Genomic DNA, 54,012 nt, shown 5'->3' with positions numbered 1-54,012 from the left:
CCAGGCCTGGGAGCGGTACTGCTCGGGGAAGCAGCGCTCGATCAGCTCCAGCATGATCGACACCGTCACGGACGCGCCAGGAGAGGCGCCGAGCAAGGCGGCCAGCGAGCCATCCCTGGCCGAGACCAGCTCGGTGCCGAACTGCAGCACACCGCCTTTCTTCGGATCCTTCTTGATGATCTGCACCCGCTGCCCGGCCACTTCCAGGCGCCAGTCCTCGGCCCTGGCTTCTGGATAGAAGCGCCGCAGGGACTCCAGGCGCTGTTCCATGGACTGCATCACTTCGCTCACCAGGTACTTGGTCAGGTCCATGTTGTCACGCGCCACGGCCAGCATGGGGCCGATATTGCCCATGCGTACCGACAATGGCAGGTCCATCAGCGAGCCGTGCTTGAGGAACTTGGTGGTGAAACCGGCATAGGGCCCGAACAACAGCGACTTCTTGCCATCCACGACCCGGGTGTCCAAGTGCGGTACCGACATGGGAGGCGAGCCTACCGCCGCCTGGCTGTAGACCTTGGCCTGGTGCCGGTTGACGATTTCGGGGTTATCGCAGCGAAGCCACTGTCCGCTGACGGGGAAGCCACCGAAGCCTTTGCTTTCCTCGATTCCCGACATCTGCAGCAACGGCAGCGCGGCGCCACCGGCGCCAAGGAAAACGAAGCGGGCATCGAGCTGGCGGGTGTTGCCGCTGTGCACGTCCTTGACGTCCAAGGTCCAGCCGCCGTTGCGACGGCGCAGGCCGACGACCTTCTTGGAATACTTGACCTGAGCGTCGCTGGTGCTTGCCAGATGGGCCAGCAGCAGGTTGGTCAAGGCACCGAAGTTGACGTCAGTACCCTTGGCCACACGGGTTGCCGCCAGTCGCTCGGTCGTGGGACGGCCGTCCATCATCAGCGGCATCCATTCCACCAGCCTGGCGTGGTCCTCGGTGTACTCCATCTCGGCGAACGCGTGGTGGGGCTTGAGGCTCTCGTAGCGCTTCTTGAGGTAGGCAATGCCGCTTTCGGCCACGTAGCTCAGGTGCGGAACCGGGTTGATGAACGCCTTGGGCGAAGGAATCGCACCCTTGCCGGTGAGGTAAGCCCAGAACTGCTTGGAAACTTCGAACTGGGTATTGATCTGCACCGCTTTCTTGATATCGATGGAGCCGTCCGCGGCCTGCGGCGTGTAGTTCAGTTCGCAGAGGCCTGCATGCCCGGTACCGGCGTTGTTCCAGGGGTTGGAACTTTCCGCCGCGCCGGAATCCATTGCTTCGACCACTTCCAGCCGCAGCGTGGGGTCGAGCTCCTTGAGCAGCACCGCGAGGGTGGCGCTCATGATACCGGCCCCGACCAGGACCACGTCGACTGCTTCGTTCTGCGCCATTAACGCATCTCCAAAATCTTCTGCATCAAATAGACAGCCAAGGATCCCGGTTGCTCCGCAGGCCCGCATCGACGCGGGGAGGCAGGGAGCCGCCAAAGGCCATGGCCGATTCTTCTGCGCTCACGCTGCCCTGCGCCTCAGACCCCGGCGATGCGCCCATGTACGCACGGGCGAAGGCCGGGGGCAATAGACCAATGGTCCAAGGCGAGGGCGGCGGGAGTGGATCACCGGGAAGTCATACCCCGGCGTGATGACTGAAACGGGAACGTTAAGGCTTTGCTTGCTGACGCAATGTTGTTCATTTTTTGCTCGCCACACTCTCGTGAAGTTGTGAAAACCGTGTGTTTTCCACGCTCTTTTGGAGTCTTGAACCTCAAAGGGAGCACGGCCGCGAGGGCCAGGCTCCGAGGTCGTGTGGCGGATGCAGGCACACCGCGCCACCGACCCGTGGAAGCCTCTCTGTCGATGGCGCTGGAAAGCGACGGTGAGTGTCGGCAAGGCAGCGGGGCCCGATCAGGAGACATCCTTGTAATCGGGGCCAGATTATAGCGATCTACTGGGGAAAATAGCTGCTGGAACCGGTAAAAGTTCACCACTGTCTGAACAACAATCATCGAGCATCGGCCCGCGCCCTGCTTTTATCTGGGGCGCCGGCCTTTTGATGAGCAGTGACTGGCGTTTCGTTATACTGGCGCCTCGTGCCTATTTCTGGAGATCCCGCGCATGTTGCCACGTCTGTTGTTCGGTTTGATCGCTGCCTCCGCCCTGGCCCTGGCGGGCTGCGCCAACAGCCCTCAGCAACTCAACCCGCAGCCGCGAATCAGCGAGCAACTCGCGCCCGTGGGTCACGGCCAACCGGTAGTGGTTCGGGTGGTCGATGGCCGGCCTTCGCCGACCCTGGGCACTCGTGGCGGGCTGTATCCGGATACCAGTGCGGTCTCGGTCAATGGCGCCGATCTGCTGCCCAAGTTGCAGGCCCAGGCCGAAGCCGCCGTGCGCCTGCTGGGCTTCACGCCAAATGCCAGCGCCTATAACGCACCGCAGCTGACCATCACCCTGGCCGACCTGAAGTACCAATCGCCCAAGGACAAGATGTACGTGACCGAAGCCACCATTGGCGCCACCTTCCGTGCGGACGTGCAGAACGCCAGCGGTCGTTACAGCGGGCGCTATTCGGCGTCGCTGGATCAACGCTTCGGCATGGCCCCGAACCAGGAAACCAACAACAAGCTGGTAGGCGATGTTCTGAGCGACGCGCTGACTCGCCTGTTCAAGGACCCGACCATCGGCCAGAAACTGTCGCAGTAAATTGGAGAGGGAACGGGCAGCGGGCAGCAGAGATGGAGGCCTTCTCGATCTTCAATGCCTGTTCCTTGTGGGAGCTAACGGCAGCTAGGGACTGGCAGTGAGCTGAACATCCGCCGGCTCCGCTGGCGCTCCTGGTCATGCCGCCTCGATGCGCCAGTCCAGCAGACTGATCCCGGTGTCGGCGTCCACTTCTGGCCAGTGCCGATGCGCCCGGCCCCCCAGGGCGCAATAGACCAGCCAGCCGGAATCCTGCACATTGACCGCCAGGCCATCGATCAGCGCTTCCTGCTCCTCGCTGGGGGTGATGAGGTAGAGGCGATCCTGATTGTGGGCGTGCAGCATGTCGGGGCTCCGTCGAACTGTGGTTCCAATGTGGTCGCACAGCCTGACGGGCTTCGATGACCGTTGTATGACGACAGGTCGTCAGCTGTCCAACGGTAGGCCGGCCTTGACCCGGTACTGGTTGCGCACGGGGCAGGCATACTGGGCGACCAACCAGGGTCGATGTTCCTCGGGGCAGGTTTGCAGCCGACGCTCCCACTCCGCCTGGGCCTTTTCCAGCTCATCCCGCCCGAACAGGCGGTCCGCGGTCGGCACTGCCAGCGTCGGATCCGCGCCCTCCCACTGGGTATAGGCCAGGTAATGAACCGGGAACAAGCGGTACCCGCCCAGCACGCAGCGGTCGATTTCCGCTGCCAGCAACCGCGCATCCTCGAATGCGGTGGTAATGGGAGCGGAAAAATTGATATGCACCCGCCCCTTGTAGCCGGTGATGCCCTGGGCGATGCTGATGTCGTCTTCCCCGGGCGCCTTCACGTAGCCGCCGGTAGTGGAGCGAATGTAAAGCTCCCGGGCCTTGGCCAGGTCGCAGGGGTCGTATTCGTAGCTGATGGACACCGGTGTCAGGTTCAGGGAACGGATCACCTCGGCGAAGGGCTCGTCCTTGCGGCTCATGTGGAACATCTTGAGGATGGCCGAATCGGTACGGTCATCGCCGTCCTTCGCCCGCCCCTCGGCCTGGGCGATCCATACCGACTGGCAATCGGTGCGCAGGGAATGGTTGATGTAGGCCGACAGCAGTTGATAGGACGCCAGTTTCTCCCGCCGTCCCGTGAGCGAGCGGTGCACGATGAAACTCTTGTTCAGGCGCATGAGGTCGCTGACGAAGGGCTTTTGCAGCAAGTTGTCGCCGATGGCGATACGCGGGGTCGGCAGGCCGGCGTGGTACACGGCATAGTTGACGAACGCCGGGTCCATCACGATATCGCGGTGGTTGGCCAGCAACAGGTAGGCACTGCCGCGCTGCAGCTGCTCCACGCCGGTATAGGTCACCCCATCGGTGGCGCGCTCGATGGTATGGTCCACATAGAGTTCGACCTTGTCCTGCAAGGCTGCCACGCTTTCGATGCCGGCGAACTCACGGCGCAGCTTGCGCGCGATCATCGGCCGCAGCGCCCAGCCCAGGGTATTGGCGAAGCGGGGAAAGCGAAAGCGGGTGAGGATGTCCAGGAAGGCCGGATCGCCCAGCAGGCGGCTCAGGACAGCTTTGACCTCGGAATCGTCGTAGGGCCGGATGGCATCGAATTCGCCCATATGTTCTCTTGTAGGAAACGGCTAGGGTTATAAACAAGCTCACCATTATACGCATAACTTGCAGGGGTAGCCCGATGCTGGAAACCGAGCGGTACCAATGCCCATGCTGTGGAGAAATCGTGGAAGCGGTGCTGGACCTTTCCGCTGACGAGCAAACTTACATCGAAGACTGCCCGGTATGCTGCCGCCCTCTGGAGTTTCACCTGGTCACCGATGGCGAACGCTGGTCGCTGAGCGTGCGCGGCGAGAACGAATGATGCGCCGTGTCTATGAGCCCGAGACCTTGCTGGAAGCCGAGATGCTGCTCAGCATGCTGGGCAATGAAGGCATCCAGGCCCACCTGAGCGGCCGCCATCTAGTGGGCGGGGTAGGGGAGTTACCCGCGCTTGGCTTGCTGGGGCTACTGGTGGCCGACGAGCAGGCCGAGCGCGCGCGGTCGCTGATCGGTGCGTACAATGCCGCGCTGGTGCTGCCTGCCGACGAGCCGGACAGCTACCCAGGTACCCTGTTGTGCTGAGCTGGAGTGCGTTTGCATGTGCGGTCGTTTTGCGTTGTTCCGATGGGCTCCGGCCTTCGCTGGCCTGCCAGGTTTCCCGGCAGGGCACCAGGCCCATTGGAATATTTCCCCAGGCCAGCAGGTGCTTATCCTGCGGGCCGAGGCGGATGCGCACGCGCTGGCCCCGGCGCGCTGGGGGCTTACGCCGCCCTGGTTGACCGATATGTCACGGACCCCCGCTCATGCCCGGGCCGAAACCCTGGCCGAGCAGCCGATGTTCCGCGAAGCCTTTCGCGCCCGGCGCTGCCTGGTGCCGGCCAATGGTTTCTACGAATGGCGAGGCACGGTGCGCAAGCGGCCTTACTGGCTCACTCCGGCCCAAGGCTCGTTTCTCTATTTTGCCGCCGTCTGGGAGGCCTTTCCTGTGCAGGAGCAGGTGTGGTTAAGCATGGCCATCGTCACCCAGGCCGCGGCCAGCCAGCGCCGCCCCATCATTCTGGACGAGGCGGCCCAAGCCGCTTGGCTGGACCCTGCGATGCCCTTGCCCCGGCTGCATTCGGTGCTGGCCCAGCCGCCAGCGCCGCTGTTGGAGCGGCCGCTGGCCAACCTGGTCAACGATCCCAAGCTCAATGCCCCGGAGTGCCTGACGCCGGCAGTGTGAAGATCGCGCATTGTGTCCAGCCTGTTACCTTGCTGCTAGCATGGCGCTCTGTAGCCACAGGGAGCCTTCCATGCGCAAACCGTTCATCCTTTCCGTCCTGGCCAGCAGCCTGCTGCTCGTGGCCTGCCAGGCGGTCAACACCACCAGCGGCGACGCCGTAGGCGTGGAGCGCAAGCAATACATGTTCAGCATGCTCTCCACCGAGCAGGTGAACCAGATGTACGCTCAGTCCTATCAGCAAACCCTGTCCGAGGCTTCGGGCAAGGGTGTGCTGGACAAGGGCAGCAGTGAAGCCAAGCGGGTACAGGCGGTGGCTGACCGCCTGATTGCCCAGGCCCCGAAACTGAGACCGGACGCGGCTCAGTGGAACTGGGAAGTGAATGTGATCAAGAGCGATGAGCTCAACGCCAACTGCGGGCCTGGCGGGAAAATCATCGTGTACACCGGCCTGATCGACACCCTCAAGCTCAGCGATGACGAACTGGCCGCGGTGATGGGTCATGAAATCGCCCACGCCTTGCGCGAGCATGGTCGGGAGGCCATGTCCAAGGCCTATGGCATCGAAATGGCCCGCACGGGCGCGGGGGCGTTGCTGGGTTTGAGCCAGGACAGCCTGGCCCTGGCCGATACGGTGGTGCAATACAGCCTGACCCTGCCCAACAGCCGCGCCAACGAAAACGAAGCGGACCTCCTAGGCCTGGAACTGGCAGCCCGGGCAGGCTATGACCCCAATGCGGCCATCAGCCTGTGGAAAAAAATGACCGCGGCCGAGTCGGGCAACGCACCGCCGGAATTCACCAGTACCCACCCCTCCAGCGCCAATCGCATCGCCGCGCTGGAAGCGGCCATTCCCAAGGTTCAGCCCCTGTACCAAGCGGCCCGCAAAAGTTAAGCCCAGCCGCTGACCTTCATTGCTTCATAGACGGCGAACGCGGCCAGTACGAAGAAGGACAGGGCCGCCAGCCGGCGGATGAGGGTCAGCGGCAGTTTGTCGGCGGCAAAGTTGCCGGCGAGCACCACGGGCACGTTGGCGGCCAGCATGCCGAGGGTGGTACCGATGACGACCAGAATCAGATGCGGGTATTGCGCCGCCAGCATTACCGTGGCGACCTGGGTCTTGTCGCCGATCTCGGCCAGGAAGAACGCGATCAAGGTGGTGACGAACGCGCCATGGGCCTTGCCGGTGCGGGTCTCATCGTCGTCGATCTTGTCAGGCACCAGGGTCCACAGGGCGGTGGCGGTGAAGCTGGCGGCCAGTATCCAGTGCAGGACGGTATCGGACAGGTAGCTGCTGACCAGGGCACCGACGGCGCCTGCCGCGGCATGGTTGGCCAGGGTAGCGGCGATGATTCCGGCGATGATCGGCCAGGGCTTGCGAAAACGCGCGGCCAGGATGAGTGCCAGCAGTTGGGTCTTGTCACCGATTTCGGCGAGCGCTACCACGCCGGTAGGGACAAGGAGCGATTCGAGCATCACGATTCCTACAGGGGCGGGTCAACACAGCTATGACACGTACAGCCTCCCCGCCCCGGGTAAGGTGAACGTGTCATAGGTCTTGTCAAACCGGCCGGTGCCACGGATGGGCACGGAGGTCGCAGCGCCATGGCCTGAGGGCCAAGTATGTTGACGCATGCCAGGATTCAGGCTGCCCTGCCGACATTGAGCCGTGACTTGAGCTGCGCTACCTGAACCCCATGGAGACTACTCCCCTAGGACGGAGCGGATTCTGCCTAGCCGCCCCCCAAAGCGCAAGCGCTTTCAGCGCGCGGCCTGGTAGACGCGGAAGCCATCGCCTTCGGCCAGTACCTTGCATTCGCGCAGATGGGCTTCAAGCAAGGGCTGGTAGCGCAGGAAACTGTTGGCCACGATGCGAACCTGGCCGCCCGGCGCCAGGTGCTCCCTGGCTCGTTGCAACAGCGCCTCGCTGGCGCGGTAGTCGGTGTGCACGCCAGTATGGAAGGGCGGGTTGCTGACGATTGCGCTCAACCCTTCGGGCGCCGCGGCAATGCCATCGCCGCAGGTCACCTGCGCGTCAAGACCATTGGCGTCCAGGGTCAGGCGAGCGCTGGCCACGGCAAAGGCATCCACGTCCAGCAAGGTTACCCTCGCCTGTGGGTAGCGACGCTTGAGCACCGCGCCCACCACGCCGGCACCGCAGCCGAAATCGAGCATGTGGCCCAGGGGCAGGGCGTCCAGTTGCCCCAGCAGCAAGCGAGTGCCCCGGTCCAGTCGACCATGGCTGAACACCCCGGGCAGGCTGACCACGTTCAGGCTGGCCGCCCCCTCCACTTCGAGAGTAAAGCGCTGGGCAAGGCTCTCCAGGTCTGGCGCGGCCGGTGCCTGCTCGATATCCACCTGCCACAGCTGACAATGACGGGCGCTGTCGAGCTTGCGGGCGCGGCCGAAGCTGTTCAATTGCCGCGCCGCGCCTTCGATGCCGCCGCGCTTCTCGCCCACCAGGAACAGGCTGTGCCCGGCTAGGCGGGCGGCAAGCGCCTGTAACAGGTAGCCGGACAATTCTCGTGCCTTGGGCAGGAAAAGCACCGCGGCCGTGAAGTCTTGGCTCGGCGGCGTCACGCCAAAGCCTGTCCGCTGGGGGTAGCGCGCAGACAGGGCGGCGTGATCCGCCGCGTTCCAGCTCCAGCCAAGGGCTTGGGGTAGCTGGCCGAGCAGGCCATCGGCGGGCAGCCCGGCCAGCAGAACACGGCCTTCGAAAAGAGAGGCCTGGCGAAGCAGCACTTCACTGCGCGGGTCCATTGGCAAGTTCCTGGCAAAAATGCCGAGTTTACCAGAGGCGCTTCAGGCCACCACGCGTAGCGGCTGTCCGGCGAAGAACGCCAGGGCGTTCTCGCTCATCTGACCGATGATGCGTTGGCGGGCCTCTCGACTACCCCAGGCACAATGCGGGGTGATGATCAATCGCGGCACCTCGCGGCTGAGCAAGGGGTTACCCTCGGCTGGAGGCTCCACGCTGAGCACGTCAGTGGCGGCTCCGCCCAGGTGTCCGTTGCGCAATGCCTCGACCAGGGCGGACTCATCGACGATGCCGCCCCGGGCGGTATTGACCAGCAACGCACCGGGCTTGAGCATGGCCAGTTCGCGAGCGCCGATCAGGCCGCGGGTATGCTCGGTCAATGGGCAGTGCAAGGTAAGCGCGTCCACCCTGGGAAGCAGCTCGGCCAAGGGCAGGCGGCCTGGCCGGACAGGGCGCCCGGGCAGTTGTCCGAGCAGCACCTGCATGCCAAAGGCTTCGGCCAGGCGGGCCACCGCGCTTCCCAGCTCACCATGGCCAAGCAGGCCGAGGGTTTTCCCTTCCAGCTCCATGATGGGGTAGTCCAGCAGGCAGAACTGACTAGCGCGCTGCCATCGCCCCTCGGCCACGGCCTTCTGGTAGTCGGGCAGGCGAGTCGCCAAGGCCAGCAGCAGCATCAGGGTATGCTGGGCCACGGAAGGCGTACCATAGCCTTGGCAGTTGCACACCGTTACCCCCCGGCGTGCCGCCGCGGCCAGGTCCACGTTATTGACGCCCGTGGCGGACACCAGTATCAGCTTGAGCTCGGGGCATTGGTCCAGGGTCGCCTGGTCGATCATCACCTTGTTGCTGATGGCGACCTGCGCGCCGAGCAGCCGGGCGGCAACGTCTTCCGGCGCGGTGCGCTCGTGCAGGTCGAGGCTGTCGAAAGCCTGGCGCAAGGGGGAAGCATCCAGGTCACCCAGGTCCAGAGTGCTGTAATCGAGGAAAACGGCGTGATGGGTTGCAGTCATGGGGCCTCTTTGCATTGAACTGTATCTGTCAGGGGGGCCAGCGAAGGGTTAAGGTAACCGCTGAACGGTTTTGTTACATCACAAGGAATGCCTTTATGTATTGGAGTGAGTTCCTGGCCGTAGCGGCCATCCATCTGCTGGCGGTGGCCAGCCCTGGGCCGGATTTCGCCGTCGTGGTGCGTGAGAGCGTGACCCATGGTCGGCGCGCAGGTACCTGGACGGCCCTCGGGGTTGGCTCGGCGATCTTCCTCCATGTGGGGTACTCCTTGCTGGGCATTGGCCTGATCGTTTCGCAGTCCATCGTGCTGTTCAACGCATTGAAATGGCTGGCCGCGGCTTACCTGCTGTATATCGGCTTCAAGGCCTTGCGCGCCAAGCCCGGATCGCAACGTCCGGACCAGGCGGCAAGCCAGGCGCCACTCAGGTCAGCGAAGGACGCTTATGTCGCCGGTTTCATGACCAATGGGCTGAATCCCAAGGCAACCCTGTTCTTCCTGTCGCTGTTCACGGTGGTGATCAATCCGCATACACCTTTGTTCATCCAGGCCGGCTATGGGGTATATCTGGCATTGGCCACCGCCGCCTGGTTCTGCATGGTGGCGCGCCTGTTCAGCCATGACCGTGTGCGCGCCGGGTTCGCGCGCATCGGTCATTGGTTCGACCGCACCATGGGTGCCGTGCTGATCGCCTTGGGCGTGAAGATCGCGCTCAGCGAAGTGCATTGATGCCGCGCATCGGCACTGCCGCCGGGGACGTTCAGGTTGCCACACGCTTACACGCCGCTTCCTGACAGCGCCTGATCAGGTTCAGGATCCGTCATCCGCGCGGGCTGAACCTGGCCAGGCCGCGTGCTAGAGCTATCCGGCCACGCCTTTGACTTGCCAAATCGACGATTTGGGCCATGCTTGCCTCCGTTCGTGGCGCTTCCCCAAAGCCCAATTGGCCATCACTGGTAAATATTGTGATACATCACCGCAAGAGCATTCGCGCTGGGCTGGCTATAGTCGAATCGGGGCTGCCTGACTGGTCTGCAAGCCCCCGGCGCCTGGCCGCTCCCAATAACAAGAATGAACATGGAGTAGTGTCGATGAAGTCCATCCGTACCCTCTGGCAGCGAGGCCGCTTGCCCTTGGCTGTCAGCCTTGCGTCTACCTTCGCGACGCCCGTCATGGCGGTCAGTTTCAACATCGGTGAAATCGAAGGCCAATTCGACTCGTCGCTGTCCATCGGCGCCAGCTGGTCCACTGCCAGCCCCAACAAGAACCTGATCGGAGTCAACAACGGTGGGCGCGGCCTCTCGCAAACTTCCGATGACGGCCATCTGAACTTCAAGCGTGGCGAAACCTTCTCCAAGATCTTCAAGGGCATCCACGACCTGGAGCTCAAGTACAAGGACACCGGCGTGTTCCTGCGCGGCAAGTACTGGTACGACTTCGAGCTCAAGGACGAGAGCCGTCAGTTCAGGGACATCAGCGATTCCGGCCGTAAGGAAGGCGCGAAATCCTCCGGGGCCGAGCTGCTCGATGCCTTTGTCTACCACAACTACAGCATCGGCGACCTGCCGGGCACGGTACGCCTGGGCAAGCAGGTGGTCAGCTGGGGTGAAAGCACCTTCATCGGCAACTCCATCAACAGCATCAACCCGGTGGACGTTTCCGCGTTCCGCCGACCCGGCGCGGAAATCAAGGAAGGGCTGATTCCGGTCAACATGTTCTATCTGTCGCAGAACCTGACCGACAACCTCTCGGCCGAAGGCTTCTACCAGCTGGAGTGGGACCAGACCGTGGTGGACAACTGCGGCACCTTCTTCTCCCAGGGGGATGTCATCGCCGACGGCTGCAGCGACAACCTGGCGGTATTGCGTACCCGTACCGCTCTGAGCAGTGCCCTGGCGTCCGCGGGGTTGCCCAGCGCGGCGCGCTCGGCGGTGCTCACCAGCCTCGGCAGGCAGGGGGTGAACTTCAGCAATGAAGGGGTCGTGGTGTCTCGCGGGCCGGACCGCGACGCCCGGGACAGTGGCCAGTTTGGCTTGGCCATGCGCTACAACTTCGAGCCGCTGGATACCGAATTCGGCGCCTACTACATGAACTACCATAGCCGGCTGCCCATCTTCAGCGGCCGGGGCGGTTCCGCCAGTGCCTATAGCGCGGCCAACCTGGTGAGCTCACTGGCCAGTTCGGGCATTCCTGCGGCCACTGCGCGCGCGCTGGCATCCACCCTGCTGCCCGTAGTGGTGGCGGGCAACGGCAGTTACTACGTGGAATACCCCGAGGACATCCATCTCTACGGGCTGAGCTTCTCCACCACCCTGCCCACCGGCACGGCCTGGAGCGGCGAGATCAGCTACCGGCCCAATGCGCCGGTACAGATCAACACCACGGACATCCTGTATTCAGGCCTGTCCCCGCTCAATTCCAGCGTGTCGCAACTGCAAGGCTCGCCCGGCGCGGACCAGCCCGGCTACCGGCGCAAGGAAATCACCCAGCTGCAGACCACTTTCACTCACTTTTTCGATCAGGTCATGGGGGCCGACCGCCTTACCCTGGTCGGCGAGGTGGGCTGGACCCACGTGGGCGGCCTGGAAAGCTCATCCAAACTGCGCTACGGGCGAGACCCGAGCTACGGCCCTGGCCCATTGCCCAATGGTCAATGCCAGGCGCTCAACGCCGGCACCCTGGCCGGCGGCCCGCAGAACAACCTGAGCCGGTATTGCGAGAATGACGGTTTCACCACCACCGATTCCTGGGGCTACCGCATGCGTGCCATCTGGGATTTCAACAATGCCATCGCAGGGGTCAACCTCAAGCCAAGCATCGCCTGGTCCCACGACGTCGACGGTTACTCGCCCAGCCCAGGAGGCAACTTTGAAGAAGGGCGCAAGGCGGTGAGCATCGGGCTGGACGCCGATTACCTCAATACCTACACCGCGAGCCTGTACTACACCAACTTCTTCGACGGCAAATACAGCACAGTGGACGACCGCGACTTCGTAGCCATGAGCTTTGGCGTGAACTTCTAAAAAGGGTGACCACAGGATGAACACTATAAAAGCAGTGGCATGGGTGTCGGTGCTGGGCTGGGCATTGGCGGCGGCCAATACCTGGGCAGCGGTATCGGCGGCAGAGGCCGCCAAGCTTGGCGCCAGCCTCACGCCCATGGGCGCCGAAAAAGCGGGTAACGCGGACGGCTCCATTCCGGCCTGGACGCCCATGCCCAAGACGGCCGGCGCGGTGGACGCCAAGGGTTTCCTGGCCGATCCCTACGCCAGTGAAAAGCCCTTGTTCGTGATCGACAGCAAGAACGTGGACAAGTACGCCGGCAAGCTCGCTCCCGGCCAGGTGGCAATGATCAAGCGCTACCCGGATACCTACCGGCTGCCGGTGTACCCTGGTCACCGCGGCGCCACCGTGCCCGATGCAGTGTTCGCTGCCATCAGGGAGAACGCCACCCAGGCCAGGCTGGTAGGGGAGGGCAATGGCCTGGAAAATTTCAAGACGGCCATTCCTTTCCCGATCCCGCAAAGCGGCCTGGAAGTCATCTGGAACCACGTCACGCGCTATCGAGGCGGCGCGGTCAGCCGCACCGTGACCCAGGCCACGCCCCAGCAGAATGGCGACTACAGCCTGGTGTACTTCAACGATTCCTTTGTGTTCCGGGATCGGATGAAGGACTACGACCCCAACAATCCTGGCAACATCCTGTTCTATTTCAAGCAGGCAGTCACTGCCCCGGCGCGCCTGGCAGGTACCGTACTGCTGGTGCACGAGCCCATCGATCAGGTCAAGGAGCCCCGCGAAGCCTGGATCTACAACGCCGGCCAGCGCCGGGTACGCAAGGCGCCGCAGGTAGCCTACGACGGCCCGGGCACCGCGGCGGACGGCATGCGCACCTCGGACAACCTGGACATGTACAACGGCGCGCCGGACCGCTACGACTGGAAGCTGGTCGGCAAGCAGGAGATGTACATCCCCGCCAACAGCTACAAGCTGGACTCCCCCAGCCTCAAGTACGCTGACATCATCAAGCCCGGCCATATCAACCAGGACCTGACCCGCTATGAGCTGCGCCGGGTGTGGCACGTGGTAGCCACGCTCAAGTCCGGGCAGCGCCATATCTACGCCAAGCGCGACATGTATTTCGACGAGGACACCTGGCAGGCCGCGGTCATCGACCACTATGACGGGCGCGGCGCCCTGTGGCGGGTCGCCGAGGCCCACGCGCAGAATTACTACAACTACCAGGTCCCCTGGACCACCCTGGAAACCCTTTATGACCTGCAGAGCGGTCGCTACCTGGCCTTGGGCATGAAGAACGAGGAAAAACGCGCTTACAACTTTGAATACACCGCGAATTCTTCCGAATACAACCCCAATGCCCTGCGCCAGGACGGTATCCGCTAGCCTGTCTCTTGCCTGGCCGCCAGCGCGGCGGTCAGGCAATGTCCTAATGCCATGTTTTAAAGAGACTGTCATCAAAAGGTCATATTCAAGGCTTTAAATCAGCACGGCCAACTCCTGTGGAATGACTCCACCGGAACCAACAGAGGTGTTGCCGTGAAACTGCTGACCAAAAATCGCCTATCGATTTTGCTGGCTTCGCTGTGCCTTTCTGGTGTCGCCCATGCGGCCACCGTCACTGGCGCGGGCTCGAGCTTCGTGTTCCCCGTTCTGTCCAAGTGGAGCGAGGCATACTCCAAGAACAGCGAAAACCGCATCAACTACCAGTCGATCGGTTCCGGTGGCGGCATTGCGCAGATCAAGGCGGCAACCGTTGATTTCGGCGCTTCCGATGCCCCGCTGAGCGCTGAAGACCTCAAGGCCGCCGGCCTGGGCCAGTTCCCCGTGGTCATCGGCGGCATCGTGCCGGTGATCAACGTCGAAGGCGTTGAGCCTGGCCAGCTCAAGCTGGATGGCGAAACCCTGGCCAAGATCTTCCAGGGCACCATCACCAGCTGGAACGACCCGGCCATCGCCGCCCTCAATAGCGGCGTCAAGCTGCCCGACGCCAAGATCACCGTGGTTCACCGTTCGGACGGTTCCGGCACCTCCTTCAACTTCACCAACTACCTGCAGAAAGCCAGCGGCGAATGGAAAGCCGGTGCCGGCAGCACCGTGCAGTGGCCAGTGGGCGTGGGTGGCAAGGGTAACGAAGGTGTCGCCGCGTACGTGAAGCAGATCAAAGGCTCCATTGGCTACGTCGAATACGCCTACGCCAAGACCAACAAGATGGCCTTCACCCAGATGAAGAACGCCGCCGGCAAGTTCGTGTCCCCGGACATGAAAACCTTCCAGGCTGCCGCCGACACCGCCGACTGGGCCAACGCCAAGGACTTCAACCTGCTGATGGTCAACGCCCCGGGCGACAACGCCTGGCCGATCGCCGCCACCACCTGGGTGATCATGTACAAGCAGCCGAAGAACGCCGAGCAGAGCAAAGCCGCCTTCGACTTCTTCAAATGGAGCCTGGACAAAGGGCAGGAACAAGCCGCCGCGCTGGACTATGTCGCCCTGCCGGACAGCTTGGTTAAACGCATCGAAGGCTACTGGCAGTCCGAGTTCGCCAAGTAACCGCAACCCGAAGCCATCCCTCAGTCGGCCTCGCGCTGGCTGGGGGATTTGCCATGAGTGGCCCTACCGATGACCGACAATTCTCAAGTGCTGACCACGATGACCGCCGAGCGCCAGAGTGTAAGTGAAGCCCGCGCGGCCAAGGATCAACGCCACGACCTATGGTTCCGCCGCACCGTGCGCGGCGCGGCCATGCTGGTGTTGATCCTGTTGGCCAGCATCGCCGGTTCGACCCTGTGGGGCGGCAGTGAAGCCTTCCGAACCTTTGGCCTGGATTTCCTGACCAGTACCGACTGGGACGCCGTCGCCGGCAAGTTCGGCGCCGTGGTACCTGTATACGGCACCCTGGTGACCTCTCTTCTCGCGCTGCTGATCGCCGTACCGGTGAGCTTCGGCATCGCGATCTTTCTGACCGAAGTCGCGCCGCCTTGGCTGCGCATGCCGATCGCCTCCGCCATCGAGCTGTTGGCAGGGATCCCTTCGATCATCTACGGCATGTGGGGGCTGTTCGTGTTCGCCCCCTTCATGGCCGAGCACCTGGCACCCTGGATCAATGACCACCTCGGCGCCATTCCCGGCGTGGGCGCGCTCTTCCAGGGCCCGCCGCTGGGTATCGGTACCCTGACCGCGGGCATCGTGCTGGCGATCATGATCATTCCGTTCATTACCTCGGTGATGAATGAAGTGTTCCGCACGGTGCCGGTGGCGCTGAAGGAATCGGCCTATGCCCTGGGTGGCACCACCTGGGAGGTGGTCTGGGACATCGTGTTGCCCTATACCCGCACCGCGGTGGTCGGCGGGGTATTCCTGGGCCTGGGCCGCGCCCTGGGTGAAACCATGGCGGTGACCTTCGTGCTGGGCAACGCCCACCAGCTGTCGGCATCGCTGCTGATGCCAAGCAGTTCCATCGCTTCGGTCATCGCCAACGAATTCAGCGAAGCCTATACGGACCTGCATCGCTCCTCCCTGATCGGCCTGGGCTTCCTGCTGTTCGTCGTCACTTTCATCGTGCTGGCCTGTGCCCGCCTGATGCTGATGCGCCTGTCGCGCAAGGAGGGCCTGTGAGTTCGCCTAACGAAAACCTGTATCGCCTGCGGGCGTTCAAGAACAAACTGGCGCTGGTGCTCAGCTGCGGCGCCACCCTGTTCGGCCTGCTGTGGCTGGTGTGGATTCTCATCACCACCTTCACCAACGGCTTCCAGGCCTTGGGTACCGCGCTGTTCACCGAGATGACCCCGCCGCCGGGCAGTCCAGGCGGCCTGGCGAACGCCTTCTTCGGCAGCGCCCTGATGTCGCTGATCGCGCTGGTGGTGGGCACGCCCATCGGCCTGATGGCCGGTGTATGGCTGGCCGAGTTCGCCCGCCACACCAAACTGGGCATGGCGGTGCGCTTCATCAACGATATCCTGCTGTCGGCGCCGTCCATCGTGCTGGGCCTGTTCATCTACACCGCGTTCATCCTGCCGGTCAGCGCCATGACCGATCATCGGGTAGGCTTCTCCGCCCTGGCCGGTGCCCTGACCCTGGCCTTGCTGGTGATTCCGGTGGTGGTGCGCACCACGGATGAGATGCTTCAGCTGCAACCGACCACCATGCGTGAAGCCGCGCTGGCGTTGGGTGTGCCCCAGTGGAAGCTGACCCTGCAGATCGTGTTGCGCGCCGCCCGCGCGGGTGTCATCACCGGTGTGCTGCTGGCCCTGGCGCGTATCACGGGTGAAACCGCGCCCCTGCTGTTCACCGCGTTCGGCAACCAGTTCTGGAGCGCCGACGTGCTCAAGCCCATGGCCAGCGTTCCTGTGGTGATCTTCCAGTACGCCATGAGCCCCTTCGAGGACTGGCACGCGCTGGCCTGGGCCGGTGCCCTGGTGCTCACCATGTTCGTACTGATGCTCAGCCTGCTTTCCCGCCTCATTCTTTTGCGCGATAGGTCCCACTAATGAATACCCTCGCCCCGAAACGAACCAAGATCCAGGTGCGCGACCTCGAGTTCTTCTATGGTGCCCATCGGTCGCTGAAGTCGATCAACATGGACATTCCGGAAAAGCACGTGACGGCCATCATCGGCCCGTCCGGCTGCGGCAAGTCCACGCTGCTGCGGGTGTTCAACCGTATTTATTCGATGTACCCCAAGCAGGAAGCCAAGGGCGAAGTATTGCTCAACGGCGAGAACATCCTGGCCCCTGGCTACTCCATGAACCGCCTGCGCAGCCATGTGGGCATGGTGTTCCAGAAGCCGGTGCCGTTCCCCATGTCGATCTTCGACAACATCGCCTACGCTGTGCGCCACCATGAGCGGCTCAACCGCCGCGAGATGGAAGAGCGCGTCGAGCAGGCCTTGCGTGGCGCGGCCCTGTGGGATGAAGTCAAGGACAAGCTCAAGCAGAGCGCGCAGAGCCTGTCTGGCGGTCAGCAGCAGCGGTTGTGCATCGCCCGCACCATCGCCTTGCGCCCCCAGGTACTGTTGCTGGACGAACCCACCTCCGCCCTGGACCCGATCTCCACCGGCCGGATCGAGCAGCTCATCACTGAGCTCAAGGAACAGTTCACGGTCATCATCGTGACCCACAACATGCAGCAGGCTGCGCGCTGCTCGGACTACACCGCCTTCATGTTCATGGGGGAGCTGATCGAGCACGGGGATACCGACACCATCTTCACCAAGCCCAACAAGACCCAGACCGAAGACTACATCACGGGCCGGTTCGGTTGATCGGGCTGCCCGCCGTAGCAGCACCCCTTGGCGGCGACGGGGCGTGGTGACGATGCTGGGCCCAGTCGCGCGCAAGCGCGGCTGCTACGGCGAGATAACGGCAAGGACGGTATCTACGCCCGGAGTTACAGGTGGCTTACGTCCAGCCGGGTGTAGGTCACCTTCCCGCCTTCGGTCACCGGGCCGGTGTTATCCAGGGTGTAGACCCCTGCCTTGAAGTAGAAGGCATATCCATACCAGGAAGGCGCCAGGGAGATCTGCGGGCCGGTGTTGTTGATCAACACGGTCAGCCTGCCTTGCTTGTTCATCTGGATGGCATAAGCGAACGCCTTGTTCAAGGGGACGTTGGGTACCGTGTAGGCCACCGGGCTTTTCTCATCGGCCGGGTTGACGCGATATTCCAGGTCGATGTTTCCGGTACCGTTGGCGTAGCGGTACACCACCTTGAGCAGTGGCGCGGCGGCATTCTTGGCATGGATCTGCGCCACCACTACCCGGCCGTTGGACGGCACCTGGTTTACTGACAAAGTCCCCTTGAGCGTATTCAGGCCGCTGTTGTACAGCCAGTTTCGGGCCTTGCCGTCGGCCAGGGTTTCACGCAGTTCAGAACGCGGGTACTCGCTGCTGCCAGACGCAGAGCCGGTAACCGGCGCCCAGAAAACGATCTTGTCGCCGGTATTGGTGAAATAGGAGGTCTGCAGCGTCGGCATGGCCGCGGTCGCGACGGTGAGCGTCGGCGCTGGGACGGGAAGGGTCAGGTTCCAGGTAGTCAGGTCGATCATGTTAGTGTCTCGGCGGGGCTGAGCCTCGCCTGGAGGCGGACAGCCGTATGCAATAGCGGAATATCGCCGTCCATGGCGCTACTACGTGGGTTAACGGCGATCCGCAGGCATCCTTGATGGCATTCTGACAAGCGGTGCGGTGGCGCAGCATCTGGGGCCGTGGTCGCAGCCCGGTCGAGAAACCGGTTGAGAAAGCCGGTGAAACAATTGTCACTGGAAGAAGGGCATGGGCGCGGGTTCAAATCGCCAAGCGCAGCCTTGCCCGGTTGCACGCCTCGTACATGTCTACCCAGGAGTTTTTCATGCTTACGCCAAGCCGCCTGATGATCACTGCCACCGTCGTCGCCCTGTTGTCCGGCTGCGCCGGACAGAACCCCTATGCCAACCAGGATCAGGGGCAAGCTGGCCAGGGTGTGAGCAACACCGCCAAGTACGGTGGCCTCGGTGCCCTGGCCGGTGCGGTGGCCGGCGCCGCCATCGATCACAACAACCGGGGCAAGGGTGCGTTGATCGGTGCCGCGGTAGTGGGCGCCGCTTCGGCGGGTTACGGCTACTATGCTGACAGGCAGGAAAAAGCCCTGCGTGAAAGCATGGCCAATACCGGGGTGCAAGTGCAGCGCCAGGGAGACCAGATCAAGCTCATCATGCCGGGCAATATCACCTTCGCCACGGACTCATCCGCCATCGCCCCCAGCTTCTATGCGCCCTTGAACAACCTGGCCACGTCGTTCAAGCAGTTCAATGAGAACACCATCGAGATCGTTGGCTACACCGACAGCACCGGTAGCCGCCAGCACAACATGGACCTGTCCCTGCAGCGGGCCCAGGCCGTGAGTACCTACCTCAGCTCCCAGGGCGTGGATGCGTCGCGGCTGTCGGTGCGCGGCGCCGGGCCGGACCAGCCTATCGCCAGCAATGCCGACGCCAATGGCCGCGCCCAGAACCGCCGTGTCGAAGTCAACCTCAAGCCGATCCCGGGCCAGCAATACCAGCAGCCCGCCCAATGACGGCGGCGGGTATCGGGGTCAGCGCCTCAGGCGGCTGGCCTGGATGGCCGTAAGCGCGATGGTATAGACGATGTCGTCCACCTGGGCGCCTCGGGGCAGATCGTTGACCGGCTTGCGCAGCCCTTGCAGCATCGGCCCCAGGCTGACGCAGCCCGCGCTGCGCTGTACGGCCTTGTGAGTGGTGTTGCCGCTGTTGAGGTCCGGGAACACGAATACCGTGGCCCGGCCGGCTATCTCGCTGCGGGGAGCCCATTGCCTGGCTACCGTCTCGTTGGCGGCGGCGTCGTACTGTAGCGGGCCGTCGATCAACAGCCCCGGTTGCGCCTCCCGGGCCAGGCGAGTGGCCTGGCGAACCTTCTCCACGTCTTCGCCCGTGGTCGTCTGCCCGCTGGAGTAGCTGAGCATCGCCACGCGTGGCGCAATTCCCAGGGCCTGGGCGGAGTCGGCGCTCTGCAGGGCGATCTCGGCCAACTCTGTCGCGTCGGGATGCGGGTTCATCACGCAGTCTCCGTACATCACCACCTGGTCGGGGAACAGCATGAAATACACCGAAGACACCAGGTTCCAACCTGGTGCGGTCTTGATCAGCTGCAAGGCCGGGCGAATGGTGTTGGCGGTGGGGTGAACCAGCCCGGACACCAGGCCATCCACCTCATCCAGTGCCAGCATCATGGTGCCGACCACCACCGGATCTTCCAGCTGTTGTTCAGCCATGGGCGCGTTCAAGTTCTTGCTATTGCGCAGCCGCACCATGGGTTCCACATAGCGGGCACGAATGGCATCCGGGTCGAGTATTTCAAGCCCAGGGGGAAGATCCAGACCCTGGGCGCGCGCCACCGCCTCCACGTCGGCGGGCTTGGCCAACAGCACGCAGCGAGCGATGCCCCGCGCCTGGCAGATGGCGGCGGCCTGTACGGTCAGCGGCTCGCTGCCTTCGGGCAGCACGATGCGTTTGCCGGAGGCTTGGGCCTGCTGGATCAGTTGATAACGGAACACCGCCGGGGACAGCCGCAACTCTCGAGGTGAGCCGCAACGCTGATGCAACCAGTCCGCGTCCAGGTGGCTGGCGACGAAGTCGGTCACGTGCTCGGCGCGCTCGCGGTCGTCCACGGGTATCTCGTTGTTGAGCTGGTTGAGTCGGGTAGCGGTGTCGTAGGAACCGGTGCTCACCGACAGCACGGGCAGCCCGGCCTGGAGCGCGCCACGGCAGAGGTCCAGTACACGCGGATCGGGCCGGGTGTCGCTGGTCAGCAGGACGCCGGCCAGGGGAACGCCGTTGAGCGAAGCCAGGGCCGCGGCCAGGAGGATGTCGTCGCGATCCCCGGGGGTGACCACCAGCACGCCGGGCTTGAGCAATTCCAGGGTGTTGAGCACTGTACGGGCGCAAATGATGATCCGGGACATTCGTCGCTGTTCGTAATCGCCGGCATTGAGTACCTGCGCGCCCAGCAGTTCGGCGACGTCTCTGGTACGTGGCGCGTTGAGCTCAGGCTGGTAAGGAATGCAGCCCAGCAGGCGGAAGTCACCTCCGCGCAACAGGGGTGAGTGCTCGCGCAGGCGCAGCGCGAACTGTTCGATACTTTCTTCGGTACGCACCTTGTTCAGGATCACGCCGATCAGCTTGGGGTCACTGGCGCCGCCGAACAGTCGTGCCTGCAGGTCCACCCGCCCGGACAGCTCGGCCAGCGCCTCGCTCTCCGGCGCCGACACCAGGATGACATCGGCGTCCATGCTCTTGGCCATGTGCTGGTTGACGCGCGCGGCATAGCTGGCCTGGCGCGTCGGCACCATGCCTTCGACCACCAGCACGTCCTTGCCGATACCGGCCTGCTGGTGGCGGGTGATGATTTCCTCGAGCAGTTCGTCCAGCTGGCCGTCTCCCAGCATGCGCTCTACCTGGCCCAGGGGAAGCGGGGCGGGCGGCTTGAGGCCGTGGGTACGCGCCACCAGCTCCGTGGAGCGTTCGGGCCCGGTATCGCCGGGGTGCGGTTGGGCGACCGGCTTGAAAAAGCCTACCTTCAGCCCGGCCCTTTCCAGCGTGCGGATCAGCCCGAGGCTGATGGAGGTCAGGCCTACGCCGAAATCAGTGGGCGCGATGAAAAAGGTTTGCATGGGTTCTCTCGGTCAGCATGGCGAGCCATGGTGCTACACAGTACATGCCCGGGTCAGCGAGGGTCAGGAGGAACCAAGGTTAACGCCAAAACCGCGTTGCGCGCACCAGCCGCAGGTGAAAGGCTGGCCGATGCGCCGCGCCCGTGCCTGGGGATCCAGCACCCAGGGGCGCGACTGCCAGGGCGGCGCGTGACGCAGGTGCTGGGTGTGCCCGCAGCACAGGCGCACGAACCAGTCCCCATGCCCGTCCTGGTCAAAGCCGGTTACGCATCGGCTGTCGCCAGAGCCACGCTCACATTCGCAATCGGCCCCATGCTTGTTTACACTGAGGTCTTCCAATCTCTTGTGCAAAGGTCTTACCCCATGCTCATTGCCGCCAACAAGGCTGTGTCCATCGACTATACCCTCACCAACGATGCTGGTGAGGTCATCGACAGCTCGGCCGGCGGCGCCCCGCTGGTATACCTGCACGGCGCCGGCAACATCATCCCTGGCCTGGAAAAGGCCCTGGAAGGCAAGCAGCCCCAGGACGAAGTCGATGTCACCATCGAACCGGAAGACGCCTATGGCGAATATTCCGCCGAAATGGTCAGCACCCTGAACCGCAGCATGTTCGAAGGCGTGGACGAACTGGAAGTCGGCATGCAGTTCCATGCCTCGGCGCCCGATGGCCAGATGCAAATCGTCACCATCCGTGACCTGGACGGCGATGACGTGACCGTGGACGGCAACCATCCCCTGGCCGGCCAGCGCCTGACCTTCAAGGTCAAGGTTGTCAACGTCCGTGATGCCAGCGAAGAAGAAATCGCCCATGGCCACGTCCATGGCGAAGGTGGCCACCACCACTGACAGGTCTTCCCTTCGGTTGACCTGTGCGTGTTTGCCGCGCAAGGAGGCTGCATGAGCGAGTTCCACGATCTTCGACTGTCCGCCCTCGACGGAAGCGAGCTTCCGTTGAACCGTTTCGCGGGGCAGGTGGTGCTGGCGGTCAACGTAGCATCCCAGTGCGGCCTTACACCGCAGTACGAAGGCCTCGAAGCGCTGCAACAGCGTTTCGGGCCTGAAGGTTTCAGCGTGCTGGGGTTGCCCTGCAACCAGTTCGCCGGGCAGGAGCCCGGCACAGCCGTGGACATCCAGGGCTTTTGCAGCGCCCGCTACGGAGTGACCTTCCCCTTGGCCGCCAAGGCCGATGTGAACGGGGCGCAGCGTCAGCCGCTGTACCGTCTGTTGGCCGGGGAAGGCGCGACCTTTCCTGGCGACATCACCTGGAATTTCGAGAAATTCCTCATCGGCAAAGACGGCCGAGTACTTGCCCGCTTTTCGCCGCGTACCTTGCCGCAGGCCCTGGAAGTCATCTCCGCCATCGAGGCGGCGCTCGCTGAAGGCCAGGGCTAGGTTCGCGCAACGCCTGGCCTCGAATCATTTTGTGCGCGGCCTGGTGATCACCTTGGTCAATAATGCTGGGCCCTCCACTTCCGTGGCTTTAAACTTTGGCGCTGAACTCCTCAGAGGCGGCGCCGATGTCTGTGCATAACCTGTTCGACCCCTTCGTGTATGGTCCCTTGACGCTGGCTTCCCGCGTGGTGATGGCGCCCATGACCCGCTCCTTCTCTCCCGGCGGCGTGCCTACCGAGCAGGTGGTGGAATATTACCGTCGCCGTGCCGCGGGCGGGGTGGGGCTGATCATTACCGAGGGCACCACCGTCGATCACCCGGCCGCCAATGGCTACCCGAACGTACCACGGTTCCACGGTGAGGACGCCTTGGCCGGCTGGCGTCGCGTGGTAGAGGCGGTACATGCCGAGGGCGGCAAGATCGCCCCCCAGCTTTGGCATGTGGGCAATGTGCGCCGCCTCGGTACAGAACCCGATGGTACCGTTCCCGGCTATGGGCCGGTGGAGAAGCATAAAGGCGACCAAGTTGTGGTCCATGGCATGACCGAGGGCGATATCCTGGATGTCATCCGGGCCTTTGCCGAGGCTGCCGCGGCCGCCAAGGCCATTGGCATGGATGCGGTGGAAATCCACGGCGCCCATGGTTACCTGATCGACCAGTTCTTCTGGGCAGACAGCAACACCCGCACGGATCGTTATGGTGGCTCGCCCGAAGGGCGTTCGCGCTTCGCTATCGAACTGGTGCAAGCGGTCAGGGCGGCGGTGGGGCCGGACTTTCCCATCATTTTCCGCTTCTCTCAATGGAAGCAGCAGGACTACAACGCTCGCCTTGCCACCACGCCTGAGGCGCTGGCAGCCTTCCTTCAGCCCTTGGTCGAGGCCGGTGTGGATATCTTCCATTGCTCCACGCGGCGGTTCTGGGAGCCGGAATTCCCGCAAATATCGGGCGACGGCGCGGATCTGAACCTGGCGGGCTGGACGCGTCGCCTCACCGGCAAGCCAGTGATTACGGTAGGGAGCGTGGGGCTGGACGGGGAGTTCCTGAAGTTCATGGGCAAGACAGACGAAGTGGCGCAGCCCGCTCGCCTGGATGATCTGCTGTCTCGCCTGGAGAGCGGAGAATTCGACCTGGTGGCCGTAGGCCGAGCCTTGCTGGTGGACCCTGACTGGGCTTTGAAAGTGAAAGAGGGCAGGGAGCAAGAGATTCGTCCGTTCAGCCGGGAAGCGTTGGGCCACCTGAGCTGAAACGCAGGGCTGGCCTTTTGCGGGCCCTATCGCCGAGGACACCCCGATGGCGTTACCGATGCCCGTTATCGGCAGCGCCATTGAGAGCGGCATGACGAGCGCGTCGGCGTAGGCTAAGGCACGGTAGCCGGCAGGCCTTCGCTTTCCCGTACCCAGAACAAGGTAGCGCCGGCCACCGCCGCGGGCATCATCAGGATATTGAGCAAGGGCACCAGCAGGGCCAGGTACACGATGCCGCCGAAGCTCAGGCTCGCCCAGCGCTTGCGCCGCAGCCATTCGAGCATGGCCTGCCAGCTCATCTTGTGGTTGTCCGCCGGGTAGTCGATGTACTGGATTGCCATCATCCAGACGCCAAACAACAGCCACAGCGGCGCGGCCAGTATGTTGATACCCGGAATCAGCGAAACCACCAGCAAGGCTGCGGCGCGGGGCAGGTAGTAGGCGAGCTTGCGCATTTCCCGGCCCAGAGTACGAGGCATCATGGCTAGCAGTTCGCCCCAGTGGAAGGGGGGAAAGTCGTCTCGACCGCGTACTACCACCTCTACCTTTTCAGCGAGGAAACCGTTGAAGGGCGCGGCGATGATATTGGCGACCATGGTGAAGGTGAAGAACACCATCAGCACCACCAGCACGATGAACAGCGGCCAGAGCAGGTAGTTCAGGAAGCCCAGCCAATCGGGCAGGGTAGGCATGAGCTGGCGCACCCAGGCGCCGAATTCATGGCCGGCGAAGTAGATCAGGCCGAGGAACAGGATCAGGTTGATCGAAAGCGGCAGCAGCACGAACAACCGTAGGCCCGGGCTGAGGACCAGCTTGAGGCCCTCACGCAGGTAACCAGGGCCAGACAGTACAGACGGTGGCATGGGAAAAACGCTCTCAGCACAAGGACGAAGCCGCACGGTACCGGCTTTGCGTCTGCTAGAAAAGCGCTCAGGGCTCCTTGAAACAAAGTGTCACTTAGTGAGCACCGCTATTACCCGGGCCTCCATATAGGGCCGCCCTATGGCAAGAATTGCCAAAGGGTATTTCCCATCCTGGGCGCGTCTCGTTAAGCTTCACCCACTAGCGTACCGTGGCACGTTCCAGGCTCCGCGCCCGAGCTTGCGCAGGCCTGATCCATCATTCCCGCCGATGTACGACTCGGAAGAATCAGGTAGGCCAACGCAGGCTTCAACCAGCAGCCTTGCGCCAATGTTTCTTTTCATCTCAAGCCGGCCCGCCGGCACCACGAACGGCGGATGATCGAGCCGTTCGACAGGAGTTTGTCATGTCCGACCTTCGTCATTCCCGCGTTATCATCCTGGGCTCTGGTCCTGCCGGCTATAGCGCTGCCGTGTATGCGGCGCGGGCCAACCTCAAGCCCTTGCTTATCACCGGCCTGCAGGCTGGCGGCCAGCTGACCACCACCACCGAGGTGGATAACTGGCCTGGCGACCCCCACGGCCTGACCGGCCCGGCGCTGATGCAGCGCATGCAGGAACATGCCGAGCGCTTCGAGACGGAAATCGTCTTCGACCATATCAACGCCGTGGACCTGGCCGCCAAGCCCTTCACCCTCAAGGGCGACAACGGGACCTACACCTGCGACGCGCTGATCATCGCCACCGGCGCCAGCGCGCGCTACCTGGGCTTGCCATCGGAAGAGGCCTTCATGGGCAAGGGTGTCTCGGCCTGCGCTACCTGCGACGGGTTCTTCTACCGCAATCGCGACGTCGCTGTGGTGGGTGGTGGCAATACGGCCGTGGAAGAAGCGCTGTACCTGGCCAATATCGCGCGCAAGGTCACCCTGGTTCACCGCCGTGAAACCTTCCGCGCCGAGAAAATCCTCATCGACAAGCTGCACGCCCGGGTCGCCGAGGGCAAGATCGAGCTCAAGCTCAACGCCGTGCTCGACGAGGTGCTCGGTGATGACATGGGCGTGACGGGTGCCCGTCTCAAGAACAACGACGGCAGCAGCTCGGAGCTGAAGGTAGACGGCGTATTCATCGCCATCGGCCATACCCCGAACACCTCGCTGTTCGAAGGTCAACTGCAGCTCAAGGACGGTTACCTGGTGGTCAAGGGCGGCCGCGAAGGCAATGCCACTGCTACGAATATCGAAGGTGTGTTCGCCGCGGGCGACGTGGCCGACCACGTCTATCGCCAGGCTATCACCTCGGCGGGCGCCGGCTGCATGGCCGCCCTGGACGTGGAGCGTTACCTCGACGGCATGCAGAACGCGACCTTCGAGTAGTCGAGTCCAGCAGGGGCCGATGCCACTGCCCGGCTTGCAAGCCCTGCCGATCGTTCGGTAGGCGCTGGCGGCAGCTGGCAAAGGACATGTAAGCGGGACATTCGCCAGCGCTGCCGGCTCACATCAGCGCCAACGGCTTTCCCCTTCGCCGAAACGAGGGGGGGCGTTGCTAAGGCCAAGTCTTGCTCAGGCCCGCGGCACCTTAGGCGTCAAAGCAGGCGCCTCGAAGCGCACCCCCGCCAGCCCATGGGCAATCAGCGCACGGATATTCGCGTGGTCGACCCCTTCGGGGGTGGCCTGCACGGCGCGGTAATGTTCACCGAACGCCAGTAGCGCTTCTTCATCGCTCAGACCCTCGAGCAGAGCCAGTGCCAGGGTTTTGCACGAGCCTTCGTTCTGGCCAGCGGCGTTGCTGACATCGCCATTGGTGAATGCCTGCGGGGCGTAATCGTAATGGTCGGCGACGAAGGCCAGGGTTTCGGCGAAGAGATGCTCGCCGGTTTCGAGGCTGGCACGCAAGGCATTGATATCAGTCATGAGGTTTCCCTTGGGCGAAGGCCGCGGCCTGGGCCGGGTTGGCTTCTGTTTGATAAAGACGTTTCCACTCGTCGTAGGGCATGCCGTACACCGCCTCGCGAGCTTCGTCCTGCTCCAGGGGGATGCCTTGTTCGTCAGCGGCGGCCTTGTACCATTTGGACAGGCAGTTGCGGCAGAAGCCGGCCAGGTTCATCAGGTCGATGTTCTGTACGTCGGTGCGCTCACGCAGGTGGCTCACCAGGCGGCGGAAGGCCGCGGCCTCGAGTTCCAGGCGCTGTTGATCGTTCAATGTGCAGGCTCCTGCGGTTCGTGGGGGCGGCGATGATAAAAGCGTCTTCGGCGCCGGGCAATGGGCCTCAGCGTTGCTGGGCCAGGGTAATGGATACTGATTCGGCGAAGCGCAAGGCATGGGGTTTATCCACTTCCGCCTCGCAGTAGGCAACCGCTTCGTAGGTCATGACCAGGTCCAGGATTTCCTGGGTCAAGCGCTCAAGCAAGGCGAAGCGGTTGCCCTCCACCAGCGCGATCACCGCCTTGGTGATGGTGCGGTAATTCAGGGCATGGTCGATGTCGTTGTCGCGCACCGCGTCGCTGGCGCGATACAGGATGGTCAGGTTGATCAAGACATCCTGCTTGTTGAGGATCTCGTCCTCATTGATGCCGATGTAGGTCCGTAGGCGAAGGTCTTTGACCCGGATTCGGGCCATTCCTGGCTCCAGATGCGGCATGGTTCAAGCTCCCAGATTCATTTCAGATGCCGACCGCCATTGACGGTCAGGGTCGTACCCGTAACGTAGCAGTTATCCAACAGGTAGCGCAGGCTCTGATAGATCACCTCTGCGCCAGGCTCGATGCCCAGCGCGGACTTGGCCAGCGCCTTGCGCCGGTAGGCGTCGTCGTCCTGTTCGTTGAAGGCGATCAGCGCCGGCGCGATGCCGTTTACCTTGATTGCCGGGGCATAGCGGGCGGCGAAGGACAATACCAGACTGTCGAGCCCGGCCTTTGTTGCGCAGTAGGCGCTGTGCCTGGCGCTGCCCTTGCGCGTGACATCATCGGTGATGTGGATGATGTCGGCCTTCGGGCTTGCCCTGAGCAACGGCTCGCTGGCCAGGTTGATCAAGTAGGGCGCGAGCATGTGCACGTTGAACATGGCCTGGAAGGGCGCGGCGCTGTGCTCGCTGCCATCAGGCCGCCAGGTGGAGGCGTTGTGGACAATGGCGCGCAGGCCCGATGTTCGGGCGCCAAGTTCATCTATGAAACGACGAATGCCGGCTTCATCGCTGAAGTCGGCATACAAGGCGGTGCCGCCGGCTGCCTTGAACGTGGTCAGGCCAGGACGCTCGGTCTTGTAGGTACCGATCACCGCGTAGCCGTCCGCCAGCAGGCGCAGGGCGCAGTGCAGGCCGAGGCGCTGGCTGGCACCGGTGATCAGGATGGGGAAAGTATCTGGCATGGGCTGCTCGCTGGCGCCGCCGCGCCGGGCGGCGAAACCAGGCGAGCCTATCGCACCCCGTTGCCCTTCGCCAACCCGCGCCGCACCTCAGCGAACGCCCAGGCCGTTCTTTTCGGCTGTCTCACGGCCCGGAGCGTTGAGCCACGGCGCCAACAATCGCGTGGACAACGGAATGAAGATAAACACCATCAGCGGTGTAAGCGCCAGGGTACTGACCAGGATGCGTGGCGCCAGGGCCAACTCATCCAGCCAGGGGCCGAACGCAATATTGAACAGCAGCGACACCGGGAAAAAGGCCAACCAGATCGCCACCGCCTGCTTCCAGCGCGGCGGGCGAGGCGCATCCGTGGCGCTGGCGACATTGGCGAACCAATTGTCCATGCCCTGCACCCGTCGCTCCGATGGCTCGGCGAACAGCCCATTGCCGCGCTTGAGCCAGGCTTGTCGCGACGCGGAAAACTCCCAGGCATGCAGGGTGGCGGCATCGGCAAAACGGAAAATCATCTGGTACTCGTTACCGCCCACGGGCGGGGCCAGGATGCCGGAGCCCAGGTAGCCCGGGAAATCGGTGGCCAAGTGCTCGCCTTCCTGAAGCCAGGCGATCAGTTCGTTATAGCGGCCTTTGGCGGCACGGCGCGCGACCAGCATCGTCACGGGTGGGGTAGACATTGTGTATCTCCGGCTACGGGCATTCAGCCCCGGGTAGGGGCGACGCGTCCGGGCCCTGGGGTAACAAGGCTCGGCACTCGATGATAGACCTTTCCGAAGCAAGGATCATTCCGGATCTGATGCAAGTTTGCCTGCATAGCGATATGCCCTTGCTGTTCCAAATGCAGAGGGACATGCAGGTGAAGTGTCTGATCAAACGGTTACAATATGCCTACCGCTTGTAACGCCTGGTTCTTTTCGATGAGCGACAACAATTACTTCCTGAGCGCTGACCGTGCCGATAGCCAACAGGAGCTTTTTCCAATACGCGAGGTAGCGCGCCTGACGGGCGTCAATCCTGTGACGCTGCGGGCATGGGAGCGCCGATATGGGCTTATCCTGCCGACTCGCACCGAAAGTGGGCATCGTCTGTATTCCCCAGCGGACATCGCCGAAGTCAGGGCCATCCTTGGCTGGCTCGAGCGGGGCGTGGCCGTGAGCAAGGTCGGCAAGCTCCTGGCACGCATTCAGGCGACGAACATGCCTCAATCCCCGGAGCCTCGCCATGGCTTGAGCGAGTACGCTCAATGGCGCGACCGCTTGACCACGGCCATTCAGGCCTTCGACGAGCTGGCGCTGATACGCCTGTATGGTCAGGTGTTCGCCACCTATCCGTTGGGCGTCGCCTTCGAAGAGGTGTTCATGCCTGTCTGGGAGGAAGTCCGGTTACGCCAGGACGGTTTCGGCGCGGTCAGTGAATGGACCTTCCTGGACCACTTCCTGCGTGGACAGGTCCTGAGACGTCTGCAGTTTTCGTCCACGGAAGGAAGCGACAGTCCGGTGTTGCTCTGCGCGATCCCCGGCCAGTGCTTCGAGCTGGAGTTGCTGGTGGCGGCGCTCATGCTGAGCGACGCGCATACCTGGGTAAGGCCGTTGGGCCTTGGTCAGCCCTTGGAAGAATTGGGGCTGGTCTGTGAGCGGGTACAGCCCAGCGCGGTGGTATTGTTTTCGAACCATGCGCCAGCGGCGGATACGGCCAAGCGCTTGCTCAAGCTGAGCCTGCAATTGGAGTGCCCCCTGCTGTTGGCGGGGGAATTCAGCGAGTTGATCCAGGATCAGCTGGTCAACACCAGTATTGGCTGCCTGGGCAACCACGGGCCGCTGATGCAGCGTCGCCTGGCCCAATATGCGGCAGGCCATCTGGATACCTGATCAGCTATGCAGGTGAGGGTGAGCCAAGCGGTGCTGTTCGAGAATGTAATCATGCAGCCGCTCGGTTTCCTGCGGATCGTGGGGCATCAGCCGGTAGGCCAACAGGCCGTCGGCGGTCTGTCGCTCCAGGCTGCCGCGCAAGGCGATGGGGGTGTAGCCGGGGGGGGCGAACCAGAGCGAGAACACCTCGGGCGCCGCGCCGCCGTCGCGTACTTGCAGTACGAGGCCGTTGACCGAGATTTCCACCACCCACAATGAACTGGCATCGCCGTTGCGGTCCTGCAGAGGAATCGCCTCGGCCAGCGCCAGACGCCACGGCCTGACCATGGGGCCGTCCTCGTAGATGGTCGGCGCGCCCAGCCTGATGCGCTGGGCATGGAATTCATCCTCGGCAACGCGCAGGGGAAAGCTCAATTGCTGGTTCTGGAACTGGGCCTGGATGGTCACGCAGCCCCGCGCCACCAGGCGCAGCAGCAAGTCCTGCAAGCGACCGGCGCCCTCGACCGCCAGGCCGGCTCCGGTATCGGCCAATTCGCCTTCCGGGCTGTTGTGCAGGCTGCGGATAAAATCCAGCTCATCCTGGCTTAGCAGGGAATCAGGTTGCATATCCGGCTCGTTGAACCTCGATGAGTAAGCGCCCGCCGCGTCATGAACGGTCGTCCGGGCTGGAAGCAGGGGCCAGCCCCGCCAGTTCGGTCAGCCTGGCCAACTCGGCTTCGAGCTGCAGGATTCGTTCCCGCGCCGCGACCTGTTCGCTGACGTCCTTTTGAATGCCAATGTAATAGTGGCGACCATCCGCTTCGTTGAACACCGGCGTAATGGAAAGCTCGTTCCAGAACGGCGCGCCGTCCTTGCGATAGTTCAGCAGTACCTGGCGACATGCCTCACCCTTGTCGAGGGCCTCGCGCAGGGCCTGGCGCGCCTCAGGGGCCGCCTGGCCATTCTGCAGGAAACGGCAGTCGCGGTAGAGGATGTCCTCGCGGGCGTAGCCCGTGAGCCGCTCGAAAGCCGGATTCACGTAGATCAGGATGTTGTCCCGGCCTTCCTGTTCGGCGATCACGATGCCGTCGCTGGAGGCATCCACCATGCGCTGCAACAGATTGGAATTGATCATGGCCTCTCCGGACTCCCTTGGCGGACCATTCTAACGTAGCTGCTGGCCGGTTGCCTGGCCTGATAGACTGCCTGGTCAACCCCCAGGAGGCCTGGCATGAATGTCGCTCTGTTTTCCGGCACCGTCTATGGTACCGCCGAAGAAGTCGCCCACCACGCGGTCAAACGGTTGCAAGCAGCCGGTCACCACTGCCATTACCAGCCAAGGAGCACGCTCGCCGACCTGTTGGCCTTCCAGCCCGATGCGTTGCTGGGCATCACCTCCACGACCGGCATGGGCGAACTGCCCGACGACCTGATGCCGCTCTACAGCCAGTTGCGCGATTCGCTTCCGGCCACCCTACGCGGGCTTCCCGGTGGCGTCATCGCCTTGGGCGATTCGAGCTACAGCGACAGCTTTTGCGGTGGGGGCGAGTCGCTTGCCGAGCTGTTCGACGAGCTTGGAGTGATCCAGGTCCAGCCCATGCTGCGCCTGGATGCCAGTGAAAGCGTAACGCCGGAAACCGATGCCGAGCCTTGGCTGAATGCTTTCGTCACTGCCTTGGAGGCCGGGCGCGGGGCATAAAAAAGGCCGCTGCGCACACAGCGGCCAAGCAAGACGTTGGTCAGGAGCTACCAAACAACGTCGGGGGTCACGTTGAACATCACGAGAGGGAACCTTGACTCAAGGACCTTAAGCCAACATTAAGCTGAACGATGTTCGACCCCCCGAAGAATACGTGCACAAGGCAGTTCGAAAAATCGGACTGTTTGACAATCACCGTTGCGCTTGCGGTAACAATCAGTCCTGCCGCAGCCCGTGGCCCATGCGCCAGCTGACACCGACTGCAGCCTCCCGCAAGGCCTGGGCCGCCGGCCCGTCGGCCTCGGCATGGAACATCGAGCTGGGCCCCACCACCGTCATCACCGCAACGATACGGCCCAGGGCGTCGAACACAGGAGCGGAGAGCGCGTCGACGCCTGGCAGTAGCAAGCCATGGACATGATGCATGCCCGCGGCGCGTACCTGGGCCAGGAGCGTGGGCAGTGCCTGTTGCTCCCGCGCGGGCAGGGCCGAGTGCTCCGCTTCCCGTAGCGCCTGGGTTTCGCGCTCGGGCAAGAACGCACAGAACACCAGGCCGGTGGATGAGTGCAGCAACGGCAGTACCGAGCCGACCTGCGTGACCACCGTCACCTCTCGCACCGCCGGTTCGATGCTCACCACCGTCGGCCCCTGGTTGCCCCAGACAGCCAGGAAGCAGCTTTCATTGAGCGCGTCGCGCAGTTGCGAAAGCGGCAGCGCCGCTTGCTTGAGCACGTCCATGGACCCCAATGCCGCCAGCCCTACCCGGAGCGCCTCCCGACCCAGCGCGTAATGGTTGGTGGCTGGATTCTGCTCGGCGAAACCGCTGGCGATCAGTGCTTGCAGGTAGCGATGCACCTTGCTGGCCGGCATGCCCAGGTGCTCGGCCAGGCGCGAAAGGGAAGTGGCCGGCGTCAGGCTCGCCAGGGCCTTGAGGATGTCCGTGGCCACCTCCGCGGAACGAACCTTTTGCTTGGTGTTGGGCGTGTCGGTGGCGTCGCTCATGGCATTGGGTCCAAGGGGAAGGGTCGCCTTTATAGCTTGACCACAAAAGGGGAGCAAATTACGTTATGCGTAATCCGTTTACGGTATCCGGCATTCACAAGAATAACAGGCGGCTACGCCAGGAGACGTAATGACCGACGCTCATCCCATGCTCAGCGGGTTCGGCAACCATTTCTGCAGCGAGGCCATCAAGGGCGCGCTTCCACTCGGTTGCAACTCACCGCAACGGCCACCCCTGGGACTTTACGCGGAGCAATTGTCCGGCACCGCGTTCACTGTTTCCCGGGCTGAAGCGCGACGCACCTGGTTGTACCGCATCCGCCCCTCGGCCCTGCATCCTCGCTTCGAGCGCCTGGGGCGCCAGCTGGTAGGGCAGGACGCCGGGCCGGTTAACCCCAACCGCCTGCGCTGGGACCCGCTTCCCATGCCTACCGAGCCCACGGATTTCCTCGATGGTTTGCGGCCCATGGCGGCCACCGCCCCGCCAGAGGCGGCCAGCGGTGTGAGCCTGTACAACTGGTGCGCCAATCGCTCCATGGAACGCGTGTTTTTCGACGCCGATGGCGAGCTGTTGCTGGTGCCACAGGCCGGGCGTGTGCGGTTGTGCACTGAGCTGGGCGCGCTGGACGTAGCGCCGGGCATGATCGCCGTGGTACCTCGCGGCATGAAGTTCCGGGTCGAGCTGCTCGACGCGCAATCCAGGGGCTACCTGGCGGAGAACCATGGCGCGCCGCTGCGCCTGCCGGAGCTGGGCCCCATTGGCAGCAACGGCCTGGCCAACCCGAGGGACTTTCAGGCTCCCATGGCGAGCTACGAAGACAGCGCCACGCCCACGGTGCTGGTGCAGAAATTCCTGGGCGAGCTGTGGGGTTGCCAGCTCACCCATTGCCCTCTGGACGTAGTGGCCTGGCATGGAAACAACGTGCCTTATCGCTACGATCTGCGCCTGTTCAACACGATCGGTACCGTCAGCTACGATCACCCGGACCCCTCCATCTTTACCGTGCTCACATCGCCTGGTACCCAGGGCCAGGCGAACCTGGATTTCGTCATCTTCCCGCCGCGCTGGATGGTGGCGGAAAACACCTTCCGTCCGCCGTGGTTCCACCGCAATGTGATGAACGAGTTCATGGGGCTGATCGAAGGCACCTACGACGCCAAGGCCACGGGTTTCCAGCCTGGAGGTACTTCGCTGCACCCCTGCATGAGCGCCCACGGCCCTGACGCGGCCACCTGCGCCCAAGCCATGGCGGCCACCCTGGCCCCGGTCAAGCTGGATGGCACCCTAGCCTTCATGTTCGAAACCAGCCAGGTGCTGCGTCCGAGCCGTTTCGCCCTGGAATGTCCACAACTGCAGGCTGACTACGACCAGTGTTGGGCCAGCCTGCCCGGTCACTTCTCCCCCCATCAGGAGCGCCCATGAATCCTTCGTCCATGCCGCGTAGCTGGTGGGCGTCCGCGAACGGCCATGCCGATTTCCCTTTGCACAACCTGCCGTTGGGCATCTTCACCCAGGTAGAAGGCGGGCCGCCGAGGCCAGGCGTGGCCCTGGGCGATAGCATTCTCGATCTGCGGGCGCTCGATGGCACCGGACTGTTGAGCGGGGCTGCGCGGCAGGCGGTACGCGCCTGCGCGGACGGCACGCTCAACGGGTTGTTTGCCTTGGGCTCCGGCCCTCGCCGCGCCTTGCGCGAACGGTTGCTCGCCTTGCTCACTGAACATGCCCCGGAGCAGGCCCAGGTAGCGCCTTGTCTGCTGAAACGTCACGCCTGCACGCTTCACTTGCCAGCGCGTGTCGGCGACTACACCGATTTCTACGTAGGCATCGAGCATGCCCGTAACGTGGGCCGTTTGTTCCGACCGGACAACCCGCTGTTGCCCAACTACAAATATGTGCCTATCGGCTACCACGGCCGCGCTTCCACGGTGCGCCCGTCAGGGCATCCAGTGCTTCGCCCCTGGGGGCAAACCCTGCCGGCGGGCGCCAGCGAGCCGCGCCTGGGCCCCAGTGCTCGCCTGGATTTCGAGCTGGAGCTTGGTATCTGGCTGGGCCCCGGCAACACCCTGGGCGAAGCGGTACCCATCGACGAGGCGGCCGAGCAGGTCGCCGGCTTCTGCCTGCTCAACGACTGGTCCGCCCGCGACTTGCAGTCCTGGGAATATCAGCCCCTGGGCCCGTTCCTGTCCAAAAGCTTCATCACCACGGTCTCGCCCTGGGTGGTTACGCCTGAGGCATTGATGCCCTATCGCTGTGCCCAGGCGCCGCGACCGGAGGGCGACCCCGCGCCCTTGCCCTATCTGCTGGACCCTGAGGACCAGGCCCGCGGTGCCCTGGACATCCAGCTGGAGGTGCTACTGCTTACCCCCGCCTTGCGTGAAGCCGGCATGCCCGCCGAACGCATCGCCTTGAGCAACACTCAGGCCATGTACTGGACAGTGGCGCAGCTGGTGGCCCATCACAGTGTCAATGGCTGCCAGCTGCAGGCGGGCGACCTGTTCGGCAGCGGAACCCTCTCTGGGGCCCTGCCGGGCCAGCACGGCAGCCTGCTGGAAATCACTGGGGGCGGCAAGCAGCCGCTGCGCCTGAGCAACGGGGAAACCCGCTGCTTTCTGGAGGACGGCGACGAGGTCATCCTGCGCGCGCGTTGCCATCGGGAGGGCCTCGGCGGATTGGGCTTCGGTGAATGCCGGGGGCGCGTTCTGCCCGCCAGGGAGTGACCATGGTCCTGTACGGCTATTACCGCTCCACGGCCACCTATCGGGTACGCATAGCGCTGGGGTTGAAAGGGTTGTCCTGGGTCAACGCGCCTGTGAACCTGCTCAAGGAAGAGCAGAGCGCCGAAGCCTTCCGCCAGCTCAACCCCCAGGGCCGGGTACCCGTGCTGCTGCTCGAACATGGCGAGCCGTTGATGCAGTCCGGCGCGATCCTCGAATACCTGAACGCTCGCTACCCCTGGCCTCCGCTCTTGCCCGAGGAAGCTGTCGAGCAGGCACGGGTTCGTGGCGTGGCCGCGCTCATCGGCTGTGATATCCATCCGTTGCATAACGCAGCCGTGCTCAAGGCGCTGCGCCATCTCGGCCTGGATGAAGGCGCGGTCAATGCCTGGATCGCCCGGTGGGTAGGAGAGGGGCTGGCGGCGGTGGAAAGCCTGATCGATTCCAGCGAAGGCTATTGCTTCGGCCCGGCCCCAGGGCTTGCGGACCTTTACCTGATCCCGCAGCTGTATGCGGCGCAGCGGTTCGAGGTCGCGCTGGACCCTTACCCGAAGATCCGCGCCGTCGCCGCCCGGGCTGCGACTCATCCGGCGTTCATCGCGGCACATCCGTCGTGTCAGGTGGATGCCCCCTGAGCGACTACCGCTCAGTGAAGGCGCCGCGGTTCCGCACGCAGGGCCTTCAGTCGTTCGGCAAGCCGTAGCCGTTGCGCCGGGTCCTCGGTCAGCAGTAGCGCCCGCTCTACATCGAAGCGCTCCGCCTGCGTGCATTCCAGGCGCTGGTAGAGGTCAGCACGGGCCAGGTAGTCGGCCACGGTGCCGGAGCCAAGTTCAAGCACGCGTTCGGCGTCCTTGAGCGCGGCCATGTACTGGTCGTGGCTGGCATGCAAGTAGCGCAGGTTGCGTGAAAGCCGCTGGATGATCTGCGCCGGGCTGGCAGCGGCCAGGTGTTCGGCGCGTAACATCTGGCCTGGCCCATATTGCCGCGCCAGCAGCTCCCGGCAATCAGCGGGGTAGAGCCGTCGCCCGCCGCAAGGGTCCAGGCAGTGGTCCGCACCTGGCACCTGCAGGAGGAAATGGCCGGGAAAGTTCACCCCAAGCAATGGAATGTCCAGGCGCCCGGCCAGCTCCAGGGCGATCAATCCCAGGGCCAGGGGCTGGCCTCGCTTGCGCGCCAGTACCCGGTGCAGCAAAGCGGCCTCGGGGCGCAGCGGGTGCCGCTCATCCTGAGCGAAGCCCTGGGCATTGAGCGATCGCAACAGGGGTTGGGCCAGTTCACGCGCGGGAAGGCTGGGCAGAGTGACGTTTACGGCCAGTTGCAGGTGGTGCAGGCTTGCCATGGCCGTGGCCACCTCGAGCGCCGGGTCGTGCTCGGCCGCGACCCAGAGGGCAGCCTCGAAGGGAGCGCCAGGGGAGCGGGCCAGGCAATCCAGGCAGGCTTGGCGTGGGTTCATTCTGATAGCTCCGTGGGGCGGGCTTCGCTGGCTACCGGCGGCATATCCCCCGTTGTAACCCTGCCCAGACGCTGCCGTCCAGTAGGATTCGTCCGCCGCGCAGGATGCGGCAGGCCACCTATACTGCCTAGGATAATCTTCGCCTACCTTATCGGAGCTGCCGACATGCTCGCGCTGATGCAACGCACCCGCGTGGAAAAGGTACACCTGATGGTAGACCCGCCAACCGGCTTGCGAGCGATCATCGCCATTCATGGCGGGCGCGCCTTGCCCGCGCTCGGTGGTTGTCGCTACCTGGCCTACCCGGACGACGACAGTGCCGTGGCCGACGCGATTCGCCTGTCTGAGGTCATGACCTTCAAGGCCGCCCTGGCGGGGCTGCCGTTCAGTGGCGGCAAGGCAGTGATCCTGCGTGGGCCGCATGTCGAGGACCGCGCCAGGCTGTTCGAAGCCTTCGGCCGCTTCGTGGACAGCCTGCAAGGGGGCTACATCACCGCGGTGGACAGTGGCACCAGCACCGCTGACATGGACTGTGTGGCCCAGGCCACCGCCTATGTCACCAGCACCACGGCTGCCGGCGACCCCTCGGCGCACACCGCCCTCGGAGTATTTGCCGGTATCCGCAGCACCGCCATGGCGCGTCTGGGCAGCGACAACCTCGAAGGGTTGCGGGTAGCCATCCAGGGGCTCGGTCACGTCGGTTACGGCCTGGCCGAGCATCTGCATGCGGCAGGGGCCGAATTGTTGGTGTGCGATACCGATCCGGGCCGCGTTCAGCTGGCGGTCGAGCAACTGGCGGCTCGGCCAGTGGCTGCCGACGCGCTGCCGACCACTCCGTGCGACATCTTCGCGCCCTGTGCCCAGGGTGGGGTGCTCAGTGCCAAGACCGTCGCCCAGTTGCGTTGCGCGGCAGTGGCCGGCTCGGCCAACGCGCAGTTGGCCAGCCTCGAGGTGGCGGATCAGCTGGAGGCCCGGGGGATTCTCTACGCGCCCGACTATGTGATCAACGCCGGTGGGCTGATTCAGGTCGCCTTGCAATACGGCAATGCCGAGCCGGTCGCGATCACCCAGCATCTCAGCCAGATCGGCCAACGCTTGACCGGTATCTTCGCCCAGGCCCAGGCGACCCACCGTTCACCCGCCCGGGTGGCTCAGGCCATGGCGGAGCGGCTGGTGTATGGCTGAGTTCAGGCCCTCGGCGGCCTCGCGCAGAAAGTGCCAGGCGCGGGCGTCGTTGATATAAGCCAGGCTCAAGCGCCGTCAGTCGGTCGCCTGGCCGCCGACAGTAGCGCGGTTGCTCGCCTGCCTGCTGCGCCAGAAGCAGCGCCCCAGCGTTGAGCCGAGGCAGCCGCGGCTGGGTAGGGCTACTTGAGCTCGGCCAGGGCTTCGACGTTGCTCTTGAACGCGGCGGCGAAGATTGACCGATGCTTGGCCAGGAAGATGCCGATTTCCTCAGCCTGGTTTTCATTCAGGCCAGGGATGTTCTTTTCCAGCACCTGACCGACCACTTCGGCCAGTTCAAGCATTTGGTCGTGAGCATCTGCGAGTTTCCTATCCAAGAAAATGGTCTCCAGGTCACGAGTACTTCGATACAGGACTTCAACAGCCATGAGGGCCTCTCAAGCGCGAGCGTTTGCGTATGCTGGTTATTTATACAGTGTCATGAGCGCGCAGGCAAGCCTGTGGCCTTGATTCTGCATGTGCGTTCTGCTGTAACACACCCCGGGCAAGCTGCCCGGCTAATGGCAGAAGGATAGACACCGTGAAGAACAATTGGGCCGATGCGTTGCGCGAACGGTTGCACGCTTGCGCCGAGTCCCTGGGCAATCTCCTCGTGGAGGCTTTTCATTACCTGGCGCTGTTCGCCATCGGCGGGGTCACCGCCTGGGCGGCGGTGCTCGCGTTCATGGGCATGCTGGAAAAGGGCGCCATCAGTGTCGATGACATCCTGCTGCTCTTTATCTATCTGGAGTTGGGCGCCATGGTGGGTATCTACTTCAAGACCAACCACATGCCGGTCCGATTCCTGATCTATGTGGCGATCACGGCGCTCACCCGTCTGCTCATTTCTGATGTGTCCCACCATGAGCCGGCCGGGTTGGGTGTGGTGTACCTCTCCGGCGCCATACTGCTGTTGGCCTTCGCTATTCTGGTGGTGCGCTATGCCTCGTCGCGCTTCCCTTCCATCAAGATCGAGGGCCCTAGGCGCAAGGGCCCCGGCAAGGTCGAGGTAGTAGAACTGGAAAAGGGCGAAACCTGAAGCGCGGCAGTATTCGAACCCAGGCCGCGAGCTTTGGTCTTCTCTTGTAACGTTTTTTTCAGAAGAGAAGTCCATGTCCCCGCATCGATCGCTGGTCATCCTGGCCAGAAGCGGTTATGCCGCTCGCGGCGTGATTTACTTGATCATCGGCCTGTTCGCCCTCTTCGCCGCGAGAGATTCGACCGAGCCCAAGGACAGCCGTGGTAGCCTCGAGGTACTGCTGAGCCAGCCATTGGGGCACACCCTGGTAGGGATGGTGATCGTCGGTCTGCTGGCCTTCGCCGGTTGGCGAGTGCTACAGGCCACCCGCGATGTGGACCACCATGGCACCCAGGCCAAGGGGGTGGTCATTCGTGCCGGGCTCTTGGCCGGCGGCATCATCAACGGCGTGCTGGCCGCGTTCGCCCTGGGGCTGTTGGTTAGCGGCCTGCGCAGTTCGGGAGGTGGGGACGGGCAGCAAACCAAGGATCTGCTCGCTCATCTGCTGTCCTGGGAGCATTCCAACTGGCTGGTGTACCTGGCAGCCCTGGTTCCTCTCGGGGTAGGCATCGCGCACCTGATCAAGGGGTGGAAGGCCTCGTTCGAGAAATACTTCGAGGCGGACGAACGCGTTATGCGTTACGTGCGGCCGGTATCCCGCTTCGGCCTCATGGCCCGTGGGGTCGCCTTCATCGAAATGGCCGTTTTGCTCGGCTTGAGCGGGTCGGCCTACAAGGCCATGGACCCGCCCGGCATCAAGGATGCGCTCAACGCGTTGCAGGACATGCCCGCCGGCGGGTTGATACTGGGGGTCATGGGGCTCGGGTTGATTGCCTTTTCGGTCTACAGCTTCGCCGAGGCAATATGGCGCCGGATCAACATGGATGTACCTGGCGTCCCCGGTGGCGGCAGGTAGGGCAGGGCAGCCGTTTTCTAGGAATGGCTTTCAGAGCTGGAAGCCTTCGTAGCACGCTACTTTCAGAACCGGGCGGCCGCTGCCTGGGCCGGCACCTGGGCGGCAACCTGTGAAGGAACATGGGTAACGATCGCCGCGCGGTTTGCGGCGGTCATGGCCGCCAGCATCTCCATGGGGTGCTCGCCACGCTCTATGGCGATGCCGAACTTGATGCTCTGGATCAGGCGCTGCAGCCGCTTGGGATCGTTGCGTTGCGCCGGGCTGATCATTCGCTTGGCGACCATGCCCGCATCGTTGGACAAGGTCAGCATAATGGTGCCATCGAGCCCCTGAATGCTCAGATTCACTCGGTAATCGGGCTGGAACGCATCGCTGATGATTTGAAAGGGGTTGTCCATATGTCACCTGCCTAACGAGACTGCCTTATTGACTGAGACGGCCTGGGATAGTTCTGGGCGTACTGACCATCGGCACCCCCGCCAGAGGCCGTGCTCAGGCCCGGCTTCTGGTCACAAGCAAGGCCCATGCCGCTGACACCCTGTCCGTCTTGGTCCATAAGATAAGTCACGCGCCCGGCCTCTGTACCCCGGCTTGGTTCCAGGCGGAGCATCCAGGGCAGGATCGCACTGAGAAAGGGCATCCACATCTCCGCCTTTGCGTATGAGAATGTTTATCAATAGAATCGGCAGCCATTCTTCGCCCCTACTGGCTGCCCCATGAAAAAGCCTGTGTCCGTACCCTTGGGCTATCGCCTGGGTGTGTTCTCCCGTTGCCTGGCCGCGAGCCTGGGTGGCTATGCCCTGGCCAGCGCGGGCAGTGCGTTCATAGGCGTCGCCTTGCCTGGAAGCAAGGCCTCGGCCGCGGTGCTCGGCATGATGCTTGGCTTTGTCCTTTACCTGGTCGCGGTGCTCTGGGTGTTCGCCTGCCGCAGTGCTGGCAAGGCATGGTTGGGCCTGGGAGTGGCGACGTTGCTACTGGGCGCGGCCGACCTGGCGCTGTACCGGATCAACACGCCATGAGGGAGAGCTTGCGCCAAGCCATGGCCTGGTTACATACCTGGTTGGGTCTGACTTTCGGCTGGTTGCTGTTCGCTATCTTCCTGACAGGCACGCTCAGCTATTTCAAGGAAGAAATCAGCCATTGGGCCCATCCTGAGCTGAGGGTGCGGCCGCTGGACACCCGGGCGGCGCTGGACCGTGCCGAGGCCTACCTGCGCCAGGCCGCGCCGGGCGCCGCGACCTGGTACCTGATGCCCCCGGACGAACGCCAACCGGGGCTGGAAGTGATGTGGGCCGGCGCGCCAGGTAGCGGCAAGCGCTTCGTCAGCAAGCTGCTGGACCCGGCTACCGGTCAGGAGGCTCTGACCCGGGACAGCCGTGGCGGCGACTTTTTCTACCGCTTCCACTATGAGCTGGAACTGGGCTTTCCATGGGGCCGCTGGCTGGCCAGCCTGGCGGCCATGGCCATGTTGGTTGCGCTGGTGAGCGGCATCATCACCCACAAGAAAATCTTCAAGGAGTTCTTTACCTTCCGCCCCGGCAAGGGCCAGCGTTCCTGGCTGGACGGGCATAATGCCGTGGCGGTCCTGGCCCTGCCGTTTCATCTGATGATCACCTACAGCGGCTTGGTGATCTTCATGGCCATGTTGCTGCCGGCCACCCTGGCCACGGTTTACAAGGGCGAGCCGGCGGCGTTCTACCAAGAGGTCTTTCCCAATGCGTTTCCTGGCCCAGCCAAGGGTGAGGCGGGGGCGCCCCTGGGGCTGGCCAGCTTGTATGACCGGGCCATGATGCGCTGGCCAGGGGCGCGCCTGAGCCGGGTGGAGGTGCAGCATCCTGGCGATGCCGCCGAGCGGGTGGTGTTCTACCGCCACGGCGGGGACCGCATTGCCTACCTGCCCGGCAATAGCCTGGCGTTCGATGGCGTCAGCGGTGCCTTGCTGGAAACCAGCGTGCCGGATGGTGGCGCGTTGCTGATTGCCGGTGGTTTCTATGGGCTGCACATGGGGCAGTTCGCCAACGGCGTGGAACGGTGGCTGTATTTCATCTTCGGCCTGGGCGGCACGGCCATGATCGGTACCGGTCTGGTGCTCTGGGTCAGCAAGCGTCAACTCAAGCACGCCCGGGAACCCCGGTTGCCGTTCGGCTTGCGCATGGTTGGCGTGCTCAACATGGCCAGCATGGCCGGGTTGCCTTTGGCGGTGGGCGCGTTTTTCTGGGCCAACCGCCTTCTGCCTCTGCAGCTGGAGCACCGCGGTGGCTGGGAGGTGCGAGTCTTCTTCCTGACCTGGCTGGCGCTGCTCATTCATGCGCTGCTGCGGCAAGGACGGCGGGGCTGGCTGGAGCAATTGAGCCTGGGCGCCGCCCTTTATCTGGGGCTGCCGTTGCTGGGGATCTTCACTACCGAACGTGGCCTGCCGGTGGCTATCGCCCAGGGCGATTGGGCTACCGCCGGGGTGGATCTTACCGCCCTGGCGTGCGGGCTGGCGCTGTTGTGGCTGCTGCGCAAGGTCGCGCTGCGCGGTGCGCTGCCCACTGTTGGATCGCAGCCAGCGAAGGTGCCTTCATGATGCTTTGCGCTGGCTTGTTGTGTTACCTGGGCTTGACCATGCTTTGCCTAGCCATGGACCGCCATCATCAAGACCTGCTCGGCCACAGGCTCGGGCTGGGGCGGCGCAGGCGCTTGCGTCTGGTCGCGGTCATCGTGCTCGGCGCTGCGCTAGGCCTGCTGGTGTCCACGGCAGGCTGGGCCATGGGCCTGGTACGGGGGCTGGGCCTGGCCATGGCCAGCGCCGGCTTGCTGGTGTGGTTATTGCCCTACCGGCCCAGGCTGGCCCTGAGCCTGGCGCTGCTGGCATCGCCGACAGCGCTGGCGGTACGCCTCAGCCTTTGAAGGTGCTGGGGTTGACCAGGTCCATCGGACGTTGGCCCTGCAGGGCAGCGGTGAGGTTGGCCATGGCGCGCTCGGCCATGGCAGCGCGGGTTTCACTGGTAGCCGAACCGATGTGGGGTAGGGTGACGGCGTTTTTCAGCGCAAACAACGGAGACTCGGCCAAGGGCTCGCGTTCATATACGTCCAGGCCAGCGCCACGGATGGTCCCGTTGCGCAGGGCTTCGATCAGCGCCGGCTCATCGACCACCGGGCCGCGGGCGATGTTGACAAGGAACGCAGACTTCTTCATCAGGCCCAGCTCGCGAGCGCCGATCAGGTGGCGGGTGCTGTCACTGAGCGGCACCACCACACAAACGAAATCGGCCTTGGCCAGCAGTTCGTCCAGCTCGCAATAGGTGGCCTTGAGCTCGGCTTCCAGGGCCGGCTTGCGGCTGTTGCCGCTATAGAGCACCGGCATGTTGAAGCCCAGGTGCCCCCGCCGCGCGATGGCCGCGCCTATGTTGCCGAGGCCGATGATACCCAGGGTCTTGCCATGCACGTCACTGCCGAACAGGTCCGGGCCCACCGTAGCCTTCCATTGCCCGGCCTTGGTCCAGGCATCGAGCTCCGCGGTACGCCGTGCGCTGGCCATGATCAGGGAAAAGCCCAGGTCGGCGGTGCTTTCGGTCAGTACGTCGGGGGTATTGGTGAGCTGGATGCCACGGCGGGTCAGGTAATCCACGTCATAGTTGTCGTAACCCACCGAGACGCTGGCGATCACTTCCAGGTTGGCCGCATCCTTGAGCTGCGTCTCCCCCAGGGGCCGCCCGGCGCCGATCAGGCCATGGGCACGCGGCAGCGCTTCGTTGAACTGCGTGCTTATGTCCCCGGCCTTGGGGTTGGGCACGATCACTTCGAAATCCTGCTCGAGACGCGCGACCATTTCCGGCGTGATGCGGCTGAAGGCAAGTACGGTTTTTTTCATCGGGCAGCTCCGTCTGTTGAGGAGGATAAGCTACAAGCGGCCAGCAGCAAGCTACAAGCGGGTTCGGCGCTGGCCGCCTTCGTCTTGAGGCCTGCCGCTCAAGCCCTCTGTTCCTGGCTACGCAGGTCGGCATCCTGGGCGGCAAGGATGTCGGGCAGGGAGCCGCGCAGGTACTCCACCCAGGTCTTGATCTTGGCATCCAGGTACTGCCGCGAAGGGTAGATGGCGTAGAGGTTCAGCTCCTGGAGGCGGTATTCGGGCATCATCCGTACGAGGGTTCCGTTGCGCAGCCCTTCGATGGCGGCGTAGATCGGCAGCACTCCCACACCCATACCGCTGGAAATGGCGGTTTTCATGGCGTCGGCCGAATTGACCTGGAAAGGTGCGTTGGTGATGTTGAGCACTTCCGAGCCTTCCGGACCCTCGAACATCCAGCGTTCCAGCTGGACCACCGGGCTGACCAGGCGCAGGCACGCGTGATTCTTCAAGTCGCTGGGCTTGCGTGCCACCCCGTGGGTACGTACGTAATCCGGCGAGGCGCAGACGATGCTGTAGGTAATGCCGAGACGCTGGGACACGAAACCCGAATCCGGCAGCTCGCTGGCGAGTACGATGGACACGTCGTAGCCTTCATCGAGCAAGTCAGGCACCCGGTTGGCCAGGGTCAGGTCGAAGGTCACGTCCGGATGAATCTTGCGGTAGCGGGCAATGGCATCAATGACGAAATGCTGGCCGATACCGGTCATGGTATGCACTTTCAATTGTCCGGCGGGGCGTGCATGGGCGTCACTGGCCTCGGCCTCGGCTTCTTCCACGAAGGCCAGGATCTGCTCGCAGCGCAGTAGGTAGCGCTTGCCGGCTTCTGTCAGGGCGATACGCCGGGTGGTGCGGTTGAGCAGGCGGGTTTGCAAGTGCGCTTCGAGATTGGAAATGGCGCGGGAAATGTTCGCGGTGGTGGTATCCAACTGTACGGCCGCCGCGGTGAAGCTGCCGGCTTCGGCCACGCAGGTGAAGGCGCGCATGTTTTGCAGGGTGTCCATGGGTCGCTCTCTGAATCTACCGGCAAATTGTCGCACGAAGTTACACAATGGTAATCATCATTGAGCTGCCTGAGCACAAGCTTTCACCTTGCCTTGTCCCTACGCAAGCCATCTGGGGCCATGCCAGGCGGCCAAGGCGAAGCGGCGCAGGCGGCCGCGCCAGAGCGGGCGATTATCGCTGCGCGCGTAACAAAGAATCACCGGAACGCCCGCTTATCGGCATGCGGGCGCGCTCCTAGAATGGCGGCTCCCATCCGCCTCTCTTTCGTTCCGGAACCCGCCGCTGTGCCGCGTCGCTTTTCTCGAGCGCTCAATGCGCTCCGTTTGTGTGCCCTGACTTCCTGTTTGAGCGGCTGTATTGGCACAGGTGGCATCGCCCCCCAGGCACAGGTGCCCAGGGCCGATGACCTGGCCACCGATAAGGCCATCGATTCGGCAGGTGCCCAGGCCCATTGGCCCGACGCTCAATGGTGGCGCGGCTTCGGCGACCCCCAGCTGGACCAATGGGTGATCATGGCGCTGCAAGGCAGCCCTGGCCTGGCCGTGGCCAGCGCTCGTCTACGCCAGGCACGTGCGGTGGCGGGCCTGGCCGAGGCCGCTGAAGCGCCGCGGTTGAATGCTGAGGCCGCGCTGCACAGGCGTAACTGGCCCACCGATGGCTTTTATGGCCCCGGCGACCTGGCGGACCAGACCACCTGGGACAATAATGCCGGCCTGAGCCTGAGCTATGACCTGGACCTCTGGGGCCGCGAGCGCAATGCCAGCGAACGTGCCCTGGATCAGGCCCACCTGGCGGCCGCGCAAGCGCGCCAGGCCCAGTTGGCGCTGACTCGCGACCTGGTGCGCGTGTATATCCGCCTGGCTTTGGCCTATGCCCAGCATGACATCCTGGACGCTACCCTGGCGCAGCAATCCCAGGTCCTTGACCTGGCCGACAAGCGACTGGCCGCAGGCATCGGCACTCAGTTGGAAGTAAGCCAGGCGCAGACGCTGATACCTGAAACCCGGCGGCAACTCGATGCGCTTGAAGAGGAAATGGCCCAGGCCCGTCATCAACTGGCCGCTCTGGCGGGCAAGGGGCCAGGGGCCGCTGCTCAGGTAAAGCGGCCTCGGCTGCGCCTGGCTGTTCCCCTCGGGCTGCCGTCCCGCCTGCCGGCACAGTTGCTCGGCCAACGGCCGGACGTGGTTGCCAGCCGCTGGCAAGTGGCGGCGCAGGCGCGGGGTATCGAGGTGGCTCAAGCGAGCTTCTATCCGGATATCGACCTGGCAGCCAGCCTCAGCTACATGACTACCAGTGGCGGGATGCTTGAGTTCCTCACAGGCCAGAAGCTGGGCTACAGCGTAGGCCCTGCGTTCAGCCTGCCCTTGTTCGACGGTGGCCGGTTGCGTGCCCAGCTGGGCGAAGCGGCTGCCGGTTATGACCTGGCCGTGGCCCAGTACCGTGGTGTACTGGCCGACGCACTGAAGGAAGTGTCCGACCAGTTGATCCGGAGGGACTCCCTGCAACATCAGGCTCACTTCGCCGAACAGGCCGTGGCGAGCGCTCAACGGGCCTACGACCTGGCCAGGGTAGGCTGGCAACGGGGGCTCACCGGTTACCTTGAGGTACTGCAGGCGCAAACCGCGCTGTTGCGACAACGCACCGTACAAGAGCAGGTATGGGCCGCGCGCCTGGCAGCCCAGGCTGACCTGGTGACTGCCCTGGGAGGCGGGCTTGGCGCTGGCGCCGACAACCCGGCCGAGCCTCGACTTCAGGCGCCAGCGGCCCCGGCCGCCCTGGTTCGGCTGGACAGGCTGCGCGCGACGGTGAGCCCGTGAGCAGCGCCGCCACGCCCTCGATGGCACGGTTTCATCGGGCTTGCCTGGCTTGGGCGCGCAGCGATGGGGTGACCTGGGTATTCATCTTCAAGGTGCTGCTGGCCGCTTTCGCAACCCTCTGGTTGGCGATGCGTCTGGAACTCCCACAGCCACGGACCGCCATGGCCACGGTGTTCATCGTGATGCAGCCGCAAAGCGGGCAGGTGTTCGCCAAGAGTTTCTACCGCTTGCTCGGAACACTGGCCGGCTCGGTGGTAACGCTGGTGCTGATCGCGGTTTTTCCGCAGAACTCGGAAATCTTCCTGCCGTGCCTGGCTGCCTGGGTCGGGTTGTGTTCGGCCGGCGCGATGCGCCAGCGCAACTTCCGTGGCTACGGCTTCGTACTGGCGGGATATACCGCGGCCATGATCGGCTTGCCAGTGCTGGCCCACCCGGAGGGTGCCTTTTTCGCCGCTATCTACCGGGTACTGGAGATTTGCCTGGGGCTGCTGGTGGCTACCACTGTCAGCGCGGCCGTACTACCCCAGTCAGCCAGCGCGGCCATGCGCAACGCCCTCTATCAGCGCTTCGGCACCTTCGCCAGCTTCGTCCTGCAAGGCTTGGCCGAGCAGGTAGATGACGAGACCTTCGAGGCGAGCAACGCGCGTTTTCTCGCCGAAGCCGTGGGCCTGGAAGGGCTGCGCAGCGTCACGGCCTTCGAAGACCCGCATATGCGCCGGCGTAGCGGACGGGTCAGCCGCCTCAATAGCGAGTTCATGACCCTGACCACGCGGTTCAACGCGCTGCGCCAGCTGTTGGCCCGTACCGATGCCCGAGGCGCGGTAAGAGCCTACATTTCGCCGGGGCTGGAACGCTTCGCCCAGTGTCTGGCGCCCTTCGCGGGCCGACCGCTGACCCTGGACGACGCCAACCGCCTGGCCCTGGCGCTGGAGGACTATCGCCAGGCCTTCGCCGAGCAGGTGCGTGAGCAGCGCTGCGCCTTCCTCGCCACCGACCCAGACGACCACGCCTTGCTCGACTTCCACACGGCCTATGAACTGTTGTTCCGCTTCGCCGAGAACCTGCATAACTATGCCTTGACCCACGCTTCGCTGGCGTCCCATCGCCACGAGCGTGAGCGCTGGGACGCTCACTACAGTGCCCACACCTCCTGGCTGGCTGCCTTGGCGTCCGGCTTGCGTGGCGCCCTGGTGGTAGGCGGGCTGGGGGCGTTCTGGATCGCCACCGCCTGGCCCAGCGGGGCTACCATGACCCTGGTGGCCGCGGCCACCGTGGGCCTGTCGGCGGCCACCCCCAATCCGCGGCGAATGGCATTCCAGATGGCGTGCGGCACCATGCTTGGAGCGTGTACCGGGTTCATCGAGTATTTCTTCGTGTATCCGCGTATCGACGGCTTTGCCTTGCTGTGTCTGGTGCTGGCGCCGGTCTTCGCCTTCGGGGCGTTCCTGGCCTCGCGCCCGGCCTGGGCCGGTTATGGCCTTGGCTTGCTGATCTTTTTCTCCATAGGCTCGGTGCCGGACAACCTGACGCTGTACAACCCCTATGGCTTCATCAATGACTACATCGCCATGGTGCTCGGCATGCTGGTATGCGCGGCCGCGGGCGCGATCATCCTGCCGCCCAACGCCGGGTGGATGCTGCGGCGGTTGGAAGCCGAGCTCCGTTACCTGATGGTATTCGCTGTCAGCGGCGATGCCCGGCGCCTGGCCAGTCGCTTCGAAAGCCGTGCCCGGGATATCGTGCACCATGCCTATGGCCTGGCGGCGGCCCAGCCCAGGGTCCAGCGCGAGCTGATGCGCTGGATGCTGGCGGTGCTGGAGATCGGCCATGGGGTGATCGAGATCCGAGCCGAGCAAGAGGCGCTCTTCGTGCATCCGGCCTATGCCTTGGACCAGCCCTGGCGCCAGGCCATACGGGCCATGGGCCGTGCGTTGATCAGGCTGTTCATCCAGCCGGGGGAGGGCAATCGTGCCCGGGCCCTGGGCGCGGTGGAGCAGGCGATCCAGGCCGTGCGCGAGGCCGACGAACCCTTCGCCCGACATTTCGATACTTCAGTACTGCGTCGGATGCAGAGTTATCTGCATTTCATCCGCAGCGGTTTGCTCGATCCTCGTTCGCCCCTGGCCTTGCCGCCTGATTCCCCTGGACTGATCCATGCCCCGTGAAATCGCCTTCCACGGCGTCTATATGCCCGCCCTGACCCTGTTGCTTCTGGCGGCCATCGCGCTGGCCTGGGTGCTCGACCGCGTTCTTGCCAGCCTGGACCTGTATCGCTGGTTCTGGCACCCAGCGCTGCTGCGGTTGAGTCTGTTCTTTTGCGTTTTCGGCGCCCTGGCGCTGACCGTCTACCGTTGAGAATCACCTCATGAAAAAGCTGTTCAGCCTGCTCGGCACCCTCGTTGTCTTCGGCTTGGCCGTGTTCCTCGGCCGGTTGCTGTGGGTGCATTACATGGAAACCCCCTGGACCCGTGATGGCCGGGTACGCGCGGATATCATCAATGTGGCCGCGGACGTGGCTGGCTATGTAGTGGCGGTACCGGTGAAGGATAACCAGCATGTGCGCAAAGGCGACCTACTGATCCAGATCGACCCGGCCCATTACCAGTTGGCGGTAGACCAGGCCAGGGCCTTGGTTGCCGCGCGCAAGGCTACCTGGGAAATGCGCAAGCTCAACGCCAGGCGGCGAGCAGACCTGGATGCCATGGTGATTTCCCGGGAAAGCCAGGAAGACGCCGGTAGCCTGGCGGACGCTGCCCAGGCCGCCTACCAGCAGGCTCAGGCCGCGTTGGCCGCGGCGGAACTCAACCTGGCCCGCACCCGGGTGGTGGCGCAGGTGGACGGCTTCGTCACCAACCTGAATGTGCATCCCGGCGATTATGCCAAGGCTGGCGAGGCCCGCATGGCGGTAGTCGATGAGCATTCTTTCTGGGTGTACGGCTTTTTCGAGGAGACCAAGCTGCCCCATGTGCATGTAGGCGACGCGGCGCAGATGCAGATGATGAGCGGCGAGATGCTTGGCGGACATGTTGAGAGCATCGCCAGGGGCATCTACGACCGGGACAATCCGGAAAGCCGCGAGCTGCTTGCCGACGTGAACCCGACCTTCAACTGGGTACGCCTGGCGCAGCGTGTGCCGGTGCGCATTCATCTGGACGAGGTGCCCGAGGGAATGTTGCTCGCCGCCGGCACGACTTGCACGGTGGTGATCGGGGCGCGGTGACGAAGATTCGACCGGGTCGCGCGCGGGACCCGGTCGCCGCCAAGGCGGACTGCTACCGCTAGGTCGCGGTCAGAGGTGGGATTCGGCGTACTCGGCCAGGATCGACCGGGGCACGCCCTGAAGGGTGATATGAACGCCGTGGGGGAAATCCTTGAAGCGCTCGGTCAGGTAGGTCAGGCCCGAACTGGTGGCCGACAGATACGGCGTGTCGATCTGCGCCAGGTTACCTAGGCATACCACCTTGGAGCCCGCCCCGGCACGGGTGATGATGGTTTTCATCTGGTGGGGCGTCAGGTTCTGACATTCATCGATGAGTATCAGGCTTTGCTGGAAGCTGCGCCCGCGGATGTAATTCAGGGATTTGAACTGCAAGGGCACCTTGCTCAGGATGTAATCGACACTGCCGTGGGTGTTTTCGTCATCCATGTGCAGGGCTTCGAGGTTATCGGTGATCGCCCCCAGCCAGGGTTCCATTTTCTCGGCTTCGGTGCCCGGAAGGAAGCCGATTTCCTGGTCCAGGCCCTGTACGCTGCGAGTCGCGATGATGCGCCTGTAGCGCTTGCTGACCATGGTCTGTTCGATGGCCGCCGCCAGTGCCAGGATGGTCTTGCCCGAACCGGCCGCGCCCGAGAGGTTGACCAGGTGAATGTCCGGGTCCAGCAGGGCGAACAGGGCCAGCGCCTGGTGAATGTCCCTGGGCTTGAGCCCCCAGGCTTCCTGATGCATCAGCGGTTCCTGGTGCATGTCCAGGATCATCAGCTCGTCATTGCGCACCGCCTTGATCCAGCCCACGAAGCCCTGTTCGTCGATGATGAACTCGTTGATATGGGCCGAAGGCAGCACTTCGCTCAGTTGCACCCGGTGCCAGGTACGCCCGTGATCCTGACGGGTATCGACCTTCAGGACCCGCTCCCAGAAGGAGCCGGGCACGGTATGGTAGCCCCGGGACAACAGGGAAACGTCGTCCACCAGCTGGTCGGTACTGTAGTCCTCCGCGGCGATTCCACAGGCTCGCGCCTTCAGGCGCATGTTGATGTCCTTGGTCACCAGGATGACATCGAGCTCCGGGCGCCGGGCGTGCAGGTCGATCAGTTGGTTGATGATGACGTTGTCGTTCAGGTGGTCGGGCAGCGGGCTTTCCAGGGCGCCGCGCTTGTTCATGAGGATGGAAAGATAGCCCTTGGGCTCGCCCTTGCCGCGCTGGATCGGCACGCCTTGCTCTACGTCCTGGGGCGAAGCCTCGCCCAGCACTTTGTCGATCAGCCGTATGGCCTGGCGACATTCGGCGGCAACGGAATGCTTGCCATCCTTGAGCTTGTCCAGCTCTTCGAGGACGGTCATCGGGATGGCGACGTGATGTTCCTGGAAATTGAGCAGCGCATTGGGGTCGTGGATCAGGACGTTGGTGTCCAGCACATAGAGGATGGGCTGGTGGGCGGAGAAACTGCGTCCTTGTTCATCCATACTCGGTCACCTTTCGTGGGAGCCAGTGGACGCAATACCTGGGCGGTGCTGCGCCTTGAACGGCCGCCGTCACTCCAAGGGGAGGGCTGACAACGACAGGCGGGGTCGGGTATGGACGCCACCTGTGTCGGCAGGGCTCGGCGGTCTGTTTCTTAGTAACCCAAAACCGGTGACCGGACAAAGCCTTTTGCGTGCCTGCAAAGGTTTATTTTCTGGTAAGACGAATAGCGCTTGGCGAGGGCCGGGCCGCGGGCTACAGTCGAAAGTCTGTTTGGTCCGTGCCGGTGGCGCGAGCCGCGAGGGTTCACGGGAAATCCTTGCAGTCTTCCCAGGCGATTCCGCTCTGGCGCGTGGCTTCCAGCAAGGCGGGGAGCACGCTGCGCACCTTGGGTTGAGCATCGTGGAACTGGATGATCCCCTTGCGCCACAACAGCATCAGGGTCAGCACGCGGTCGCTGGTGTCCTGGGCGGTAAGCTGCGTATTGGCGTCCTGGGCATCGATGTCCCAAAGGATGACGTCCAACTGCTGGCTTTCGAAGAACTCTCCACTGTCAGGCCGGCGCTGTCCATAAGGCGGCCGGAACTGCGGCACATAGGCCTCCGGTAACTGACTCTGGGTCAGGGCGACGCTATCGAGCACTGATTTCTGCCAGTCCACCCACTGGCTGTGGGAACGGTACTGCCAGCCCTGCACGCCTACGCACTGGTCTCGGTAGAGGTCTTCCGGCGCCAGGCTCGCGCTGTTCTGACGCAACTTCAAGGCGTTGCCGATCACGAAGAAGGTTGCATTCATCTTCTGCTGGCGCAGGAAGTCGGTAGTCCATTCGGTGTTGCCGCCACTCGGGCTTGGCCCGCCGTCGAAGCTCAGCAGAAATACTCGATCGGCCAACTCATCGCCGTTGTGCTCGGCATTGGAGAAGGTCATCACCTCGCTGCTGATGTCGGGCCAAAGCGCGGCCATGTGCAGTTGCTCGTCCAGATAGGCTCGGCTGAAGGCCCGGCCTGGTTCTGCCCAGGGCGCATAGAAGGAATCGTCTTCCACCTTGAATTGCCCGGCCTGGGCCTTGAGATCGTCCAGGTTGTCCACGGCGTAGCAGAAGGACGCATCCTCGGCGCAGCTCTGTTGGGCATGATCGAAGTTCTCCCACAAGCGCTCCCAGAGTCGCGCTCGTACGTTATCGATCGCGGCCAGGTTGATCTGGCGCAAGCCGAGGCGGCCGGCCAAGGCAGCTTCATCCAGGGCTTCGCTGGCCAGCAGTTCGCGAGCAAAGCTCAGGATCTGGGCGCGGGATGCCACATCGAACAACGCCGGCGTGCTCATGCGGTCAAGGGTGGCGATTTCCACAGGCGCGGCCTGCGCAGTGATGGCACTGGCGAACAGGGCAGTAGCGAGCAGCAATAAAGGCAAGCGCAACGAAGAATCCTCCTTGGCGGTATGCGGCATGATAGCCAGCCCATCCCAGGCTGTCGCGGCGTGGCCCGGTTCGATCACCCATATAGGCAAAAGCCGGTTGATGCCGAGGGTGGAACCGGCCAAGCTCCTTTTCTTTCATTCAAGGAGCTTCCGATGCTGTTGGTGATTTCACCGGCCAAGACCCTGGACTACGAAAGCCCGCTGGCCACCACGCGTTTTACCCAACCGGCATTCATCGAGCATTCGAAAGAACTGATCGCCGGCCTGCGCGAACTCTCTCCGGCACAGCTTGGCCAACTGATGGGCATATCCGACAAGCTCGCCGGGCTCAATGCGGCTCGCTTCGACAGCTGGTCGGCTACCTTCAGCCCGGAAAACGCCCGGCCAGCCATCCTGGCGTTCAAGGGCGATGTTTACACCGGGCTGGCGGCGGAAGATTTCAGCGAAGCCGATTTCGACTTCGCTCAGCAGCATCTGCGCATGCTGTCTGGCTTGTATGGGTTGCTCCGTCCTTTGGATCTGATGCAGCCCTATCGACTGGAAATGGGCACTGCCTTCGCCAATGCCAGGGGCAAAGACCTCTATGCCTTCTGGGGGAGCCGTATCAGTGAATGGTTGAACGCAGCCCTGGCCGAGCAGGAGGACGACATACTCATCAACCTGGCCTCTCAGGAATATTTCGGCGCTGTGGACAAGAAGGTCTTGAAAGCCAGGATCATCGATTGCGAATTCCGTGACCTGAAGAATGGCGAGTACAAGATCATCAGCTTTCATGCCAAGAAGGCGAGGGGAATGATGGCTCGTTATGTGATACGCGAGCGTATCGAACGCCCCGAGGCCCTGCAGACGTTCAGCGAGGCCGGATACCGTTACTCAGCCGAGCGATCGGCTGTCAATCGGCTGGTATTCCTGCGTGATCACTGAACTGTGATCTCGATCACAAGGCTCAGGCGTCCATTTTTGACTGTCTTTTACCGTGCAAGCTGCAATTTGACGAAGTTACGGCGTCAATTGTCAGTCGAAAGTGTTACGCACGTCCATCGCGGCTGTCTTGGATCTCAAAAAAAACCCAAAAAAGCCAAAAAAAGTTTCCCTGATGGCTTTTT

57 protein-coding genes and 1 pseudogene (1 of these 58 running past the window's edge) are annotated in these 54,012 nt (G+C 63.5%); 33 read left to right on the top strand and 25 right to left on the bottom strand.

Features of this window, described 5'->3' with window-relative positions:
* Positions 1-1,368, bottom strand: partial view of a malate dehydrogenase (quinone) gene (gene mqo, locus ACP691_RS18305; RefSeq protein ID WP_426152172.1) — the 5' portion only. 144 nt of this gene lie to the left of the window's left edge; only the first 1,368 of its 1,512 coding nucleotides appear in the window; it begins with the start codon at positions 1,366-1,368; its stop codon lies off the left edge, out of view.
* A 723-nt stretch (positions 1,369-2,091) separates the two neighbouring features.
* Between mqo and ACP691_RS18300 the strand changes: the two genes are divergently transcribed.
* A complete protein-coding gene (locus ACP691_RS18300) occupies positions 2,092-2,676 on the top strand; it encodes a YajG family lipoprotein (protein WP_426152170.1) in 585 nt (194 codons plus the stop codon).
* A 135-nt stretch (positions 2,677-2,811) separates the two neighbouring features.
* Here the strand turns inward: ACP691_RS18300 and ACP691_RS18295 are convergent, their stop codons facing one another.
* Together ACP691_RS18295 and ACP691_RS18290 are read right to left on the bottom strand one after the other, a co-directional pair.
* A complete protein-coding gene (locus ACP691_RS18295; protein ID WP_426152168.1) occupies positions 2,812-3,018 on the bottom strand; it encodes a hypothetical protein in 207 nt (68 codons plus the stop codon).
* 81 nt (positions 3,019-3,099) lie between these two features.
* Entirely contained in the window at positions 3,100-4,269 is a 1,170-nt protein-coding gene (locus ACP691_RS18290) for a 1-acyl-sn-glycerol-3-phosphate acyltransferase (protein WP_426152166.1), read from the bottom strand.
* A gap of 74 nt (positions 4,270-4,343) precedes the next feature.
* Between ACP691_RS18290 and ACP691_RS18285 the strand changes: the two genes are divergently transcribed.
* The 4 genes from ACP691_RS18285 to ACP691_RS18270 all read left to right on the top strand — a co-directional run bounded on the left by ACP691_RS18285 (position 4,344) and on the right by ACP691_RS18270 (position 6,318).
* Entirely contained in the window at positions 4,344-4,526 is a 183-nt protein-coding gene (locus tag ACP691_RS18285) for a CPXCG motif-containing cysteine-rich protein (protein ID WP_426152164.1), read from the top strand.
* Positions 4,526-4,786, top strand: a complete 261-nt coding sequence (locus tag ACP691_RS18280) for a putative signal transducing protein (protein WP_426152283.1) — start codon at positions 4,526-4,528, stop codon at positions 4,784-4,786. Before ACP691_RS18285 ends, ACP691_RS18280 begins: the two co-directional genes overlap by 1 nt.
* A gap of 16 nt (positions 4,787-4,802) precedes the next feature.
* A complete protein-coding gene (locus ACP691_RS18275) occupies positions 4,803-5,426 on the top strand; it encodes an SOS response-associated peptidase (protein WP_426152162.1) in 624 nt (207 codons plus the stop codon).
* 70 nt (positions 5,427-5,496) lie between these two features.
* Complete coding sequence (locus tag ACP691_RS18270) at positions 5,497-6,318, top strand: M48 family metallopeptidase (protein WP_426152160.1); 822 nt, start codon at positions 5,497-5,499, stop codon at positions 6,316-6,318.
* On the opposite strand, the gene ACP691_RS18265 is transcribed toward ACP691_RS18270, so the two are convergent.
* The 3 genes from ACP691_RS18265 to ACP691_RS18255 form a co-directional block, all read right to left on the bottom strand.
* The gene (locus tag ACP691_RS18265) at positions 6,315-6,899 is read right to left on the bottom strand and encodes a TMEM165/GDT1 family protein (protein ID WP_426152158.1); all 585 of its coding nucleotides are present in this window, start codon (positions 6,897-6,899) and stop codon (positions 6,315-6,317) included. The two genes, ACP691_RS18270 and ACP691_RS18265, sit on opposite strands and share 4 nt — an antisense overlap.
* A gap of 285 nt (positions 6,900-7,184) precedes the next feature.
* Positions 7,185-8,183 carry a methyltransferase gene (locus tag ACP691_RS18260; protein ID WP_426152156.1) on the bottom strand — a complete coding sequence of 333 codons (999 nt, stop codon included), beginning with the start codon at positions 8,181-8,183 and terminating at the stop codon, positions 7,185-7,187.
* A gap of 42 nt (positions 8,184-8,225) precedes the next feature.
* Positions 8,226-9,191 carry a 2-hydroxyacid dehydrogenase gene (locus ACP691_RS18255; protein ID WP_426152154.1) on the bottom strand — a complete coding sequence of 322 codons (966 nt, stop codon included), beginning with the start codon at positions 9,189-9,191 and terminating at the stop codon, positions 8,226-8,228.
* 95 nt (positions 9,192-9,286) lie between these two features.
* Between ACP691_RS18255 and ACP691_RS18250 the strand changes: the two genes are divergently transcribed.
* The 7 genes from ACP691_RS18250 (at position 9,287) to pstB (ending at position 17,468) form a co-directional block, all read left to right on the top strand.
* Entirely contained in the window at positions 9,287-9,916 is a 630-nt protein-coding gene (locus ACP691_RS18250; protein ID WP_426152152.1) for a LysE family translocator, read from the top strand.
* A gap of 362 nt (positions 9,917-10,278) precedes the next feature.
* Positions 10,279-12,210: a DUF1302 domain-containing protein gene (locus ACP691_RS18245; RefSeq protein ID WP_426152150.1), complete on the top strand. Its 1,932-nt coding sequence runs from the start codon at positions 10,279-10,281 to the stop codon at positions 12,208-12,210.
* Positions 12,211-12,226: 16 nt separating this feature from the next.
* On the top strand, positions 12,227-13,591 hold the full coding sequence (locus ACP691_RS18240) for a DUF1329 domain-containing protein (protein WP_426152148.1): 1,365 nt from the start codon (positions 12,227-12,229) through the stop codon (positions 13,589-13,591).
* Between the two features lie 153 nt (positions 13,592-13,744).
* A complete protein-coding gene (gene pstS / locus ACP691_RS18235; protein WP_426152146.1) occupies positions 13,745-14,758 on the top strand; it encodes a phosphate ABC transporter substrate-binding protein PstS in 1,014 nt (337 codons plus the stop codon).
* 69 nt (positions 14,759-14,827) lie between these two features.
* On the top strand, positions 14,828-15,823 hold the full coding sequence (pstC, locus tag ACP691_RS18230) for a phosphate ABC transporter permease subunit PstC (RefSeq protein WP_052469230.1): 996 nt from the start codon (positions 14,828-14,830) through the stop codon (positions 15,821-15,823).
* Positions 15,820-16,695, top strand: coding sequence for a phosphate ABC transporter permease PstA (gene pstA, locus ACP691_RS18225; protein WP_040261308.1), 876 nt, complete (start codon positions 15,820-15,822; stop codon positions 16,693-16,695). The genes pstC and pstA overlap by 4 nt, the downstream gene beginning before the upstream one ends.
* The gene (pstB, locus tag ACP691_RS18220) at positions 16,695-17,468 is read left to right on the top strand and encodes a phosphate ABC transporter ATP-binding protein PstB (RefSeq protein WP_040261307.1); all 774 of its coding nucleotides are present in this window, start codon (positions 16,695-16,697) and stop codon (positions 17,466-17,468) included. Before pstA ends, pstB begins: the two co-directional genes overlap by 1 nt.
* Positions 17,469-17,593: 125 nt before the next feature.
* Here pstB and ACP691_RS18215 read toward each other — a convergent pair whose 3' ends face one another.
* Positions 17,594-18,250, bottom strand: a complete 657-nt coding sequence (locus ACP691_RS18215; RefSeq protein WP_426152143.1) for a polysaccharide lyase family 7 protein — start codon at positions 18,248-18,250, stop codon at positions 17,594-17,596.
* Positions 18,251-18,552: 302 nt separating this feature from the next.
* On the opposite strand from ACP691_RS18215, the gene ACP691_RS18210 reads away from it, so the two are divergent.
* Positions 18,553-19,257, top strand: coding sequence for an OmpA family protein (locus tag ACP691_RS18210; protein WP_426152141.1), 705 nt, complete (start codon positions 18,553-18,555; stop codon positions 19,255-19,257).
* A gap of 18 nt (positions 19,258-19,275) precedes the next feature.
* On the opposite strand, the gene pta is transcribed toward ACP691_RS18210, so the two are convergent.
* Positions 19,276-21,369, bottom strand: coding sequence for a phosphate acetyltransferase (pta, locus tag ACP691_RS18205; RefSeq protein ID WP_426152139.1), 2,094 nt, complete (start codon positions 21,367-21,369; stop codon positions 19,276-19,278).
* A gap of 63 nt (positions 21,370-21,432) precedes the next feature.
* Positions 21,433-21,764: pseudogene (locus tag ACP691_RS18200) on the bottom strand (DUF3565 domain-containing protein).
* On the opposite strand from ACP691_RS18200, the gene ACP691_RS18195 reads away from it, so the two are divergent.
* The 3 genes from ACP691_RS18195 to ACP691_RS18185 all read left to right on the top strand — a co-directional run bounded on the left by ACP691_RS18195 (position 21,733) and on the right by ACP691_RS18185 (position 24,008).
* Positions 21,733-22,218, top strand: coding sequence for an FKBP-type peptidyl-prolyl cis-trans isomerase (locus ACP691_RS18195; protein ID WP_040261301.1), 486 nt, complete (start codon positions 21,733-21,735; stop codon positions 22,216-22,218). The pseudogene ACP691_RS18200 and the gene ACP691_RS18195 sit on opposite strands and share 32 nt — an antisense overlap.
* Before the next feature lie 51 nt (positions 22,219-22,269).
* A complete protein-coding gene (locus ACP691_RS18190; protein ID WP_426152136.1) occupies positions 22,270-22,764 on the top strand; it encodes a glutathione peroxidase in 495 nt (164 codons plus the stop codon).
* A 125-nt stretch (positions 22,765-22,889) separates the two neighbouring features.
* Complete coding sequence (locus ACP691_RS18185) at positions 22,890-24,008, top strand: NADH:flavin oxidoreductase (RefSeq protein WP_426152134.1); 1,119 nt, start codon at positions 22,890-22,892, stop codon at positions 24,006-24,008.
* Positions 24,009-24,121: 113 nt separating this feature from the next.
* Here ACP691_RS18185 and cysZ read toward each other — a convergent pair whose 3' ends face one another.
* On the bottom strand, positions 24,122-24,871 hold the full coding sequence (gene cysZ, locus ACP691_RS18180) for a sulfate transporter CysZ (RefSeq protein WP_426152132.1): 750 nt from the start codon (positions 24,869-24,871) through the stop codon (positions 24,122-24,124).
* 404 nt (positions 24,872-25,275) lie between these two features.
* On the opposite strand from cysZ, the gene trxB reads away from it, so the two are divergent.
* The gene (gene trxB / locus ACP691_RS18175) at positions 25,276-26,241 is read left to right on the top strand and encodes a thioredoxin-disulfide reductase (protein WP_426152130.1); all 966 of its coding nucleotides are present in this window, start codon (positions 25,276-25,278) and stop codon (positions 26,239-26,241) included.
* Between the two features lie 186 nt (positions 26,242-26,427).
* On the opposite strand, the gene ACP691_RS18170 is transcribed toward trxB, so the two are convergent.
* From ACP691_RS18170 to ACP691_RS18150, 5 genes are all read right to left on the bottom strand, one after another.
* On the bottom strand, positions 26,428-26,778 hold the full coding sequence (locus ACP691_RS18170; RefSeq protein WP_426152128.1) for a HopJ type III effector protein: 351 nt from the start codon (positions 26,776-26,778) through the stop codon (positions 26,428-26,430).
* A complete protein-coding gene (locus tag ACP691_RS18165) occupies positions 26,771-27,067 on the bottom strand; it encodes a DUF1244 domain-containing protein (RefSeq protein WP_426152126.1) in 297 nt (98 codons plus the stop codon). Before ACP691_RS18165 ends, ACP691_RS18170 begins: the two co-directional genes overlap by 8 nt.
* Before the next feature lie 67 nt (positions 27,068-27,134).
* A complete protein-coding gene (gene folX / locus ACP691_RS18160; RefSeq protein ID WP_426152124.1) occupies positions 27,135-27,506 on the bottom strand; it encodes a dihydroneopterin triphosphate 2'-epimerase in 372 nt (123 codons plus the stop codon).
* Positions 27,507-27,523: 17 nt separating this feature from the next.
* Positions 27,524-28,231 (bottom strand): dihydromonapterin reductase, encoded by a 708-nt coding sequence (gene folM / locus ACP691_RS18155; protein ID WP_426152122.1) that lies wholly within the window; start codon positions 28,229-28,231, stop codon positions 27,524-27,526.
* Positions 28,232-28,318: 87 nt separating this feature from the next.
* On the bottom strand, positions 28,319-28,900 hold the full coding sequence (locus ACP691_RS18150; RefSeq protein WP_426152120.1) for an antibiotic biosynthesis monooxygenase: 582 nt from the start codon (positions 28,898-28,900) through the stop codon (positions 28,319-28,321).
* A gap of 240 nt (positions 28,901-29,140) precedes the next feature.
* On the opposite strand from ACP691_RS18150, the gene ACP691_RS18145 reads away from it, so the two are divergent.
* Positions 29,141-30,091 carry a MerR family transcriptional regulator gene (locus ACP691_RS18145; protein WP_426152118.1) on the top strand — a complete coding sequence of 317 codons (951 nt, stop codon included), beginning with the start codon at positions 29,141-29,143 and terminating at the stop codon, positions 30,089-30,091.
* On the opposite strand, the gene ACP691_RS18140 is transcribed toward ACP691_RS18145, so the two are convergent.
* Positions 30,092-30,697 (bottom strand): hypothetical protein, encoded by a 606-nt coding sequence (locus ACP691_RS18140; protein ID WP_426152116.1) that lies wholly within the window; start codon positions 30,695-30,697, stop codon positions 30,092-30,094.
* A 40-nt stretch (positions 30,698-30,737) separates the two neighbouring features.
* Positions 30,738-31,205 carry a PAS domain-containing protein gene (locus ACP691_RS18135; RefSeq protein WP_426152114.1) on the bottom strand — a complete coding sequence of 156 codons (468 nt, stop codon included), beginning with the start codon at positions 31,203-31,205 and terminating at the stop codon, positions 30,738-30,740.
* A 96-nt stretch (positions 31,206-31,301) separates the two neighbouring features.
* Between ACP691_RS18135 and ACP691_RS18130 the strand changes: the two genes are divergently transcribed.
* A complete protein-coding gene (locus tag ACP691_RS18130) occupies positions 31,302-31,769 on the top strand; it encodes a flavodoxin (protein ID WP_426152112.1) in 468 nt (155 codons plus the stop codon).
* Positions 31,770-31,985: 216 nt separating this feature from the next.
* On the opposite strand, the gene ACP691_RS18125 is transcribed toward ACP691_RS18130, so the two are convergent.
* Complete coding sequence (locus ACP691_RS18125; RefSeq protein ID WP_426152110.1) at positions 31,986-32,771, bottom strand: IclR family transcriptional regulator; 786 nt, start codon at positions 32,769-32,771, stop codon at positions 31,986-31,988.
* Between the two features lie 130 nt (positions 32,772-32,901).
* Here ACP691_RS18125 and hmgA point away from each other — a divergent pair, with 130 nt between their 5' ends.
* Genes hmgA through maiA form a run of 3 tightly spaced genes read left to right on the top strand, consistent with a single transcriptional unit; the run spans position 32,902 to position 36,121 of the window.
* The gene (gene hmgA / locus ACP691_RS18120) at positions 32,902-34,194 is read left to right on the top strand and encodes a homogentisate 1,2-dioxygenase (RefSeq protein ID WP_426152107.1); all 1,293 of its coding nucleotides are present in this window, start codon (positions 32,902-32,904) and stop codon (positions 34,192-34,194) included.
* On the top strand, positions 34,191-35,489 hold the full coding sequence (fahA, locus tag ACP691_RS18115; protein WP_426152105.1) for a fumarylacetoacetase: 1,299 nt from the start codon (positions 34,191-34,193) through the stop codon (positions 35,487-35,489). Before hmgA ends, fahA begins: the two co-directional genes overlap by 4 nt.
* 2 nt (positions 35,490-35,491) lie before the next feature.
* Positions 35,492-36,121 (top strand): maleylacetoacetate isomerase, encoded by a 630-nt coding sequence (gene maiA / locus ACP691_RS18110; protein WP_426152103.1) that lies wholly within the window; start codon positions 35,492-35,494, stop codon positions 36,119-36,121.
* Positions 36,122-36,132: 11 nt separating this feature from the next.
* Here maiA and ACP691_RS18105 read toward each other — a convergent pair whose 3' ends face one another.
* Positions 36,133-36,939, bottom strand: a complete 807-nt coding sequence (locus ACP691_RS18105; protein ID WP_426152101.1) for a SirB1 family protein — start codon at positions 36,937-36,939, stop codon at positions 36,133-36,135.
* A gap of 165 nt (positions 36,940-37,104) precedes the next feature.
* Here ACP691_RS18105 and ACP691_RS18100 point away from each other — a divergent pair, with 165 nt between their 5' ends.
* Complete coding sequence (locus ACP691_RS18100) at positions 37,105-38,124, top strand: Glu/Leu/Phe/Val dehydrogenase dimerization domain-containing protein (RefSeq protein ID WP_426152099.1); 1,020 nt, start codon at positions 37,105-37,107, stop codon at positions 38,122-38,124.
* Positions 38,125-38,303: 179 nt separating this feature from the next.
* On the opposite strand, the gene ACP691_RS18095 is transcribed toward ACP691_RS18100, so the two are convergent.
* Positions 38,304-38,549 carry a YebG family protein gene (locus ACP691_RS18095; RefSeq protein ID WP_426152097.1) on the bottom strand — a complete coding sequence of 82 codons (246 nt, stop codon included), beginning with the start codon at positions 38,547-38,549 and terminating at the stop codon, positions 38,304-38,306.
* Positions 38,550-38,701: 152 nt separating this feature from the next.
* Between ACP691_RS18095 and ACP691_RS18090 the strand changes: the two genes are divergently transcribed.
* Together ACP691_RS18090 and ACP691_RS18085 are read left to right on the top strand one after the other, a co-directional pair.
* Positions 38,702-39,199 (top strand): phosphate-starvation-inducible protein PsiE, encoded by a 498-nt coding sequence (locus ACP691_RS18090; RefSeq protein WP_426152095.1) that lies wholly within the window; start codon positions 38,702-38,704, stop codon positions 39,197-39,199.
* Positions 39,200-39,272: 73 nt separating this feature from the next.
* Positions 39,273-40,094 carry a DUF1206 domain-containing protein gene (locus ACP691_RS18085; RefSeq protein WP_426152093.1) on the top strand — a complete coding sequence of 274 codons (822 nt, stop codon included), beginning with the start codon at positions 39,273-39,275 and terminating at the stop codon, positions 40,092-40,094.
* Positions 40,095-40,156: 62 nt separating this feature from the next.
* Here the strand turns inward: ACP691_RS18085 and ACP691_RS18080 are convergent, their stop codons facing one another.
* Positions 40,157-40,492, bottom strand: coding sequence for a DUF3509 domain-containing protein (locus ACP691_RS18080; protein WP_426152091.1), 336 nt, complete (start codon positions 40,490-40,492; stop codon positions 40,157-40,159).
* A gap of 318 nt (positions 40,493-40,810) precedes the next feature.
* Between ACP691_RS18080 and ACP691_RS18075 the strand changes: the two genes are divergently transcribed.
* From ACP691_RS18075 to ACP691_RS18065, 3 genes are read left to right on the top strand one after another with little or no spacing between them, the layout of a single operon-like run.
* Positions 40,811-41,113 carry a DUF3649 domain-containing protein gene (locus ACP691_RS18075; protein WP_040261276.1) on the top strand — a complete coding sequence of 101 codons (303 nt, stop codon included), beginning with the start codon at positions 40,811-40,813 and terminating at the stop codon, positions 41,111-41,113.
* Complete coding sequence (locus ACP691_RS18070) at positions 41,110-42,663, top strand: PepSY-associated TM helix domain-containing protein (RefSeq protein WP_426152089.1); 1,554 nt, start codon at positions 41,110-41,112, stop codon at positions 42,661-42,663. The genes ACP691_RS18075 and ACP691_RS18070 overlap by 4 nt, the downstream gene beginning before the upstream one ends.
* Positions 42,663-42,986, top strand: a complete 324-nt coding sequence (locus tag ACP691_RS18065; protein ID WP_426152281.1) for a DUF3325 domain-containing protein — start codon at positions 42,663-42,665, stop codon at positions 42,984-42,986. The genes ACP691_RS18070 and ACP691_RS18065 overlap by 1 nt, the downstream gene beginning before the upstream one ends.
* Here ACP691_RS18065 and ACP691_RS18060 read toward each other — a convergent pair.
* Together ACP691_RS18060 and ACP691_RS18055 are read right to left on the bottom strand one after the other, a co-directional pair.
* Positions 42,976-43,950, bottom strand: coding sequence for a 2-hydroxyacid dehydrogenase (locus ACP691_RS18060; protein ID WP_426152087.1), 975 nt, complete (start codon positions 43,948-43,950; stop codon positions 42,976-42,978). The genes ACP691_RS18065 and ACP691_RS18060 overlap by 11 nt on opposite strands.
* A 98-nt stretch (positions 43,951-44,048) precedes the next feature.
* Positions 44,049-44,990, bottom strand: a complete 942-nt coding sequence (locus ACP691_RS18055) for a LysR family transcriptional regulator (RefSeq protein WP_426152085.1) — start codon at positions 44,988-44,990, stop codon at positions 44,049-44,051.
* A 285-nt stretch (positions 44,991-45,275) separates the two neighbouring features.
* On the opposite strand from ACP691_RS18055, the gene ACP691_RS18050 reads away from it, so the two are divergent.
* Genes ACP691_RS18050 through ACP691_RS18035 form a run of 4 tightly spaced genes read left to right on the top strand, consistent with a single transcriptional unit; the run spans position 45,276 to position 50,028 of the window.
* Entirely contained in the window at positions 45,276-46,808 is a 1,533-nt protein-coding gene (locus ACP691_RS18050; protein WP_426152083.1) for an efflux transporter outer membrane subunit, read from the top strand.
* 20 nt (positions 46,809-46,828) lie between these two features.
* Positions 46,829-48,973 (top strand): FUSC family protein, encoded by a 2,145-nt coding sequence (locus tag ACP691_RS18045; protein ID WP_426152279.1) that lies wholly within the window; start codon positions 46,829-46,831, stop codon positions 48,971-48,973.
* On the top strand, positions 48,963-49,163 hold the full coding sequence (locus ACP691_RS18040) for a DUF1656 domain-containing protein (protein WP_426152081.1): 201 nt from the start codon (positions 48,963-48,965) through the stop codon (positions 49,161-49,163). The genes ACP691_RS18045 and ACP691_RS18040 overlap by 11 nt, the downstream gene beginning before the upstream one ends.
* Before the next feature lie 10 nt (positions 49,164-49,173).
* Entirely contained in the window at positions 49,174-50,028 is an 855-nt protein-coding gene (locus tag ACP691_RS18035) for an efflux RND transporter periplasmic adaptor subunit (RefSeq protein WP_426152079.1), read from the top strand.
* A gap of 69 nt (positions 50,029-50,097) precedes the next feature.
* On the opposite strand, the gene ACP691_RS18030 is transcribed toward ACP691_RS18035, so the two are convergent.
* Complete coding sequence (locus ACP691_RS18030) at positions 50,098-51,492, bottom strand: PhoH family protein (RefSeq protein ID WP_426152077.1); 1,395 nt, start codon at positions 51,490-51,492, stop codon at positions 50,098-50,100.
* A gap of 304 nt (positions 51,493-51,796) precedes the next feature.
* Complete coding sequence (locus ACP691_RS18025) at positions 51,797-52,906, bottom strand: polysaccharide deacetylase family protein (RefSeq protein WP_426152277.1); 1,110 nt, start codon at positions 52,904-52,906, stop codon at positions 51,797-51,799.
* Positions 52,907-53,059: 153 nt separating this feature from the next.
* Between ACP691_RS18025 and yaaA the strand changes: the two genes are divergently transcribed.
* Positions 53,060-53,830 carry a peroxide stress protein YaaA gene (yaaA, locus tag ACP691_RS18020; RefSeq protein WP_426152075.1) on the top strand — a complete coding sequence of 257 codons (771 nt, stop codon included), beginning with the start codon at positions 53,060-53,062 and terminating at the stop codon, positions 53,828-53,830.
* The last annotated feature ends 182 nt before the right edge of the window (positions 53,831-54,012 follow it).

The sequence above is a fragment of the Pseudomonas sp. DC3200b2 genome (genome assembly GCF_049895785.1).
Lineage (GTDB): Bacteria > Pseudomonadota > Gammaproteobacteria > Pseudomonadales > Pseudomonadaceae > Aquipseudomonas > Aquipseudomonas massiliensis.
The sequence above is the reverse complement of the archived record's forward strand: the minus strand, read 5'-3'. Positions and strand labels throughout refer to the sequence as shown.

Coding starts and splice junctions, on each gene's coding strand:
- ACP691_RS18035 (WP_426152079.1), top strand. CDS start 49,174: ATGAAAAAGCTGTTCAGCCTGCTCGGCACCCTCGTTGTCTTCGGCTTG.
- pstC (WP_052469230.1), top strand. CDS start 14,828: ATGACCGACAATTCTCAAGTGCTGACCACGATGACCGCCGAGCGCCAG.
- ACP691_RS18125 (WP_426152110.1), bottom strand. CDS start 32,771: ATGAGCGACGCCACCGACACGCCCAACACCAAGCAAAAGGTTCGTTCC.
- ACP691_RS18270 (WP_426152160.1), top strand. CDS start 5,497: ATGCGCAAACCGTTCATCCTTTCCGTCCTGGCCAGCAGCCTGCTGCTC.
- ACP691_RS18265 (WP_426152158.1), bottom strand. CDS start 6,899: ATGCTCGAATCGCTCCTTGTCCCTACCGGCGTGGTAGCGCTCGCCGAA.
- ACP691_RS18195 (WP_040261301.1), top strand. CDS start 21,733: ATGCTCATTGCCGCCAACAAGGCTGTGTCCATCGACTATACCCTCACC.
- ACP691_RS18080 (WP_426152091.1), bottom strand. CDS start 40,492: ATGGACAACCCCTTTCAAATCATCAGCGATGCGTTCCAGCCCGATTAC.
- trxB (WP_426152130.1), top strand. CDS start 25,276: ATGTCCGACCTTCGTCATTCCCGCGTTATCATCCTGGGCTCTGGTCCT.
- ACP691_RS18255 (WP_426152154.1), bottom strand. CDS start 9,191: ATGACTGCAACCCATCACGCCGTTTTCCTCGATTACAGCACTCTGGAC.
- ACP691_RS18245 (WP_426152150.1), top strand. CDS start 10,279: ATGAAGTCCATCCGTACCCTCTGGCAGCGAGGCCGCTTGCCCTTGGCT.
- ACP691_RS18170 (WP_426152128.1), bottom strand. CDS start 26,778: ATGACTGATATCAATGCCTTGCGTGCCAGCCTCGAAACCGGCGAGCAT.
- yaaA (WP_426152075.1), top strand. CDS start 53,060: ATGCTGTTGGTGATTTCACCGGCCAAGACCCTGGACTACGAAAGCCCG.
- ACP691_RS18095 (WP_426152097.1), bottom strand. CDS start 38,549: ATGGCTGTTGAAGTCCTGTATCGAAGTACTCGTGACCTGGAGACCATT.
- ACP691_RS18100 (WP_426152099.1), top strand. CDS start 37,105: ATGCTCGCGCTGATGCAACGCACCCGCGTGGAAAAGGTACACCTGATG.
- pstB (WP_040261307.1), top strand. CDS start 16,695: ATGAATACCCTCGCCCCGAAACGAACCAAGATCCAGGTGCGCGACCTC.
- ACP691_RS18300 (WP_426152170.1), top strand. CDS start 2,092: ATGTTGCCACGTCTGTTGTTCGGTTTGATCGCTGCCTCCGCCCTGGCC.
- ACP691_RS18285 (WP_426152164.1), top strand. CDS start 4,344: ATGCTGGAAACCGAGCGGTACCAATGCCCATGCTGTGGAGAAATCGTG.
- ACP691_RS18130 (WP_426152112.1), top strand. CDS start 31,302: ATGAATGTCGCTCTGTTTTCCGGCACCGTCTATGGTACCGCCGAAGAA.
- ACP691_RS18105 (WP_426152101.1), bottom strand. CDS start 36,939: ATGAACCCACGCCAAGCCTGCCTGGATTGCCTGGCCCGCTCCCCTGGC.
- ACP691_RS18045 (WP_426152279.1), top strand. CDS start 46,829: ATGGCACGGTTTCATCGGGCTTGCCTGGCTTGGGCGCGCAGCGATGGG.
- fahA (WP_426152105.1), top strand. CDS start 34,191: ATGAATCCTTCGTCCATGCCGCGTAGCTGGTGGGCGTCCGCGAACGGC.
- ACP691_RS18075 (WP_040261276.1), top strand. CDS start 40,811: ATGAAAAAGCCTGTGTCCGTACCCTTGGGCTATCGCCTGGGTGTGTTC.
- folM (WP_426152122.1), bottom strand. CDS start 28,231: ATGCCAGATACTTTCCCCATCCTGATCACCGGTGCCAGCCAGCGCCTC.
- folX (WP_426152124.1), bottom strand. CDS start 27,506: ATGCCGCATCTGGAGCCAGGAATGGCCCGAATCCGGGTCAAAGACCTT.
- ACP691_RS18030 (WP_426152077.1), bottom strand. CDS start 51,492: ATGGATGAACAAGGACGCAGTTTCTCCGCCCACCAGCCCATCCTCTAT.
- ACP691_RS18190 (WP_426152136.1), top strand. CDS start 22,270: ATGAGCGAGTTCCACGATCTTCGACTGTCCGCCCTCGACGGAAGCGAG.
- ACP691_RS18290 (WP_426152166.1), bottom strand. CDS start 4,269: ATGGGCGAATTCGATGCCATCCGGCCCTACGACGATTCCGAGGTCAAA.
- ACP691_RS18215 (WP_426152143.1), bottom strand. CDS start 18,250: ATGATCGACCTGACTACCTGGAACCTGACCCTTCCCGTCCCAGCGCCG.
- ACP691_RS18295 (WP_426152168.1), bottom strand. CDS start 3,018: ATGCTGCACGCCCACAATCAGGATCGCCTCTACCTCATCACCCCCAGC.
- ACP691_RS18070 (WP_426152089.1), top strand. CDS start 41,110: ATGAGGGAGAGCTTGCGCCAAGCCATGGCCTGGTTACATACCTGGTTG.
- ACP691_RS18280 (WP_426152283.1), top strand. CDS start 4,526: ATGCGCCGTGTCTATGAGCCCGAGACCTTGCTGGAAGCCGAGATGCTG.
- ACP691_RS18145 (WP_426152118.1), top strand. CDS start 29,141: ATGAGCGACAACAATTACTTCCTGAGCGCTGACCGTGCCGATAGCCAA.
- ACP691_RS18055 (WP_426152085.1), bottom strand. CDS start 44,990: ATGGACACCCTGCAAAACATGCGCGCCTTCACCTGCGTGGCCGAAGCC.
- cysZ (WP_426152132.1), bottom strand. CDS start 24,871: ATGCCACCGTCTGTACTGTCTGGCCCTGGTTACCTGCGTGAGGGCCTC.
- ACP691_RS18135 (WP_426152114.1), bottom strand. CDS start 31,205: ATGATCAATTCCAATCTGTTGCAGCGCATGGTGGATGCCTCCAGCGAC.
- ACP691_RS18275 (WP_426152162.1), top strand. CDS start 4,803: ATGTGCGGTCGTTTTGCGTTGTTCCGATGGGCTCCGGCCTTCGCTGGC.
- ACP691_RS18150 (WP_426152120.1), bottom strand. CDS start 28,900: ATGTCTACCCCACCCGTGACGATGCTGGTCGCGCGCCGTGCCGCCAAA.
- ACP691_RS18260 (WP_426152156.1), bottom strand. CDS start 8,183: ATGGACCCGCGCAGTGAAGTGCTGCTTCGCCAGGCCTCTCTTTTCGAA.
- ACP691_RS18085 (WP_426152093.1), top strand. CDS start 39,273: ATGTCCCCGCATCGATCGCTGGTCATCCTGGCCAGAAGCGGTTATGCC.
- pta (WP_426152139.1), bottom strand. CDS start 21,369: ATGCAAACCTTTTTCATCGCGCCCACTGATTTCGGCGTAGGCCTGACC.
- ACP691_RS18185 (WP_426152134.1), top strand. CDS start 22,890: ATGTCTGTGCATAACCTGTTCGACCCCTTCGTGTATGGTCCCTTGACG.
- ACP691_RS18060 (WP_426152087.1), bottom strand. CDS start 43,950: ATGAAAAAAACCGTACTTGCCTTCAGCCGCATCACGCCGGAAATGGTC.
- ACP691_RS18065 (WP_426152281.1), top strand. CDS start 42,663: ATGCTTTGCGCTGGCTTGTTGTGTTACCTGGGCTTGACCATGCTTTGC.
- ACP691_RS18140 (WP_426152116.1), bottom strand. CDS start 30,697: ATGCAACCTGATTCCCTGCTAAGCCAGGATGAGCTGGATTTTATCCGC.
- ACP691_RS18040 (WP_426152081.1), top strand. CDS start 48,963: ATGCCCCGTGAAATCGCCTTCCACGGCGTCTATATGCCCGCCCTGACC.
- ACP691_RS18240 (WP_426152148.1), top strand. CDS start 12,227: ATGAACACTATAAAAGCAGTGGCATGGGTGTCGGTGCTGGGCTGGGCA.
- ACP691_RS18210 (WP_426152141.1), top strand. CDS start 18,553: ATGCTTACGCCAAGCCGCCTGATGATCACTGCCACCGTCGTCGCCCTG.
- ACP691_RS18250 (WP_426152152.1), top strand. CDS start 9,287: ATGTATTGGAGTGAGTTCCTGGCCGTAGCGGCCATCCATCTGCTGGCG.
- hmgA (WP_426152107.1), top strand. CDS start 32,902: ATGACCGACGCTCATCCCATGCTCAGCGGGTTCGGCAACCATTTCTGC.
- maiA (WP_426152103.1), top strand. CDS start 35,492: ATGGTCCTGTACGGCTATTACCGCTCCACGGCCACCTATCGGGTACGC.